This window comes from Mycobacterium sp. NPDC049093 (genome assembly GCF_040704635.1).
Taxonomy (GTDB): Bacteria; Actinomycetota; Actinomycetes; order Mycobacteriales; family Mycobacteriaceae; genus Mycobacterium.
In genome coordinates, this window is the sequence record NZ_JBEZJS010000002.1 from 963,200 (window position 1) to 1,020,870 (window position 57,671).

43 protein-coding genes and 2 pseudogenes (2 of these 45 running past the window's edge) are annotated in these 57,671 nt (G+C 66.6%); 20 read left to right on the plus strand and 25 right to left on the minus strand.

The genetic code is table 11. From position 1 onward, the window contains the following. Nucleotides 1–929 carry the 5' portion of a type VII secretion integral membrane protein EccD gene (gene eccD, locus AB0876_RS10165; RefSeq protein ID WP_526041882.1) on the minus strand. Its footprint begins 592 nt before the window's first position, so only the first 929 of its 1,521 coding nucleotides appear in the window; the start codon lies at nt 927–929; its stop codon lies off the left edge, out of view. Between the two features lie 27 nt (nt 930–956). Between eccD (AB0876_RS10165) and eccCa the strand changes: the two genes are divergently transcribed. The 13 genes and pseudogenes from eccCa (at nt 957) to AB0876_RS10230 (ending at nt 30,692) form a co-directional block, all read left to right on the plus strand. Continuing rightward, nucleotides 957–4,961, plus strand: coding sequence for a type VII secretion protein EccCa (eccCa, locus tag AB0876_RS10170; protein WP_526041883.1), 4,005 nt, complete (start codon nt 957–959; stop codon nt 4,959–4,961). Then, nucleotides 4,958–6,385 (plus strand): type VII secretion integral membrane protein EccD, encoded by a 1,428-nt coding sequence (gene eccD, locus AB0876_RS10175; RefSeq protein ID WP_526041884.1) that lies wholly within the window; start codon nt 4,958–4,960, stop codon nt 6,383–6,385. Before eccCa ends, eccD (AB0876_RS10175) begins: the two co-directional genes overlap by 4 nt. Continuing rightward, entirely contained in the window at nt 6,385–7,767 is a 1,383-nt protein-coding gene (gene mycP, locus AB0876_RS10180) for a type VII secretion-associated serine protease mycosin (protein ID WP_526041885.1), read from the plus strand. The genes eccD (AB0876_RS10175) and mycP overlap by 1 nt, the downstream gene beginning before the upstream one ends. A gap of 129 nt (nt 7,768–7,896) precedes the next feature. Beyond that, nucleotides 7,897–9,273, plus strand: a pseudogene (locus AB0876_RS10185) (MinD/ParA family ATP-binding protein); the annotation flags it as partial. Between the two features lie 254 nt (nt 9,274–9,527). Then, nucleotides 9,528–9,992, plus strand: a complete 465-nt coding sequence (locus AB0876_RS10190; protein ID WP_491840192.1) for a YbaB/EbfC family nucleoid-associated protein — start codon at nt 9,528–9,530, stop codon at nt 9,990–9,992. Between the two features lie 4 nt (nt 9,993–9,996). Continuing rightward, on the plus strand, nt 9,997–10,293 hold the full coding sequence (locus tag AB0876_RS10195; RefSeq protein WP_491840193.1) for a WXG100 family type VII secretion target: 297 nt from the start codon (nt 9,997–9,999) through the stop codon (nt 10,291–10,293). Between the two features lie 56 nt (nt 10,294–10,349). Beyond that, on the plus strand, nt 10,350–26,846 hold the full coding sequence (locus AB0876_RS10200; RefSeq protein ID WP_526041886.1) for an alpha/beta hydrolase: 16,497 nt from the start codon (nt 10,350–10,352) through the stop codon (nt 26,844–26,846). Beyond that, the gene (locus tag AB0876_RS10205) at nt 26,843–27,100 is read left to right on the plus strand and encodes a DUF7161 family protein (RefSeq protein ID WP_491840195.1); all 258 of its coding nucleotides are present in this window, start codon (nt 26,843–26,845) and stop codon (nt 27,098–27,100) included. The genes AB0876_RS10200 and AB0876_RS10205 overlap by 4 nt, the downstream gene beginning before the upstream one ends. A 2-nt stretch (nt 27,101–27,102) precedes the next feature. Continuing rightward, nucleotides 27,103–27,339 (plus strand): hypothetical protein, encoded by a 237-nt coding sequence (locus AB0876_RS10210; protein WP_491840196.1) that lies wholly within the window; start codon nt 27,103–27,105, stop codon nt 27,337–27,339. Nucleotides 27,340–27,344: 5 nt separating this feature from the next. Continuing rightward, the gene (locus AB0876_RS10215; protein WP_526041887.1) at nt 27,345–28,883 is read left to right on the plus strand and encodes a hypothetical protein; all 1,539 of its coding nucleotides are present in this window, start codon (nt 27,345–27,347) and stop codon (nt 28,881–28,883) included. A gap of 116 nt (nt 28,884–28,999) precedes the next feature. After that, entirely contained in the window at nt 29,000–29,944 is a 945-nt protein-coding gene (locus tag AB0876_RS10220) for a WXG100-like domain-containing protein (RefSeq protein WP_526041888.1), read from the plus strand. A gap of 2 nt (nt 29,945–29,946) precedes the next feature. After that, nucleotides 29,947–30,399: a YbaB/EbfC family nucleoid-associated protein gene (locus tag AB0876_RS10225; RefSeq protein ID WP_526041889.1), complete on the plus strand. Its 453-nt coding sequence runs from the start codon at nt 29,947–29,949 to the stop codon at nt 30,397–30,399. Then, nucleotides 30,396–30,692, plus strand: a complete 297-nt coding sequence (locus AB0876_RS10230; RefSeq protein WP_491840200.1) for a WXG100 family type VII secretion target — start codon at nt 30,396–30,398, stop codon at nt 30,690–30,692. Before AB0876_RS10225 ends, AB0876_RS10230 begins: the two co-directional genes overlap by 4 nt. Before the next feature lies 1 nt (nt 30,693). Here the strand turns inward: AB0876_RS10230 and AB0876_RS10235 are convergent, their stop codons facing one another. The 13 genes from AB0876_RS10235 to AB0876_RS10295 all read right to left on the minus strand — a co-directional run bounded on the left by AB0876_RS10235 (nt 30,694) and on the right by AB0876_RS10295 (nt 40,346). After that, entirely contained in the window at nt 30,694–32,469 is a 1,776-nt protein-coding gene (locus AB0876_RS10235) for a hypothetical protein (protein WP_526041890.1), read from the minus strand. Between the two features lie 31 nt (nt 32,470–32,500). Continuing rightward, complete coding sequence (locus AB0876_RS10240; RefSeq protein ID WP_491840202.1) at nt 32,501–32,833, minus strand: hypothetical protein; 333 nt, start codon at nt 32,831–32,833, stop codon at nt 32,501–32,503. 21 nt (nt 32,834–32,854) lie between these two features. Beyond that, nucleotides 32,855–33,721, minus strand: coding sequence for a 3-oxoacyl-[acyl-carrier-protein] synthase III C-terminal domain-containing protein (locus AB0876_RS10245; RefSeq protein WP_491840203.1), 867 nt, complete (start codon nt 33,719–33,721; stop codon nt 32,855–32,857). Nucleotides 33,722–33,875: 154 nt separating this feature from the next. Then, nucleotides 33,876–34,664 (minus strand): hypothetical protein, encoded by a 789-nt coding sequence (locus tag AB0876_RS10250; RefSeq protein ID WP_491840204.1) that lies wholly within the window; start codon nt 34,662–34,664, stop codon nt 33,876–33,878. 96 nt (nt 34,665–34,760) lie between these two features. Next, nucleotides 34,761–35,051, minus strand: a complete 291-nt coding sequence (locus AB0876_RS10255; protein ID WP_491840205.1) for a hypothetical protein — start codon at nt 35,049–35,051, stop codon at nt 34,761–34,763. Nucleotides 35,052–35,070: 19 nt separating this feature from the next. Then, entirely contained in the window at nt 35,071–35,340 is a 270-nt protein-coding gene (locus tag AB0876_RS10260; RefSeq protein WP_003883841.1) for a WXG100 family type VII secretion target, read from the minus strand. A gap of 77 nt (nt 35,341–35,417) precedes the next feature. Beyond that, nucleotides 35,418–36,224 carry an ESX secretion-associated protein EspG gene (locus AB0876_RS10265; RefSeq protein WP_491840206.1) on the minus strand — a complete coding sequence of 269 codons (807 nt, stop codon included), beginning with the start codon at nt 36,222–36,224 and terminating at the stop codon, nt 35,418–35,420. Then, the gene (locus AB0876_RS10270; RefSeq protein WP_491840207.1) at nt 36,221–37,303 is read right to left on the minus strand and encodes a PPE domain-containing protein; all 1,083 of its coding nucleotides are present in this window, start codon (nt 37,301–37,303) and stop codon (nt 36,221–36,223) included. The genes AB0876_RS10265 and AB0876_RS10270 overlap by 4 nt, the downstream gene beginning before the upstream one ends. A gap of 48 nt (nt 37,304–37,351) precedes the next feature. Beyond that, complete coding sequence (locus AB0876_RS10275; protein WP_491840208.1) at nt 37,352–37,645, minus strand: PE family protein; 294 nt, start codon at nt 37,643–37,645, stop codon at nt 37,352–37,354. 24 nt (nt 37,646–37,669) lie between these two features. Further along, nucleotides 37,670–38,740 carry a hypothetical protein gene (locus AB0876_RS10280; protein ID WP_526041891.1) on the minus strand — a complete coding sequence of 357 codons (1,071 nt, stop codon included), beginning with the start codon at nt 38,738–38,740 and terminating at the stop codon, nt 37,670–37,672. 249 nt (nt 38,741–38,989) lie between these two features. Then, on the minus strand, nt 38,990–39,241 hold the full coding sequence (locus AB0876_RS10285; RefSeq protein WP_526041892.1) for a hypothetical protein: 252 nt from the start codon (nt 39,239–39,241) through the stop codon (nt 38,990–38,992). A 437-nt stretch (nt 39,242–39,678) separates the two neighbouring features. Then, nucleotides 39,679–40,032: a YbaB/EbfC family nucleoid-associated protein gene (locus AB0876_RS10290; RefSeq protein ID WP_491840211.1), complete on the minus strand. Its 354-nt coding sequence runs from the start codon at nt 40,030–40,032 to the stop codon at nt 39,679–39,681. Next, the gene (locus AB0876_RS10295; RefSeq protein WP_491840212.1) at nt 40,029–40,346 is read right to left on the minus strand and encodes a hypothetical protein; all 318 of its coding nucleotides are present in this window, start codon (nt 40,344–40,346) and stop codon (nt 40,029–40,031) included. The genes AB0876_RS10290 and AB0876_RS10295 overlap by 4 nt, the downstream gene beginning before the upstream one ends. A gap of 69 nt (nt 40,347–40,415) precedes the next feature. Between AB0876_RS10295 and eccA the strand changes: the two genes are divergently transcribed. Together eccA and AB0876_RS10305 are read left to right on the plus strand one after the other, a co-directional pair. Further along, complete coding sequence (gene eccA / locus AB0876_RS10300) at nt 40,416–42,224, plus strand: type VII secretion AAA-ATPase EccA (RefSeq protein ID WP_491840213.1); 1,809 nt, start codon at nt 40,416–40,418, stop codon at nt 42,222–42,224. Between the two features lie 55 nt (nt 42,225–42,279). Further along, a pseudogene (locus AB0876_RS10305) lies at nt 42,280–43,269 on the plus strand (MinD/ParA family ATP-binding protein); the annotation flags it as partial. 6 nt (nt 43,270–43,275) lie between these two features. On the opposite strand, the gene AB0876_RS10310 reads toward AB0876_RS10305, so the two are convergent. Next, nucleotides 43,276–44,040: a class I SAM-dependent methyltransferase gene (locus AB0876_RS10310; RefSeq protein WP_491840214.1), complete on the minus strand. Its 765-nt coding sequence runs from the start codon at nt 44,038–44,040 to the stop codon at nt 43,276–43,278. Nucleotides 44,041–44,049: 9 nt separating this feature from the next. Here AB0876_RS10310 and glpK point away from each other — a divergent pair, with 9 nt between their 5' ends. Further along, complete coding sequence (glpK, locus tag AB0876_RS10315; RefSeq protein ID WP_491840215.1) at nt 44,050–45,570, plus strand: glycerol kinase GlpK; 1,521 nt, start codon at nt 44,050–44,052, stop codon at nt 45,568–45,570. 4 nt (nt 45,571–45,574) lie between these two features. On the opposite strand, the gene AB0876_RS10320 is transcribed toward glpK, so the two are convergent. The 3 genes from AB0876_RS10320 to AB0876_RS10330 all read right to left on the minus strand — a co-directional run bounded on the left by AB0876_RS10320 (nt 45,575) and on the right by AB0876_RS10330 (nt 47,590). Further along, the gene (locus AB0876_RS10320; protein ID WP_491840216.1) at nt 45,575–46,252 is read right to left on the minus strand and encodes a hypothetical protein; all 678 of its coding nucleotides are present in this window, start codon (nt 46,250–46,252) and stop codon (nt 45,575–45,577) included. 19 nt (nt 46,253–46,271) lie between these two features. After that, complete coding sequence (locus tag AB0876_RS10325) at nt 46,272–47,003, minus strand: PadR family transcriptional regulator (RefSeq protein WP_491840217.1); 732 nt, start codon at nt 47,001–47,003, stop codon at nt 46,272–46,274. 68 nt (nt 47,004–47,071) lie between these two features. Continuing rightward, nucleotides 47,072–47,590 (minus strand): PadR family transcriptional regulator, encoded by a 519-nt coding sequence (locus AB0876_RS10330; protein ID WP_526041893.1) that lies wholly within the window; start codon nt 47,588–47,590, stop codon nt 47,072–47,074. Between the two features lie 58 nt (nt 47,591–47,648). Between AB0876_RS10330 and AB0876_RS10335 the strand changes: the two genes are divergently transcribed. Together AB0876_RS10335 and AB0876_RS10340 are read left to right on the plus strand one after the other, a co-directional pair. Continuing rightward, nucleotides 47,649–48,959, plus strand: coding sequence for a carotenoid oxygenase family protein (locus tag AB0876_RS10335; RefSeq protein WP_526041894.1), 1,311 nt, complete (start codon nt 47,649–47,651; stop codon nt 48,957–48,959). 9 nt (nt 48,960–48,968) lie between these two features. After that, entirely contained in the window at nt 48,969–50,129 is a 1,161-nt protein-coding gene (locus tag AB0876_RS10340) for a cation:proton antiporter (RefSeq protein WP_526041895.1), read from the plus strand. Here AB0876_RS10340 and AB0876_RS10345 read toward each other — a convergent pair. Beyond that, nucleotides 50,095–51,027 carry an AraC family transcriptional regulator gene (locus AB0876_RS10345; protein WP_491840221.1) on the minus strand — a complete coding sequence of 311 codons (933 nt, stop codon included), beginning with the start codon at nt 51,025–51,027 and terminating at the stop codon, nt 50,095–50,097. The two genes, AB0876_RS10340 and AB0876_RS10345, sit on opposite strands and share 35 nt — an antisense overlap. 16 nt (nt 51,028–51,043) lie before the next feature. Next, nucleotides 51,044–51,802 (minus strand): methyltransferase domain-containing protein, encoded by a 759-nt coding sequence (locus tag AB0876_RS10350; RefSeq protein ID WP_526041896.1) that lies wholly within the window; start codon nt 51,800–51,802, stop codon nt 51,044–51,046. 99 nt (nt 51,803–51,901) lie between these two features. Between AB0876_RS10350 and AB0876_RS10355 the strand changes: the two genes are divergently transcribed. Beyond that, nucleotides 51,902–52,381 carry an anthrone oxygenase family protein gene (locus AB0876_RS10355; RefSeq protein WP_526041897.1) on the plus strand — a complete coding sequence of 160 codons (480 nt, stop codon included), beginning with the start codon at nt 51,902–51,904 and terminating at the stop codon, nt 52,379–52,381. A 75-nt stretch (nt 52,382–52,456) separates the two neighbouring features. Here AB0876_RS10355 and lfrA read toward each other — a convergent pair whose 3' ends face one another. From lfrA to AB0876_RS10370, 3 genes are read right to left on the minus strand one after another with little or no spacing between them, the layout of a single operon-like run. Then, nucleotides 52,457–54,010: an efflux MFS transporter LfrA gene (gene lfrA, locus AB0876_RS10360; protein WP_526041898.1), complete on the minus strand. Its 1,554-nt coding sequence runs from the start codon at nt 54,008–54,010 to the stop codon at nt 52,457–52,459. Between the two features lie 25 nt (nt 54,011–54,035). Next, complete coding sequence (locus tag AB0876_RS10365; protein WP_064937263.1) at nt 54,036–54,611, minus strand: TetR/AcrR family transcriptional regulator; 576 nt, start codon at nt 54,609–54,611, stop codon at nt 54,036–54,038. Between the two features lie 52 nt (nt 54,612–54,663). After that, complete coding sequence (locus AB0876_RS10370; RefSeq protein WP_491840225.1) at nt 54,664–55,509, minus strand: RDD family protein; 846 nt, start codon at nt 55,507–55,509, stop codon at nt 54,664–54,666. A gap of 32 nt (nt 55,510–55,541) precedes the next feature. On the opposite strand from AB0876_RS10370, the gene AB0876_RS10375 reads away from it, so the two are divergent. Further along, nucleotides 55,542–56,534 (plus strand): stage II sporulation protein M, encoded by a 993-nt coding sequence (locus tag AB0876_RS10375; RefSeq protein ID WP_526041899.1) that lies wholly within the window; start codon nt 55,542–55,544, stop codon nt 56,532–56,534. A gap of 76 nt (nt 56,535–56,610) precedes the next feature. Here AB0876_RS10375 and AB0876_RS10380 read toward each other — a convergent pair whose 3' ends face one another. Further along, complete coding sequence (locus tag AB0876_RS10380; protein WP_526041900.1) at nt 56,611–57,387, minus strand: nucleotidyl transferase AbiEii/AbiGii toxin family protein; 777 nt, start codon at nt 57,385–57,387, stop codon at nt 56,611–56,613. Next, a protein-coding gene (locus AB0876_RS10385; RefSeq protein WP_491840228.1) for a type IV toxin-antitoxin system AbiEi family antitoxin domain-containing protein crosses the window boundary here: on the minus strand, nt 57,384–57,671 show its 3' end. The gene runs 354 nt beyond the window's last position; only the last 288 of its 642 coding nucleotides appear in the window; the start codon falls outside the window, past its right edge — the gene reads right to left on this strand; it ends in the stop codon at nt 57,384–57,386. Before AB0876_RS10385 ends, AB0876_RS10380 begins: the two co-directional genes overlap by 4 nt.

Sequence of the window (57,671 nt, forward strand, 5' to 3'; positions counted from 1 at the left end):
GAGAGGCCGATGGTCACCCGCGGGGCGAGGTAGACGACGATAACGGCCACGGTCGCGAGCAAAGCGCCCACCGTGCGGATGGGCGGCTGCCACAGCAACATTGCGGCCGAACTGACGCCGCCGAAAGTGCCTCCCGCGATGATCGCGGTGTACACGGCGGATCCGGTTCCCGAGACCAGGAGCACCAGCAGGGCGCCGAACGCGGTGAGGGCGAACGCCATCGGCAGGGAGGTGATGCCGGCGCCGTCGGGCACCACGTACAGCGATCCGGCGAACACCAGCGGCGCCGACACCGCGGTGGTCCAGGCCGGCGCGGCGGTGGCCGCCGGCCGGTGCGCCACCAGGCAGGCCAGCACCAGCCCCATCACGCCGAGGGCCAGCACCGCCGCGGGTACGGCGGGGCGGGCCGTCCAGTGCGACAACACCGACGCCAGTGTCACCGCGGCGGCCGCGGTGACGCCGAAGCCGGCCAATGCGGACGCGTTGCCGGCGACCCAGCCGCGTACGGTTCCCTGCTCGACGGTCTGGGTGTCGTCGACGTCGTCGAACAGCAGTGGGCTGACCGGCTGGCCTACCGCACAGATCATCAGCAGGTCACCGTCGTAGATGCCGGCCTCGCCGAGAGACAGGTGCGGGGCGATCGGTTCGCCGCCCAGCGGTGCCAACGTCCAATTCCCGTCGGCAGCGTCAAATTCGATGACCGAGTCACTCGCGGAGATCTGTTCATTCGCGATATCGATGACATCGGGAATGTACTGGGCGATGCTGACGTGGGCAGGCAGCCCGACATCGATGTTCAGCTCGCCGACCACCAAGGTCAAGCGACTGAGTTCGGGTTCAGCTTCGGCTTCGAGCTCTGACTCAAGTAGGGTCACAATCCAGTCGGCCTCCTGCGCAATGGGATTGCTGACCCGAACAATACCCAGCATCCGGCACCGCAGCTCCGGGAGGGCAGGTTGAGTACGCAGGGATTCGTGCGCCGACTTCGGGTGGCGCCACCGAGGATGCCCGGTGGCGAGGTCAGCCTGGCCCCACCTCCCGAGGTTCCGCGCGCCATCCCGGGCAACCTGGCGATGCGCCTGATGCCGTTCGTGATGCTGGTGGCGGTCATCGGCATGATCGCGTTGATGGTCACGGTCGGTGGCCGGGACATGGCCAGAAGCCCGATGTTCCTGCTCTTTCCGATGATGATGATCATGTCGATGGTCGGCATGTTCATGGGCGGCGGGAACCGAAATGGCAAAGCCGCAGCCGAGCTCAACGAGGAACGCAAGGACTACTTCAGTTATCTGGCGAATCTTCGCGAGGAGGCCGATACCACCGGGGCCGAACAACGCACGGCGCTGGAGTGGAGCCATCCCGATCCGCGGGCGTTGACCGATGTGGTGGGCACCCGTCGGATGTGGGAGCGGCGGCCCAGCGATGCGGATTACTGCCATATCCGGGTCGGTATCGGGACCCACCGGTTGGCGACCCGGCTGATGGCGCCCGAGACCGGACCGCCGGAGGACCTGGAGCCGGTGTCGACCGTGGCGCTGCGCCGGTTCGTCAAGACCCATTCCGTGGTGCACGCGCTGCCCACCGCGGTGTCGCTACGGGCGTTTCCCACCATCACCTTCGAAGGTGAACGTGCGCTCGCGCGGCAACTGGTGCGCTCGATGGTGTTGGAACTGTGCGCCTTTCACGGACCCGACCATGTGCAGGTGGCGATCGTCACGGCCAACCCCGACGGGGAGAATTGGAGCTGGGTCAAATGGCTGCCGCACGCACAGCATGCGGTGACGCGCGACGGTATGGGTTCGATGCGGCTGCTGTTCCCCACGCTGGAGCTGATGGAGACCGCGCTGTCCTCTGAGCTGGCGGAACGTGGCCGGTTCACCCGCAATGCGCAGCCGACCCAGGGGCTCAAGCAACTCGTCGTCGTACTCGACGACGGGTTCGTCACCGGCGACGAGCAGTTGATCACCGACGCCGGCCTGGACAGTGTGACGCTGTTGGACCTGAATGGCCTGCGACCAGGCGCCTCGGCGCGGCGCAGCCTGCAACTGGTGGTCGAGGGTGACGACGTGGCCGCCCGCACCGCAGTGGGGGTCGAGCGGTTCGCGACCCCGGACACCATCACGATCGCCGAGGCCGAGACCACGGCTCGGCGGATCGGGCGCTACCGCCCGGCGAACGCCGCGCACATCGTCAGCCTGGAGGCCGATTCGCGGGCCGCCGACCCCGGCCTGATGGCGCTGCTGAAGATCCCCGACGCCGCCGCGATCGTGCCCGAACAGGTGTGGCGACAGCGGTCCCTGCGAGAACGGCTGCGGGTCCCGATCGGGATCACCCCGAACGGTCAGCCCATCGAACTCGACATCAAGGAAGCGGCCGAGGGCGGGATGGGCCCGCACGGGCTGTGTATCGGTGCCACCGGATCGGGAAAGTCCGAATTCCTGCGCACCCTGGTGCTTTCGATGATCACATCGCACTCTCCGGAGCAGCTCAACCTGGTGCTGGTCGACTTCAAGGGTGGGGCCACGTTCCTCGGTCTGGACGGGATCGCCCACATCGCGGCCATCATCACCAACCTCGAAGACGAACTGACGATGGTGGACCGCATGCGCGACGCGCTGGCCGGTGAGATGAACCGCCGCCAGGAACTGCTGCGCGCCGCAGGCAATTTCCCGAACGTCTCCGAATACGAGCGGGCCCGGGCGGCGGGTGCGGACCTGGAACCACTGCCCGCCCTGTTCATCGTGGTCGACGAGTTCTCCGAGCTGTTGTCCCAGAAGCCGGATTTCGCCGAGCTGTTCGTGATGATCGGCCGGCTCGGCCGGTCTCTGCACATGCATCTGCTGCTGGCGTCGCAGCGGCTGGAGGAGGGCAAGCTGCGCGGCCTGGACTCGCACCTGTCCTACCGGCTCGGCCTCAAGACGTTCTCGGCAGGTGAGTCGCGCAGCGTGCTCGGCGTGCCCGACGCCTATCACCTGCCCAGCGTGCCCGGTTCGGCGTTCCTGAAATGCGATGCCTCCGAACCCATCCGGTTCAACGCGTGTTATGTCTCGGGGGAGTACGTCAAGCCGCGGGTGTCGGCGCGCACCGGTCGGGTGACCCAGCTGGGTGCGCTCGCGCCGAAGCTGTTCACCGCGACGCCGGTCAAGAAGGATCCGGTGCCCGAGCGGGTGCCGCTGCCGCACGACATGCCGGAGACCGAGCCGGAGCGGGCCAGCTCAGGTCCCACCAAGAAGACACTGCTCGATATGGTCGTCAGCCGGCTGCGTGGCCACGGCAGGCCCGCCCACGAGGTCTGGCTGCCGCCGCTCGACGACAGTCCCGCCGTGAACGAGCTTCTGCCGGACTCTGATTGGGCAGCTCCGGCAAATGTCAACGGCCGGTTGTGGATGCCGATGGGTGTGGTGGACCGGCCCTACGATCAGCGCCGGGACGTGCTGATGGTCGACTTGTCCGGCGCCCAGGGCAACGTTGCGGTGGTCGGTGGGCCGCAGTCGGGCAAGTCCACCACGCTGCGCACGCTGATGTTGGCCGCCGCCGCGACCCACACTCCCGAGCAGTTGCAGTTCTACTGCCTGGACTTCGGTGGCGGCACCCTGACGAGCCTGGCGAAGTTGCCGCATGTCGGCGGGGTGGCCGGCCGGATGGATGCCGACGCGATCCGGCGTACCGTCGCCGAGGTGGCCGGGGTGTTGCGGTCCCGCGAGCAACTGTTCCGCGAACTCGGCATCGAATCCATGCGGGATTTCCGTCAGCGCAAGGCCAAAGGCGAGGTGAGCCAGGACAAGTTCGGTGACGTGGTGCTGGTCATCGACGGCTGGGCGTCGATCAAGAGCGACTTCGAATCGCTCGACCAGGTGATCCAATCGCTGGCGATCCAGGGTCTGTCGTACGGCGTACACCTGGCGATCACGGCGTCGCGCTGGATGGAGATCCGGCCCGCGGTCAAGGACATGCTCGGTACCCGCGTCGAGCTCCGTCTCGGTGACCCGATCGACAGCGAGGTGGCGCGGCGGTCTGCGGAGCTGGTGCCGATCGGGCGGCCCGGACGCGGAATCAACTCCGAGCGACTGCACATCCTGATCGGGTTGCCCAGGCTCGATTCCAGTTCCGCAGTGGAGGATCTGCCCGCCGGCGTGTCCGGTGCCGTCGAGGCTGTCCGCGCGCACTACCAGGACCGCGAGGCGCCGAGGGTGCGGATGCTGCCACACGACGTGAACCGCGACGACGTCGTGCGGGAGGCCCGTGATGCCGGGCAACTGAGCAAGGCCCGCATTGCGATCGGCATCAACGAGGACGAACTGGCGCCAGTGGTCCTGGATTTCGATTCTCAGCCCCACCTGGTGGCGTTCGCCGACACCGAATGCGGCAAGACCGGTCTGTTGCGCAACATCGCGGCCGGGGTGATGGAGAACGCCAGCCCGGTGGAGGCCAAGATCATCCTGGTCGACTTCCGCCGCTCGATGCTGGGCGTCGTCCCCGACGAGTACCTGGGCGGCTATGCGACGGCTCCGCAGTCATGCACGGATCTGATGATGGCCCTGGCCGGTGCTCTCAAGGATCGGCTGCCGCCCAATGACATCACCCAGCAGCAGCTCAAGGATCGGTCCTGGTGGTCGGGGCCGGACCTGTTCGTGATGATCGACGACTACGACCTGATCCCCGGCGGGTCGCTGAGCCATCCGCTCGGCCCGCTTGTCGAGTATCTGCCGCAGGCCCGTGACATCGGCCTGCGGGTCGTGGTCACCCGGCGCAGCGGTGGTGCCGGGCGGGCGATGATGGATCCGATCGTCGGGCGCCTGAAAGACCTGTCCTGCAACGGTTTGGTGATGAGCGGCAGCAGAGACGAGGGGGGCCTGTTCGGCGGATACAAGGCCGGGCCGATGCCTCCGGGCCGCGGCATGCTGGTCTCGCGGACCACCCGTAGCGGCGTGGTTCAACTGTCCCGGATGCCCGACCTGTGACCGGGGTCGAGGAGCTCCGGGAGCTGCACGTGGTGTCCGCGGCGCCCGAGGCGATACGGGTGTCCGTGGTGGGCGGCCGCACCCAACTCGACGTCGCGCTGCCGGCCGATGTGCCGGTGGCGGCGTTCCTGCCGGAATTGGCCCGGTTGATCAAGTCCCGCGACGCCGAGCGCAGTGACGACCTGGCCGACCGCGACGAGCGACGGACGTTCTGGGTGCTCAGTCGCGCAGGTGGGGCCGGCGTGCTGGACCCCGATCGGACCCTGCGCGAGACCGGCGTGGAAAACGGTGAGCTGCTGCATCTCTCGGCTCGCCGGGCGTTGTCCCCGCCCACTCTGTACGACGACGTGGTGGATGCGGCGGCCCGGCTGAACCGGGCCTCGTACGCGGCGTGGAATGCCACCGCGGCGGGGACGATGGCCTTCGCCGGGTTGTGGCTGTGCTCGGCGGTATGGGTGGTGCTCCTGCTCGCCCCGGCGTTGTCGCCGCACCGGCCGGTGATCCTGGGTGCGACAGCGCTGACCAGCGTGGCGCTGGTCGCCGGTGGCGCACTCGCGCGCCGGATGCTGGGCCGGGCCGATATCGCCGCCGCGGTCGGTCCGTCGGTGATCGCGGTCGGCGCCGCGGCGGGCTGGGTGGTGGCTGCACCGCACGGTGTCGCCGGGCTGGCGGGTGCCTGCGCAGTGTTGTTGGGGCTCACCGCGATCTGTCACCGTGTGATCGGTGCGGGTCACTGGTCGTACGTGTCCGCCGCGGTCGTGCTGGGATTCGGCACCGTGGCGTTCGCGAGCCGCGCGTTGGGGGTGCCGGTCGCGATGGTGACCACGGTCGTCGCCGTCATTGCGGTGTTCGGATGTCTGGCGGTGCCTGCATTGACGGCGCGGCTCGACCAGTACCCGGTGGCATCGAGCGAGCCATCGCGCACCGATGACCCGTTCACGACGTCGACGGGACCGGTCCCTTCGGGTACCCCGATGCCCAGCGCGGAACAGGTGTGGGCCAGGGTGCATGCGGCGGTGCTGACCCGCTCGGGCCTGCAGGCCGGCGCGGCGGCGGTGGCACTGATCGCTGCGACCGTGCTGATGCGGGTCGAGACGGGTTGGGCCGCCTTCGCTTTCGCGTTGATCTGTGCGTCGGTGTTGGCGTTGCACGTTCGTCGGACGACCACCTGGCCGGAACGGGTAGCGCTCGGGGTACCGGCGCTGGGGCTCGTGCTGATCACCTGCGTGCAGGCCCAGTCCGGGGTGTGGCCATTGCAGCTCACCGGGGTCGCCGTGCTTGCGGTGGTCGCGGTCGGCGGCGTCACGGTCCGATACGTTCGCCGGTTCCGGACCGTCTTCGGGTATCTGGAATACGTGGCCGTGGCGGCGGTGATACCGCTGGCGCTGTGGCCGCTCGGACTGTACGAACGGCTGGGCGGCTAGTGAGCGCCCGGCGGTACTCGGCGGTGGTGACCGTCGTTCTGACCGTGGCGCTGGCCGGCTTCGGGGCACCCCCGGCCGGTGCCGTGACTCCGCCCGTGGTCGAGCCCGGACCGCCACCGAGCGGGCCCGTCGCACCGGCGCAGCCCACCGAACTGAAGGCGATCTGCGGTATCCCCACCGGCGTGCTGCCGGGCACCGACTTCACCAAACAGACCAGCGCCGAGGCGATGCTCGAATACCGCAGGGCCTGGCGCTTTTCCCGCGGTGCCGGGCAGAAGGTGGCGGTGATCGACACCGGCGTCAACCGGCATCCCCGGCTGCCCGCACTCGAGCCCGGCGGTGACTACGTGTCGAGCAGTGACGGCCTGGTCGACTGCGACGCGCACGGCACCCTGGTCGCCGGGATCATCGCCGCCACGCCCGCCGACGGTGACAGCTTCGCCGGGGTCGCCCCCGACGCCTCGATCCTGTCGATCCGCCAGAACAGCGATGCCTACAGCGTCGCGGGCACGAGCAGCAGCCAGAACGACGATCCCAACGCGACGTCGATCGGCTACGGCAACACGCACACCCTGGCGCTCGCGATCACCCGGGCGGTGGATCTCGGCGCCACGGTGATCAACCTGTCCGAGGTGGCCTGCGCGCCTGTTTCGGCCGGCCTGGACGACCGTGAACTCGGGCGCGCGGTGCGCTACGCCTACGAACGTAATGTCGTGGTGGTGGCCGCGGCGGGCAATTTCAACAGCCAGAGCATGTGCAATGCGCAGAACAACATGAACGATCCGAACCAACCGCTGCACAACGGCTGGAACAGCGTCAGCACCATCGCCAGCCCGGCCTGGTTCGCCGACTATGTCCTGACCGTCGGCGCGGTGACCACATCGGCCACCCCGGCCGACTTCAGCCTGCACGGGCCGTGGGTGGCGGTGGCCGCACCCGGTGAGCGGGTCACCTCGCTGGACCCGGGCGGGCCCGGGCTGAGCAACGCGCAGTTCGGCCAGCAGGGGCTGGCCCCGCTCAACGGCACGAGCTTCGCGGCGCCGTTCGTATCGGGTGTGGTGGCGTTGATCCGGTCGCGGTATCCGAGTCTGACCGCTGGTGAAGTGAAGGATCTGGTCGAACGCACTGCCCGCACCCCGGGGAATGGACCCAACCAGGCCACGGGTTATGGAGTCGTGGACCCTGTCGCGGCACTGACCTACCAGCTGTCACCTGCGGCCGACCGCCGCGATGTCACTGCCTCTTCACCGATCAGCGGGCCACCGCAACCTGATCCGGGTAATGTGCGGGCCCGCAGGATCGTCTTCACCGTCACCGCGGCGTGTCTTGCGTTGATGGTGGCGGCGGTAGCGGTGGCTGCTGCCCGGCGACGGACCAGGTGAGTTAGGGGAAAGATGCCGGACGAGAATCGGCCGATCGGCGAGCCCAGATCGCTCGACGACCTGGCACCTGGTGAATTGGACCAGGTGGAGGCCCGGGCTGCCGCGTTGCTGGAACAGATTGCGGCACAACGGTCGGCTCGGCAGATCCATACCGCCACATCGCCCGCCGACGACGTGACCGACGCCTTTTCGAAGCCGGCTCCGGCTCCCGAGCCGACACCGGAGCCCGAGCCCCCGCCCGCGGCACCGGCCCGCCGGCTCGCCCCGCCGCCGTGGCAGATGCACAGCCCCATCGGGTCAAGGGAGTTCGCGGAACGGTTCGACCTCGACGAGCCGCGCAGGCCTGAGCCGGAACCTGAACGTCCAGCTCCAGGTCAGGAGCCGGAGCCGCCGGCTCCTGAGCCGACTGAGCTGATTCCGATTCCGCCACTGAGGCCGGTTCCACCGCCGCCGCTACCACTTCCGCCGTTGCCGCCACCGGGCTTCATGCCGCCACCGCCGGGGTTCATGCCGCCACCGCCGCCCATGCCGCCGCCGGGTCTGACCCAGCCGCCGCAGTACTCGCCGGTGCCTCCGTCGCTCGACGACGCCGGGATCCTGAACCGGTCCCGCAGCGCACCCCATTCCGGATGGCGCCGTGCGGTGCACCTGGCCAGTGCCGGACGGGTCAGTCCTGGTGAGTCGCGCAAAGAGCGGGAGCGCGAAGATCTGCTGGGCCAGATCCGCCAGCCCATCGCGGGTGACTTCCGGATCGCCGTGCTGTCGATCAAGGGTGGTGTGGGAAAGACCACCACCACCTTGGGATTGGGCTCGGCGCTGTCGATGATGCGCCACGACCGGGTGATCGCGGTGGATGCGAACCCGGACCGCGGAACGCTCGCCGAACGGGTGCGGGATGTGTCGAGCGAGTCCACGGTGCGCGACCTGCTGTCGGATCCCAACATCGAGCGCTACGCCGACGTACGCAGCCACACCCGGATGGCGGGCAGCCGATTGGAGGTGCTGGCCAGCGAGCAGGAACCCGCGGTTTCGGAAGTGTTCGGCGAGTCCGACTACCGTCGCACCGTCAGCATCCTGCGTCGCTACTACAACATCATCCTCACCGACTGCGGTACCGGGATCATGCATTCGGCGATGGCGGGTGTGCTTGATCTGGCGCATGCGATCGTGCTGGTCAGCTCGCCGGCCATCGACGCGGCACGCAGTGCATCGGCAACGCTGGATTGGCTGATGCAGCACGGACACTCGGCGTTGGTCCGCGAAGCGCATGTGGTGCTGAGTGCCTCGCGACCCGGGTCGGCGAAGCTCAAACTGGACAAGGTCTACGAACATTTCGAGGCCCGTTGCCGCTCGGTGCACATGATCCCGTTCGATCCGCACCTGGCCGAGGGCGCCGACGTCGACTTCGACCTGCTGGACCCGGCCACCCTCCAGGCCTATCTGGAACTCGCTGCCGCAGTGGCGGAAAAGTTTCCCCGGCTGCGAGGCGGACCCCAGTACCGGTGACCACACCCGCCATACCCATGGTGGAGGCAAAGAACGCGCCGACCGGCCGAGGGCGTGAGAGCTATCGCCGGGAGATGCGGACTGTCGAGTAAATCTCTGTTATCTACGCGATGGTGGCAAATTAAGGTGTGAGTGGCTTTGCGGCGATGGCAATTTCACAAACGTAATTGTCCGTGCACTCAAATATGGTCGGCCGTAATCGAATTCGGCAAAGAGCGTGGCAGTGCCTGGGTGAATCTGGAACACTTGTCGGAATGAGTAACGATGCCCTCCGGCATCAGATGACCGAGGTGCTCGCCCTGGTCTCGGAGCAGATGGCCGATATTGCTGCGGTGCAGCGCGAGCAGGCGCAGCTCACCGCGACTGCCGAGGAGGCCGATGGCTTGGTCCGGGTGACGGTTGACGCCCGGGGTCATGTCATCGAGACCGTCATCGACGAGTCGTACGTCGATGAGTACGAACTCGAAGAACTCGGTGGCCACGTCACCGCGGCCGCGCAGTCCGCGGCGCACGATGTGGCGCAGCGGGCGGCCGCCCTGATGATGCCGATCGAAGAACGGCGCCGGATGATGCCATCGCTGTCCGACATCGCCGACACCGCGCCTGATCTGCGAGACCTGACCAGATCGGTGTTCGGTAACGACGATGCGGCCGTCCAGGCGACCGACCCTGAGGCCGACGACCGGGACGAATCCGCATTTCCCACGGTGAGGAGCTGAATCGATGGCTGACGAGCTCGGTGTCGGACCTTCTGACCTGCGGGCGACCTCGAGGAACCTGAACGATGTCAGCGTCAGGATGAAGAACGTGTTGTCCAGCCTTCAATCGAATCTGGCAGCCGAAGGTGCCGCGTGGGGTGACGACAAGATGGGTGATGGCTACGCGAAAGGCAGTTCGGGGTATCTGGCGCAAAAGGATTGGGTCGACGGCTCGGTGGTGGTCAAGACCGATCTGCTCGACTACTACTCGGACGGTTTGAAGGGTTCCGCGGACTCCTTCGAACAAAATGACCAGCCGTAGTCGTCGACCGCACGGAGTGGTTAGCCGCATAGGCCCGTTGCCACACCAATTCGCTTATGGACATCCAGATCCCACCCGAACTCCAATGGGTGTCATACCTGGCGGGCGGTGAGTGGCCGCAAGGCAGCGAAACCCGAACCCGCCGGATCGGCGAGCATTACCAAGCCGCGGCCGAGGCACTGCAGGAACTCATCCCGGATCTGAACAGGGTCCGCGGAGAAACGATGTCGGTTCTGACGGGTGACACCGCCGACGCCGCCGATCGACAGTTCGCCATGCTGTTCGACGGCGACTACACAGTGGACAAACTCGCCCAAGGCATCTCGGGAATGGGCGAGGGCGCCACCAACTTCAGCTCCGAGATCGAATACAGCAAGCTCTCGATCATCGTCGGCTTGGCTCTCGCCGCCGCCGAGATCTCGTACAGCCTGGCCATGTCCAGCCCCACGCTCGGTGCTTCGACGGCGGCGATCCCCGTCATCGAGACGACGACCATGGCGTGGATCCGCGCGCTCGTGGCGTGGGCGATCCGGCGTCTCGGCGAGAAGATGGCCGAACTGCTGACCAAGACCATGATGAAGCGGCTCCTGCACGAAACCATCCAGGAAGCCTTCGAGGAGCTGGGGCAGGGACTGCTTCAAGAAGGCATCGTGCAGGGCATCCAGGCCCACAACGGACATGCCGACTATCGGTGGGACCGGTTCAAGCAGACTGCGGTCTCTTCGATGATCGGTGGTGGAGCGGGCGGGGCCACTGCCGTCCCGGTCATGCAGGGGCTGGGACATGTTTCTCGCAACCGGATAACGGCGGGGGTCAAGGGCGGCGTGACCATGTTCACCGCCGGGGTGTCGGGGAACGTGGCCGGAACACTCGCCGTCGGTGGTGAATTCGACACGGTGTCGATCATCGCCAGTTCGACCAGCACCAGCCTCGGCGGCATGAAGGGCCTCGGTAGAAATCATGGGTCTCACCAGACCGACTCGACGGATCCAGCCGGCCCGGCGCGGCCTGATACACCCAATGTCGGCCTGCGGGGAGAGAACCCGGACGGCGAACTGGACACCCGCCTGCAGGACAGCGACGACGACGGAAAGGCCGACACCGACCGAACTCCGCAGAACGATTCCTCCGGGCAATCTCCGGCGCCCGCCAAGTCGAGCCCGGCACGCGCCGGTGCCGGACAGACGAATAACACTACACCGCAATCAGATTCGAGGTCCGCGCCCCGAAACGGCGAACAGCACCGCGCAGCCGACAAGCCGACGAGCCAGGACTCCGATGAGACCGACACCGACACCGACACCAACGCCAAGCATGAATCCGACGACCAGCCCGTCGGCCCGCCGGACGAGCAGCACTCGTCGAATACGCAGCACGACAACGACGATTCAGCGGACATTCCCGTCGATGAGCCCGCGCACACTGCCACGCTGAGCCCGGACCAGGATGTCGCCAATCCGGCGGCGAACGTCGCGACCACGGATGTGCCCCACGCGGCGATCGCTGCCGAGCCGGTAGCCGCCGATGTGGGGCAGGCCGACACCGGGCAGGCCGACGGAACCCAGCACACCCAGGGGGCGCAGGTCGCTCCCGAGGTCGCAGACGTCGCACAGGCACCTGCTGATCCGGCGCCGCAGACTTCCGTGCCGGACGTTCCCGAACAGCAGAGCCCGGCTGTCGCTGCTCCGGCCGCACCGTCTTCGCCGAGTGCGGCGGCGCCGGCCACGTCGTCGGTTCCGATCACCTCCACATCGACGACACCCGAACAAGCTGCCAAACCGGCCGCGGCGAAACCTGATTCAAAGCCGGCGGAAGCGAAGCCGGCACCTCCGACCGCCCAGCCCACCGGTCCGGAGACGCAGGCCGCGGGCGTCCCGGCCGCGCGGGTCCAGGACACCGCCCCGAACACGAAACAGGACACCGCGCAGGACAGCGGCGAGGATGTCGAGCCCGCGAACGCGGCGCCCCAAGTCACCGACACCGGCGGCCCGCCGCACGGCGACCAGAACTGTCTACTCGACGCCCGCGATGATCTGTCCCGGCACTTCCGCAAGCAGTACCAGGTCGACGGGGAGCCGTCGTCCACCGGCATGCCCGCACGGGCTCTGTACCAGGCGATCAGATCGCGAGCCGACTTCGCCACCTACCGCCAGATCGAGGCCAGGTTGCGGGGCATGAAACCTGGCTCGGCAGCGGTCATCACGTCGGCGTGGGCCGGAGACGGGCAGCGCCAGGGCGGGCATGCCTACGTGGCGGTCTACGACGGCGAAGACGTATACCTGCTCCACCGCGGTGAGCGCAAGGGCTGGCCGCCCTCGTGGGGTCAGCACGAGGTGTCGACGACCGCGGTCGGTTACCTTGATTCACACGGCGATCCGGTGGACGAACTCGGGCTCCGCCCCGATGATCTCGACGCCGCGATCGCGGTGGGCGACGTGCAGGGCGTGCCGGACCAGACCCCGGGTGAGCAGTGGCAGGGCGTCACCCGTCAGAGCGATCTCGCCGATCAGGCGCTCGCCAAGCGAGACGGCGAACTACGAAACCCGTTGGGGTTGATGGAGTCTGCCGATGCTCGGGCCCGCGCGAATGCCGCCTGGTGGGCCGCGCTCTCGGGAGAAGAACAACGCGCCATGATCGACGTGCACCCTCAGTTGATCAGCAACGCTGAAGGCATCTCGCCCAAGGCGCGCCACGAAGCGAACACCGAGCTGCTCAAGAAGCAACGCGACCAACTGAAGTCCTGGCGTGACAGCGGTCATCGCCTCACCCGGGCGCAGAGCAAGATGCTGGCGCGGCTGGAACACATCCAGAGCTCGCTCGCCCAGGCGCAGACCCAGGCCCGGGAAGCGGGAATCGACGGTCCGCTGCTGCTGGCGTTCGACGCGTCGGAGTTCGGTGGTCACGGACGCGCGGTCGTCAGCTTCGGCGCCGACCCGTATCACGCGGCCTCGGTGTCATGGCACGTGCCCGGGCAGGGGGTGACGATCGACCGGATCGGCGTCACCATGGGCGACGCGCTCAACCACCTGCAGGCCGTCCAACAGGAGAATCCGGCACAGACGGCGGCCGCGATCGCATGGCTCGGTTACGACACCCCCAGCGGCTGGAACCGTTGGCGCGCAGCTGGACACCAGCTCGCCCGCGAAGGCGGGGCGATCCTCTACAGCGATATCCGTGCGTTCAACGCCGCGCGTGACACCTTGGCCACCGACGGTGGCCACTTCAACGACAACCACATCTACGCGCAGGACTACGGCACGACCGCGGTCAGCTATGCCGGGCGAGATGGCCGGTTGGCACACGATATTCGCGCCGTCACCTTCACCGACTCGCCAGGGACGGGTCCGGTGCGCCATGCCGCCGAGTTCGGGCTCGATGCCGGCAACGTCCGCGTCGCATCGTCGGCGCGCGAGCTGCCCGCCGCCCTTCATGGGCGTACGCCGATCGTCGAGGTGAACCTCGGTGCCGATCCCACCACCGAAGCCTTCGGGGCCTCCTCCGAGACAGAGGCTTCTGAGACAGAGGCTCCGGCCGAACCTCCCGAGCACACCACGGTCGAACCGACCACCAGTGCGAAGGCTGAAACTGCTCTGGCGCAACGTGACCCAGCGGTGGACATCGACGACGTGGCCAACCCGCTGGGCAAGGCTGACGATGCCGTGACCCGGGCCGAGGACAACGCCCGATGGTGGGCGGGCTTGTCCGAAGACCAACGTGATGCGTTGATCAAGACCTATCCCAGGCAGATCGGCAACTCCGAGGGAATTCCACCGAAGGCCCGCAACAAGGCGAACCGCCTTTCCATCGAGCGTGCCCGAAATTTTGTGCAGAGCAAGATCGATCGCGGAGAGCAGCCCACCAAGCGCGAATTCAAATTGCTGCGGCGCATGAACAACCTTCACAATGCGTTGGCGACGATGAAGAGTGAAGCGGCGGCGGCCGGGATCGATCCGCCGCTGGTACTGGCGTTCGATTCTCCGGTGTTCGGTGGCGACGGCCGAGCGGTCGTGAGCTTCGGTGCCGACCCGTACCTGGCGGACTCGGTGTCATGGCTGGTGCCTGGGTTCGCGACGACGATCGACAAGCTCGAAGGCAATATGCGCAACGCGCTGAACCATCTGCAGTCGACGCGTCAGGAAAATCCGGACCTGGCAGCGGCATCCATCGCATGGATCGGCTACGACGCGCCCAATGATGCGGCCATCCCTCGCGTCGCCGCGCGTGGATTGGCCCGCAAGGGCGGGGAGATTCTCTACAGCGACATTCGGGCGTTCAACGCCGCGCGCAACACTATTGCCGACGACGGCAGCGAATTCCGCAACAACCACATCTTCGCGCACTCCTACGGCTCGACCACCGCGAGCTACGCCGGCAAGGGTAGGCGGCTGGCCGAGGACATCAGCACGGTGACGCTGCTCGGTTCACCGGGCACGGGTCCGATACGGCACGCCCGGGGATTCGGGATCGGCGCACAGAACGTTTTCGTCGCATCGTCGTCGCTGGATCCGGTTACCGGGCTGGGCGGGCGCACACCGGGGCAGAATGGCCGGTTCCTCGGCCGGGGCCTGGGTCACGACCCGGCGATGAAAGACTTTGGCGCGGTCCGGATTACTGCGCAGTTCCCCGACTCGATGAACGACCTGAGTGCGGTCGGGACGCACCGAAGCTACTACCAGTACATGCCGGGCGACGCCGATCCGCGGGTGCGCACCGAATCGCTGGCCAACTTCGGTCGGATCGCCGCAGGCCACGCCGAGAGGGTGCACCGGGAGAGCTACCGGCGGGTTGTCGATGGGCGTACCGTGGATCCGGCTGCCGGACGGCCGCTGCGGCTGGACAGCGATACGGACACCGAACCGGCAAAGGAACTGCGCCGCTGGAATCCGCGGTGGCATCCGGGCGAGGTTACGCGCGCGACCGACCCGGTCGTGGATAGTGCTCTGAGGCAACGAAATCCGCAAGTATCCATCGACGGACTCACCACCCCGCTGGGAGACGAGCCGCTGGCTGCGGCCCGGGCCCGCGCCAACGCGGTGTGGTGGTCAAGGTTGTCGCCGGATCAGCAGCAAGCACTTCTGAATGCGCACCCCTTCCAGATCGGCAACGCCGAAGGTATCCCGGCCGACGTTCGCAATGACGCCAATCGTCGTGTGCTGCAACGCTATATCGATCGTGCAACCGCTGTTCAAGCGCTGATCGATGCTGGTACCAAGCCGGATGACACGCAGCTCGACTTCCTGCTGCGGGTGAAAAAGCTTGAGAGCACGATGCAACGTGCGGGCGAGGCCGCCCGGCAGGCCGGGGTGGGGGAGCCGTTGATCCTGGCGTTCGATCCGCCGGCGTTCGGCGGTGACGGCCGGGTGCTGGTGAGTTTCGGTGCCGACCCGTACGTGGCGGATTCGGTGTCGTGGTATGTACCCGGCCTGGGGGCGCAGGTCGACAAGCTCGACTACGTCATGCACTGCGCGTTGAACATCCTGCAGTCGACACAGAGTGAGAACCCGTCGCTGTCGGCGGCCTCGATCGCGTGGCTGGGCTACGACGCGCCGAACGGCTCGGCGACGCTCAAGGTCGGGAGCACCGCTCTGGCAGAAGCCGGCGGTGACATCCTGCACGCCGACATCAGTGCGTTCAACGCGGCGCGGGATGCAATGGCCGGTGACGGCAGCCATTTCAAGGGCAACCATGTGTTCGGGCATTCGTACGGGTCGACGACGACCAGCTTCGCGGGCCGCGACGGCAGGCTGGCCGACCACATCGAGTCGGTGACGCTGATCGGTTCACCGGGCGCCGGCCCGCTGAGCCATGCCCGCGATTTCGGCATCAGTACCGACCGGGTGTTCGTCGCGTCGTCGTCGCGGGATTTCGTGACCGGCATCGGCGGGCGGACATCGGACTCGCACGGCCGCCTCGGACGCGGGCTCGGCACCGACCCGGCGATGGATACCTTTGGCGGACAGCGAATTCGTGCCGAGTTTCCGGCGTCGATGGACCGCAAGGACACCACCTCGACCCACAACGCGTACTTCGACTTCCAGGAGACCGACGGGCCTGGTACGCGGCAATGGCTGGTCACACCTTCGCGCGCGGTCCCCTCGGAATCGCTGGCCAACCTCGGCCGTATCGCTTCCGGAAACGTCGACGGGCTCCAGTTCGAAGAACGCCGCACCGTGGCCGAGCGGCCGGGCCGCTTGTTCGGCACCCGCTACGCGACCGTCGAACCCGCGGCGACCCGCAGCGGCAGCCAGCGGCGCCACTGGTGGAATCCGCGGTGGCGGGCCTCCGACATTGATGTCGATCCTCAGCAGACGGTGTCCGAACCCGACTGGTCGGCGACCGAGGACAGCGGTCTGGCCCACCGCAAGGAGGTCGTCGCGGCTGCGGACAGGTTGTTGCGACAGCGGATTCCGCCGGTCGCCATCGACGGCATCGTCAACCCGTTGAACCGGGCCGGCGATGCCCGGGCGCGGGCTGAAGCCAATGCGCGTTGGTGGTCGTCTCTAGAGCCTGACCAGCAGCAGACGCTGATCGACGCGTATCCGGCCCGGATCGGCAATGCCGAGGGGATTCCGCCGACGGACCGCGATGCGGCGAACCGCCTTGCGATCCGACGCTTCCAGAACCACGTGCAGTCGAAGATCGACCGCGGCGTTCGGCCCAGCGACAACGAACTGAAGAACCTGTTGCGGGTGAATCGGTTGGATGCCGGGTTGCAGCGGATGGGGAACGAAGCCGCGGAGGCGGGCCTCGACGCGCCGCTCGTGCTGGCATTCGATCCGCCGGCGTTCGGTGGCGACGGCCGCGCGATCGTGAGTTTCGGTGCCGACCCGTACACGGCAGATTCGGTGTCGTGGCTGGTGCCTGGGTTCGCGACGACGATCGACAAGCTCGAAGTGAACATGCGCAACGCGCTGAACCATGCGCAGTCGACGTTGCGCGCAGATCCGGGGCTGGCGGCAACCTCGATCGCCTGGATCGGCTATGACGCACCGAACGGTTCGGCCGCCGGCCGGGTGGTCGGCCACGGGCTCGCACGGCGGGGCGGCGAGATTCTGTACAACGACATCCAGGCGTTCAACGCCTCGCGAAATACCTTGGCCGGTGACGGCAGCCAGTTCCGCGGCAATCACATCTTCGCGCACTCCTACGGCTCGACCACGGCAAGCTACGCGGGCGCCGACGGCAGACTGAAGCGTGACATCACCACGGTGACCCTTGCCGGTTCACCAGGGACGGGTCCGATTCGGCATGCCAGCGGATTCGGCCTCGATCCCGGCAACGTGTACGTTGCATCCTCCTCACTGGACCCCGTGACCGGGTTCGGCGGTCGCACGCCCGACGAAGACGGTCGAATTGCCGGGCGTGGGCTGGGTATGGACCCGGCGATGGAAGAGTTCGGTGCCGTGCGGGTGGCCGCCCAGTTCGCAGATGCGATGAACTCCCTGAGCACCTTCGGAACCCACAAGAGCTACTTCCACCATCACGCGAATGACGGCGACGGTCCACCGGTGCGCACCGAATCGGGGGCCAACTTCGGCCGGATCGCTGCGGGGCGAATCAACGATCTGCAGCGCGAAGAACCTCGCAGGCTGGTCGACGGACGCACTGTGGAGCCGGCCGAAGGTCGCCAGTTGAACCTGGACGGCGACATCCAAGTGGATCAGGGCGAGCGTCGCCGGTGGAATCCCCGATGGCGTCCGGGCGAGGCGGTGCCGTCTGACGTTGAGGTGTCGGCGGATGACCTGCTGCGACAACGGCATCCACGGCTGACCGCCGCGGGTCTGGTTCATCCGTTGGGCACCGGCCCCGAGGCAGTGGCGCTGGCCCAGCAGAACGCGGCCTGGTGGGCCGGACTGGAAGAGACGCAGCAGCAGATTCTCCTGCAGGCCTATCCGCAGGAGATCGGCAACGCCGAGGGCATCCCGTCCGCGGTTCGCGATCACGCCAATCGCGAAGTCCTGCGCCAACATGCCCGAGAGGCTGCCGAGGTCCAGGCAAAGATCGACGCCGGCGAGAAGACCACTCCGAAGGAAGAAGCCTTCCTGGTCCGGATCAACCGGCTCGAGACCGCGATGCAGCGGGCCGACGATGCGTCCCAGGCGGCCGGGGAAGGCCGGCCACTGTTGCTGGCGTTGGACATCGGCGCGTTCGGCGGTGACGGCCGCGCACTGGTGAGCTTCGGAGCGGACCCGTACACCGCGGACTCGGTGTCGTGGTATGTCCCCGGCTTGGGCTCGCAGCTGGACAAGCTCGACTACATCATGCACTGCGCGTTGAACATTCAGCAGTCGGTGCACAACGAGAACCCGTCGTTGTCGTCCGCTTCGATCGCCTGGTTGGGATACGACGCACCGAACGGATCGGCGTCGGCGCGAGTGGCGGGCACCACGCTGGCGCAGCGTGGCGGCGAGATGCTCTACACCGACGTCAGCACGTTCACCGCGGTACGGGATGCATTCGCCGGGGACGGAAGCCATTTCAGCGGCAACCACATATTCGGCCACTCGTACGGCTCGACCACCACGAGCTATGCCGGGGTCGACGGCCGCCTGGCCCCCCACGTCACCACGGTGACGCTGGTCGGCTCACCGGGTACCGGCTCCTTGCAGCATGCCGGCGATTTCGGCCTCGACGACGGCAGGGTGTTCGTGGTCTCGTCGTCGCGGGACTTCGTCACCGGCCTGGGCGGTCGGACACCAGGTTCGATGGGGCGCTTCGGGACCGGCCTCGGTACCGACCCGGCGATGGACACGTTCGGTGGACGACGCGTCAGCGGCGAGTTCCCGGCGTCGATGGACCGTAAAGACACCCTGACGACGCACAACGCCTACTTCGACTTCCTGGAGACCGACGGCCCGGGCACCCGGCAGTGGCTGGTCACCCCGTCGCATGCGATCCGCACCGAGTCGCTGACCAACATCGGCCGCATCGCCGCCGGGAACTACGACGACGTTCACACCGAACCGCACCGTACCGTCGACGGAAACCGTTCCCGCACCATCGAACCCGCGGCGGCCCGGCCGGTCATGCGGCTCGACGACGATCCCGGTGTATTTCACCCGACCGATACTCACCAACGCAACCGCATCCCACGCTGGACCCGGGGCAACGACTGCGCCCACGTCCTGGCCGATGAAGTGCACGCCCGGACCGGCAAGAAGATCCGGCTCGACGGCGCACCCTCACGGAGGGGGACGCCCGCGCGGGCGATGTTCAAAGCATTCGGCTCCAGCGCTCATTTCGCGACGTACGCGGATATCGAACGGACGCTGCTGGGCAGGCCCTCGGGCTCGATGGCGGTGCTGGCGTCGCGCTGGAGCGGGGGGCAACCCGTCGGGCACGCGTACATGGCGGTCAACATCAACGACCGGGTGTATCTCTTCGACCCACACACCCGGCAGTATTCGGGTTGGCCCCCGCACTGGGGCCAGGACGCGGTGGCCCAGACCGCCGTCGGCTATCTGGACGAGAACGGCAAGGCTCTCCACAAGGGGCGGTGGTACAACCAGTTCGCCGCTGCCGCGATCGGCCGGGTCCAGGGTCTCCCGGATGGCCTGGCCGACGGAAACGTCGACGGCAGAACGGCTGCCGAGCGCGATAGCGCGAACCGGGATGCACTGCAGCACTACCGAGACCGCGCCGACCACATCCGGACCAAGCTCGACCAGTTCGGCACGACCACCCGCGAAGAGCGTGCGTTCCTTGAGCGCATCGACCGGCTCGACCTCGCGGTGCGCAAGGCCGACGCCGATGCGGCGCGGGCCGGCCTCGACGCCCCGCTCGTGCTGGCGCTGGACACCTCGGCCTTCGACGGCGGCGGTCACGCCGTCATCAGCTTCGGTGCCGATCCCTTCCACGCCTCGAACGTGACGTGGCAGACCGCCCGCGGGTCCATCGAGCAGCTCGGCACCGTCACGGCCCGTGCGCTCGACGGGCTGCAAGGAACCCGGCAGCAGGATTCCGCGTCCATCGCCTGGGTCGGCGACACCGGGGCACTCCACCAGCAGCTGGCCGATTTCCACGCCACCCGGCACGGGTTGGGCGAGCCGGGGCCGTTCACCGGGAATCGCGTTGTCACCCAGGCTGACTCGCGGAGCCCGGACGAGCGTCCCACGTCCCAGGTGGTAGCCCACCGGGGCGCCTCCCACGACTTCCCGGAGCAGACCCGGGCCGCGTACACCGAAGCCCTGCGGCAGGGAGCGGATGCTCTCGAATGCGATGTCCGGCTCACCAAGGACGGTGAACTGGTGCTCATCCACGACAAGACCGTGGACCGCACGTCGAACGGGACCGGACGCGTCGGCGACCTGACGCTGGCCGAGCTGCAGGCGCTCGACTTCGACGGTCACGGCATCCTGACCCTCGACGAGTTCATCCAGCTCGCCCAGGACGCCGAGCAGCCGGTGACCTTGTTCATCGAGACCAAACACCCTGCGCAGCAGGGCTTGAAGATCGAGCGCGAGGTGGTTGCCGCGCTGGAACGGCACGGGCTGACGAACCCAGGACCGGACCACCTGGTCAAGGCGGCGGTCATCTCGTTCTACCCCGACGCGCTAGTGCGGGTACGGATGGCCGCCCCGAACGTCTCCACCGTTCTGTTGGGCCCGTCGGCACGCTATCTGGCCGGCATCGTGGGCGCCACGGCGATCGGCCCGTCGATCGAAACGCTGCGCAACAATCCCGAACTCGTCGGCGCGGCGGCCGCGCGAGGATTGGCCACCTACTGCTGGACGGTCAACAACGAGGCCGATGTGCAGTTCGCTCGGGACCTCGGCGTGGACTGGGTCGCCACCGACCACCCGGGCCGCACCGGCGACATGGTGGGTGACGGTCCGTCACAACAGCATTCCGTAATCGGGCATGACAGCACCACGGCGGCAACCGTTGACCGTCAGGTGATCGAACAGAAGGCCGACGACGCGTTGGCGCGGCGCATTCCGCCGGTGCGGCCCGATGAGCTGCGCAATCCGCGCGGCCCGGCCGAAGAAGCGTCCGTGCGTGCGGCCAACAACGCGCGCTGGTGGTCCGCACTGGATCCCGAGCAGCGCAACGACCTCATCGAGGCGTACCCGCAGCACATCGGCAATGCCGAAGGTATCGATGCGGCAGACCGGGACCGCGCGAACCGCAAGGTGCTGGAGCAACTGCGCGACGATGCCGACGCCGTCCGGTCGAAGGCAGATCGCGGAGAACGGCCGACGCGTGCCGAGCGGAAACTGCTGCGCCGCATGGACAGACTCGACCTCGCGATTCGCAAGGCAGATGGCGATGCGGTGCAGGCTGGGCTGAAACCTCCGATGCTGCTGGCGCTCGACGTATCCGAGTTCGGCGGCAGCGGACGCGCCGTGCTCAGCTACGGCGCTGATCCTTACACCGCGGAATCGGTGTCGTGGCATGTGCCCGGTGTCGCAAGCACAGTGGACTCACTGCTGGGCTTCAACACCACCTCCGCGTTGCATCATCTGCAGTCGGTGCAGCAGGAGAATCCGGGACTGTCGGCCGCGTCGATCGCCTGGATCGGGTACGACGCCCCGAGTGGCTGGAGCATCATGCGTGCCGCCGGCCACGGCATGGCGCGCACCGGCGGCGATATCCTCTACAGCGACATCAGGGCGTTCAACGCCGCCCGCGACACGCTCGCCGGCGACGGCAGCCATTTCACCGGCAACCATGTCTTCGGCTACTCCTACGGATCGACGACCACCGGATACGCCGGTCAGAACGGCAGATTCGCCGGTCAGGTCCGCACCGTGTCGCTGGTCGGATCGCCCGGAGCCGGCCCCGTGCGCACTGCTGGTGAGTTCGGTATCGGCGCCGAGAACGTTTTCACCGCGTCGTCGTCCCGAGACGTGGTGACCGCCCTGGGCGGGCGGACCGCCGGCTCCAATGGCCGGATCCTCGGGATCGGTCTCGGCACCGACCCGGCGATGGATTCCTTTGGTGCCGTGCGGGTTAGCGCCGAGCCACAGACTCACATGAACCGCCTGCTCACGGGCGGCACCCATCATGCCTACTTCCTGAACACGGAGGCTACGACAAACCTCGGCCGCATTGCGGCCGGGCGTACTGGCGCCGTCACCACTGAGCAACACCGCTTCGAGCTGGGCCGGAGTCGGCACGCGCCGGTGCTGCGCACGGTCGAACCTGCCGGAGATCGGTTGGGGGGCCGGCGATTCTGGAATGTGCTGTGGCGTCGACCGCCCAATTGTGCGGTCACCGTCACTGAAGAGTTGTCCTCTTTGTTCGAGGGCCGCACGTTCGGTCTGGACGTCAGGCCGTCACGGCGCGGGGTGCCCGCGCGGGCGTTGTTCCGGGCTGTCGGTGCCGATGCCCGGTTCGCGACGTACGACCAGGTCGAAGCGACGCTGCTGGGTGATCCGTCGCTGCGGGTGGCCGTGCTTACCTCGCAGTGGGCCGGTGGGCGGCAGGGCGGTCACGCCTACCTGGCGGTCAAGGTCGACGGTGAGGTGCGGCTGTACGATCCGCACACCCGGAAGTATTCGCCGTGGCCCCCGCATTGGGGCCAGCACGCGGTGGCGCAGACCGCAGTCGGCTATCTGCAGACCAACGGCCAAGCGGTCGGACCGATGACCGTCGACGTCCCACTGCAGCTCGACGCAGCTGATGCGGTCGGTAATGTGCAAGGCCCACAGAGCGATTCAGACTTCCTTCGGCGCCAGGCCGAATACCGTGCGCAGGATCGAGCCACACGAGTGGTGGACACGCGCTACACCGAACCCTTGGGTGATGTGGTCGACGGTGCCTCCGACCTTGCCCGCGTCCGCAGGCTCGCCGAGGACCTGTCTGGCTGGTACGGGCCGTACCGCATTGTGTTCAAGGCCGAGAACCTGCCCGGTGACGTAATGCTGACCGGCGATATCTTCCACGGTGACAACAAGATCGGTACCATTCAGCGGTCGTTCGACCGAGACGGTGCGGACAACCTCGTCGCCTATCACACCGGCTTCGTGATCGATGAGAAGTTGCCCGACGGCACGCCATTGCGTGGCAAGGGATTCTCCAAGGCCGTGACCGCGGAGTGGGAACGTCTGTACGCGCTCTCAGGCGTCGATCGAATCGTGCTGACGACCCACGACAAGGGCGGCTATGCCTGGGCCCGAGCCGGTTACACGTGGGATCCAGGCGCGCATCAGCTGCAGGAATCACTCGACCGGGTCAAGATGTCGGCCAGGCAGCTGCGGGACTCCGTCAGTGAGGAGGCCAAGGCGGTCCTGGATCAGGTTGTGCAACAGCTAGATCCGACTAACCCTCGCCTGCCCGAGCCCATCGACCTGGCAAATCTGGCCACCCGCGACGAACCAGATCTGGGCCGTCGTCTCCTGGAAGGCACCGGGTCGGTGGAAGGCCGCAACGGCGTGCACTACGTCAAGTACCTGGACCCGGCATCGGTTGCCCCGGCCCGGAGCGGTCTGAAGGGGTGGCTGCAGAACCTGTTCGCGCGCGACTCTGCTTCGCGTCTGGCCGACGAGAACTGCGCCTATGACGTGGCCGGCGAATTGTCGAGGATTTATCCCAGGCAGCGTTTCGATCTCTCCATTGCCCCCTCGAGCACCGGCGTGCCGGCCTGGGCCCTGTTCCAGGCGGCGCGGTCCAGCTCTCAGTTCGCGTCCTACGACGACATCGAGACCGAACTACTGGGCAGGCCGGCCGGATCATCGGCAATCGTGGTGTCGCGCTGGGCGGTCGATGGCGGCCGTCAGGGTGGACACGCCTTCCTCGCCGTTACCGATGGTCGGCAGGTGCAGCTATACGACCCGCGCACCAGGCAGTATTCGCCGTGGCCACCACACTGGGGTGAAGGCGCGGTGGACCGTACCGCCGTTGGCTACCTCGACGAGAACGGCGAGCCGGTGGACGGGCTCAGCCCTGACGTCCCCCTGCAGATCTCGCTGGACGCTGCCGGTGCCGTGGGCGACGTCAAGGGTCCTCCGGGCGACTCTGACTTCCGGGCAAGGCAACAGGATTACCGCGACCAGGATCCGACCACCCGCCGAGTCAACACCCGCTACGCACAACCGTTGGGGGAGATCGTCGACAACCTGGATGCCGACCAGGTACGACAACTCGCCGACGATCTCTCCGGCGTCTACGGCCCGTACCGCGTCGAGATGTTTCGGGCCGTCGCCGACGAGCGCAGTGGCGAGGTGATCGTTGGCGGCCTGATCCTCAGCGGCGATGACGAAGTCGGGTTCATCCAGCAGACCTACATCCGCGACGGCGAGGGCCATCTGGTCGCTCAGCAGAACGTGATCGACATTCCCGACAAGGATTTCCGTGGCAAGGGCTTCTCCAAGGCCGTGCGCGCCCAATTGGAAAGCTATTACTCGGCATCGGGCGTCGACCGCATCGAGCTGCGCACCGAGCAGGACGGCGGCTACGCCTGGGCCCGCCAAGGCTTCAGCTGGAACCCCGACCCGGAAAAGTTGCGGGCGTCGCTCAACAGCGTCAAGGAGTCTGCCATGCGGCTCCGTGACCAGGTCAGCCCTGAGGCGCGAGCGGTTCTCGACGACCTCGTGCAGCGGCTGGATCCGCGCCGGGCCGACCTTCCTGAGCCCTTCGACATCGCGGTGCTGGCCACGGTCGAGGAACCCCACCTCGGGCGAGATGTGCTGACCGGTACTCACTGGAGCGGGGTCAAGTATCTGGGGGCCGCCGATGCGGCCGGCCAACACGACTACCGAGCGCAGGATCCCGCTACACGCCGAGTGGACACGCGGTACGCCGACCCGCTCGCCGTGGCGGTGGACGGCGCCGACATGGGCCCGGCAGGCCGGCTCGCGGAGGACCTGTCCGGCAGGTACGGCCCATACCGGGTGGAGTTCCGTGCCGCGCAGAACATCGACGGTGTGGGCTTCGACCTTCACGGCGTGATCCGGAGTGGCGCTGACGAAATCGGCCTCATCACGCGTCACTTCTACCGTGATGCCAACGGCAACCTTGTGGTGAAGAACGTCCTTGTGGAAATCCCGAACACGGACTACCGCGGACAAGGTTTCTCGAAGGCTCTGACGTCGGAACTGGAGCAGTTCTACGTGCGGTCCGGTGTCGACCGCCTCGAATTGATGTCCGACGACCAGGGCAGCAACGCGTGGGCACGTCGGGGATTCACCTGGGATCCCGATCCGGAACTCCTGCAGGAGTCACTCGACGGCGTCAAAGACGCTGCGCGCCAACTGCGTGACCAGGTCAGCGCAGAGGCACGAGCGGTTCTCGACGACATCGTGGCACGACTCGAAGTCGGTCACCCACGGTTGCCCGAACCGATCGACCTCGCGCTTCTGGCGACCACGGACGAACCAACGCTGGGCCGGCAACTGCTCGACGACACCTCGCTCTACTACGTGAAGTATCTGCCCGGCCCGGCCGGCAACCTCGACGTCAGCGACTACGCGGGGTATTCGGCGGATGACGTCCCGCTGCGGCTGGGTACGGCCGCCGACGTGGATCCGCTCGGCCGCCTCGGCCTGCCCGCACACCAGCCGGGCACCCTGTCGACATCCGAGGCCATCACACTGTTCAGTGACGGCGAAGTCCGGATGCGTGAACTCAACGAGCAACTCGTGAGCGAGGGGGTCAGCGCCGAAGACCGCGCCAGGCAGTTGTCCGAACTCCGAAACTCTCTGCGGGTCCGGGCCTATGAGCTGATGGACAACCGGGAGGCCGCAGAGTTCCTAGAGCGCGCCACCGTCCCCCCGACCTTCGAAGATCTGGTTGCCCGCAACGCGGAACGCGGCCTGACGGGCGACGCCATCTTCGAGGCGATCGTTGACAGCTCGACGCACAGCCGCCTGACTCCCGGCAGCCTGACCGACGCCGAAACCGGTGCGGTGTATTCGCAGTTCGAGCTCGGCCTGCGGGCGCTCAACGAGCAGATGGTCAGCGAGGGCCTGAGCGCGGAGGATCGGGCCCGAACTCTGTCGGGCCTGCGCAGTTCACTTCGCGCCTGGACGCGGGAACTGATGGAGAACCGCCCGGCTGCCGACTGGATGGCGGCCAACGAGAGCAACCCGAGCTTCGAGGACCTCGTCGCCCGATACGAACGCAAGGGCCTCACCGGCGACGACGTGTACGACGCCATCATCGACGCCGCCACCCACAGTCACTATTCGGCGGGGACCCTGACCGTGGTGCAGACCCGTACCGTCTACGTCACCTATGAGAAGTGGATGCGCGAGCTAGCGGACCAGCTGCGGCGAGATGGCGTGAGCCTCGAGGAACGGGCCAGGACCATGTACGGGTTGCGGAACACCATTCGTAGCTGGACCCGGACCTTGATGGAGGACCGGGAAGCCGCTGATGGGCTCAACGCGCTCGAACGGAATATGACGTTCGAGGAGCTCGTGGAACGAAACCGCGCCAAGGGACGTGTCGGCGATGAGATCTATGAGGCCATCATTGAGAGCTCCACCCGCAGCCGTGGCAGTGTGAACGCAGATCTCGGTATCGATCCGGAGAACCCACCCGATCTGCCGCCGATGAGAGGGCCCGACGCCGGCCCGCAAGATCAGGATCAGGAAGGTGACGCGACATGAGCAGCGAGCAGCCCACGCCGTTGCGGTACGACCAGGCCGGGTTGAGCGGCAGGCGTGCGCACGTGCTCGTCGACGAACCCACCGATGAGATCGACTGGCCGGCGAACCTGCCCGCGGGTATCAAAACCGTTGTCATCGTGGACGACACCCCGAACCCGCACCACACCCTGAGGGTGCATCCGGTCGACGATCCCGATCGGGTCGCGCTCGTGGTGTTCGACCAGTTGGCGTTGTACCAGGACGGTGGGGAGTAGGCATGGACCCGCGACGAATTGAGCTCAACCGCAAGCACAGCCGGGAGATGGGCGCGCTGTTCAACCAGTTCCTGGAGATCCATCCTGATGTCGAATCGGAGATGCACGGCACCCAGATGACACCGGAGCAGGATGCGGAGTGGACAGCATTCAGCGCAGCCCTCCTGGCCAGGCAACAGGCCGAACGCGCTGCACTCGCCGATGTGATCGAAGCCGAGCAGAAGAACACGGGAAGGTAGACGCGATGGAAGCGACGCAGGCGATCTCGATGGTCGCAGACTGGATCAGGTCGCGAGGGCTCGACTATCCGACCGAAGGTCTGGCAGCCGATCGCTTCGACAAGGGCTGGAGCGTGTACGCACCGGTCGATGTCGACGACAGCGATCCGATGGCGTTCCTGGATATCCCGGTCGGGCGGTCGATCTTCCTGGTGGGAGACTCCGGGCGCATCGAAGAGGTGTCGTCGTCGATTCCACCGCAGCAGGCGCGCGACCAGTTCAGCGCGCAGGAACCCGCGGCCAAGTCGAACGGTGCGGCTCAGTCGAACGGTGACGCCTCCGACGAAGCGGCCTTCATGGCCGAGTTCGAGCGGCAGTTCCGGTTGGCTGCCGCCGACGACCCGGGCGTGATCGCCGACTTCACGATCGTCGACGAGCCACCCGCGCCCGTCGGCGACGCACCGACCAGTGCGGACGCTGCGACGGCCGAGGATGCCTCCCGCCTCATCGACTCGATCGTGCAGCAGTTGGCGCAGCTCGGCCCAGAAGGCTGGGAGGAATTCTCCGCGGTGTTCGCTTTCACCGTCACCTCCCAGATCGCCCAGCTGCAGTTCTGGGCTCAGGACCGGACGGGCCTGGTCCCGGTGCCGCAGCCGATCGCCGACCTGGTGCGCGAACAACGAGAGATCTCGGCCCGCATGAGTGCCGGACCCTGGTGGCGACTGCTGCTGAACGTCACCAACACCGGTCAGGCGACGGTCGACTACGACTACGGCGACGAGCCGTTCCCGGACGACCAGATCGTCGCGGCAGAGCACTACCGCAACGACCTCGACACCTATCCGCGTACGCAGGTGCCGGTGTGGCTTGCCGGCTACACCGCCGGGCCCGATGCGCAGGGGCGCGACGCCGCCCGGGCTGCGGACGCGGCCCGGGCCGACGAGGCCGTAGGGCGCGACGCCGTCGTCACCGACCAGATCCCGCCGCTTCCCGATCTGCTGGCGCGGTGGGCGGTGCTGTCGGCCGCCTATGTCGGAATCGGGTCGGGCTGGGGCCCGCGGATCTATCCCGGGTATGCCTGGTTCGAGAGCGATGCCCGCAGCGGGTCGACGCTGTTCCTGCTGCCCGGTGACCGCGCGGTCCTCTCCGGTGGAAAATGGAATAGCGGGTTGCTGGAAGCTGCCTACAACGGCGGTGGTCCGCTACCCGACCTCTACGGCGGAGCCCCGGCGTGGGTCAACGACTCCGTGTTGAACACCCGAAATCGCAACGGACTGCTGAGCTTCTGCTTCTGGTGGGCGAACGGTCAGTGGCATCGCGGCCCAACCGACACCTCCGGCGAACTCGACATACCGGTTCCGGCAGTCTGGACACCGGAGGCAACAGTCGCCGCGATGGTGACTCAGACCGGGGCGGACACGCTCGATCGGTGCCAGGCACTGCTGGAGGTCGCCACCGAGGGCACTGCCACGGTCGACGACGTGGCGGCAGTGTTCGACGATCTCCCCGACGCGCAGGTGGACGCTGCAGCCAACCAGCTGAGCTTGGCGGGTCTGCTGACCTAGAACTGGCGGGCAGCTGAACTCTCGGCGAACAAGGCCGTCTGACATGGCGGTCTGCGGTATCGCGCAATAACGTGAATTGCGATGCTGCACGGAACTTTTCGCCGATGGGGGATCGGATGACCCTGCAGATTCCCGGCCCGCTGCAATGGGTGTCGTATCTCGTCGGCTCGCAATGGCCCAAGGGTGACGAAGACGCGATGTATCGCATCGGCGGTGAATGGGGTAGTCGCGCCGAACAATTGAGAGAGCTGATACCCGAACTGAACCGAATGCGCGCCAGCACCAGTGCAGTCCTGCAGGGTGTGACCGCCGGCACCGCTGACCAGCAGTTCGCGTTGCTGTTCGACGGTGATGCCACGGTCGACAAACTCGCCGATGCGATGGCGGCACTCGGTGAGCTCGCCGAAAGTACCGGCAAGAACATCGAATACACCAAATTGCAGATCTTGACGTCGTTGGCCATCGCGGCGTTCGAGATCTCCTGGGCACTGGCTCAGACCTCGGTCACCTTCGGAGCATCAGCAGCTGAGATCCCGCTCATCGAGGCTTCGACCTCCGCCGCGATCCAGCGGATGGTGTCGGTGGCGCTCAAAGACCTCATGACCGACCTGGGCAAGGCGATGACCAAGACCACGGTGCACCGGATCATCAAGAAGTCCGGCGTCGAGGCGTCCGAGGCTCTCGGGCAGGAACTGTTCATCCAGAACATCCAGCAGTCCAAGGGACATCAGAACGGCTACGACTGGAACCGGCTCGGAACCGTCGCACTCGCCAACTCCGTCGGTGGTGCCACCCAGGGCACGGTCAGCATCTACGGCCAGCGGCTGGTGGGAAATTCGACGGTCAAGGGTGCAGCCGTCGGATACGTCGCAGGCATGTCGAAGAAGGTGACCGGTGCACTGGCCACCGGCAGCGAGATCGACCCGGTTTCCGTCCTCGGATCGGTGCCCACTGCGGTCACCGGCGGGGTCAGGGGCCGAGCCGCGGCGCACAGCAACAGGGCGTCGACGGCGGACGGCGGGGGCGCCGCGGCGGCGAATGGCGGGGGAGACGGGGACTAGACGTGGACAACGACGCGGCACGCCATGAACTCATCGATGCGCTTGCGCTCGTGCAGGAACAGTTCGCCGATCTTGCCGTGGTCGAGGAGGAGCGGGCAACGCTATCCTCATCGGCCACCAGTGCTGATGGCACCGTCACGGTGACCGTGGACTGCGACGGCGTCGTCATCGACACTGCGGTCAGCGAAACATACTTGGATGACCACGATCTCGCCGACCTCGGTCGGCACATCACCGGCGCAGCCCAGGACGCCGCCCGTGACGTCGCGCTGAAATCGGCGGAACTGCTCGCACCACTGGCCGAGCGACGGGAGCGGATGCCGTCGCTGTCCGACATCGTCGAGGGTGCACCCGACATCAGAGATCTGTTGTCGACCGTGGCGCCGCAGCAGGCGAGGCATTTCAACGGCAGTGACGAACCCGACGACTACCCCACCGTGAGGAGCGCGCGATGACCGTACCGCTGGGCGTCACGCCGGCCGACCTGCGGGGCACCGCGCGATACCTCGCCTCCGTCAGCAACGACATGAAAGCCGTGCAAACAGCGCTGATGCAGATGCTCAGCGGTGAAGGCGAAGCCTGGGGGCACGACAAGATCGGCAAGCAGTTCGCCGACGGCGGCAAAGGCTATAAGGCACAGCTGGATTGGGTCGACGGATCGATCACCGCGAAGACCGACCTGCTCGACTACTACGCCGACGGCCTGCACCTCACCGCCGACGCCCTGGAACAACAAGACAAGCCCTGACTCACTCTGAACGACCCGGAGTGAACTGCTGCGACTGAGGTTGTCGCGCGGGTCCGGGCTGGACAGCCGAGTCGGGCTTCCAGGTGGTGCCGCGCTGCGGAATGCGGCGGCGAGACTCGGGCTGCTCGGGCCTCGCGTTCTCCGACTGCTCCGCTTCCTCGTCGGCGCCGACCACGGGTACCGAGGCCTCCGAGTCGCCCATGACGTCCTTGCCGTTCTTCTTGCGGCGCAACGCCTTGTTGACCTGGTGGCCCTTGCCGTTCTGATCGCCGGCGCGTTGGCCCGCGGCCGGGGCACCCGCTCCGGGACTGCCCGCGCCCGCACCGAGACCGGCACCGGCCCCGGCCGCCCCGGCGGGCATCTTCGCCGCGGCGGTCGCGGGCGCTCCCGTCGGAAGGGCACTTGGGAGGCCCCGCAATGGAACTCCGCCGCCGGCGCCGCCGGCACCCTTGCCGGCGCCCGCACCACCGAGTCCCTGCGGACCGAGGCCGAGGACACCCTCGGGCGGGCCCTTCGGCATGTCGCCGAGCGGATTCTGTTGGGCGGCGTTCTTGGCGGCATCCATCGCCTGGCCCATCGCGTCCTTGGCGGCGTTGGTTGCCGTGTCCATCGCCGACTTGGCAGGGTCGGTCAGGCTCTCGAGAGCATCCTTGGTGGGATCAGTGGTGAGATCCTTTTGGTCGATGGGCTTTTGGTCGATCGGTTTGAGCTTGTCGAGGTCGGTCGGTTTGTTGGCGTTCAGCTTGTCGAGAGCCGACTTGTCGAAGGGCTTGATGCCTCCGGGGCCGCCGCTCGGACTGAACGGGCTCGTACCACCCGGTCCTCCGCCCGGCCCGCCGGGGCCGGTCGGATCGGTGGGAGCCTCGAACTTCATGTTCGGCAGCGGAGGAAGATTGGGGAAATTCGTGGCGACCGCTGCGATGGCCGGCGCGTACGTGTCGTCAAAGACCTGCACCGCGGCGGTGTAATCATCTATCGATTGCTGGAGTCGTTTCTTTGCGTCGACCGCGGTATCTACGTTCACATAGCCGCCATCGCGGTTCCTCAGATGGCCTGTGTCGTCGAAGTGGTACTCGTTGTTGAATTTGGTCACTTCGTCTTGGAGATTTTTCCAATTTTTGTTGTCAACATCTTCGATCAGGTTGTGATTGTCGAACTCCTTGAATTTGGTTTGAACCGTGTCGAATGCGGCACTCAGTACCTTCAGCCGGTCAGAGATCTCCTCCGACGATGCGGCAAAATCGTAGATTGAAGTCTTGGTCACCTGCTTGGACGCCGCTTCAGCCATGGTGGCACTGTCGCCGGACCACTTTCCCTCAATTGCCTTGTCGACGTTGTCCCTGAAGGTCTCGGAAATCTCCTTCAGGTTGGCCCCGTGAGTCGTCCAGTTGCCTGCCAGCGTATTGATATCCGTAGGCTTCAACGCGGCGGCTTCTGTGCGAAGCTCTCCGAAGGTCCAGCTCTCCCAGTTGATGGCTTTGCCGCCAGTGGTTGCCGCGGTCACTGCATCTTGAACACTTCGATCGGATGTCAACCCTGGAATTTCGTCGAGCGTTGAAGTGTCGATATTCGCCGGGTCTTTGTCTGGGACATGTTCGTCTTTGTGTATGCCCACAACGGACTTGTCTTCCAAACTGTCGCTGTCGAAAGTCCAGCGACTTGGCGGGCCACCGTCTCCCATGAGGGTGTCCCACTCCGATTGGGTCCAGTTGGGGGCGTACGAGGTGACCATCTCGCCGCCGAACAAGGCGCCCATTTCATTTCCGAAGCCGCTCATCGTCTGCTACCTGCTGGCCTGTTTGCGAGGGCTAGCTGCCATCGTGCGCCTTCAGGGCATTCGCAGCGTCCTTTGCGGTTTTCACGAAATCTGTGGTCTGAGCCAGCTGCTCCCTGACGTAATCGGTCAGCGCTTTACCCTTCGCGTTGAACGCCGTCTCCATGGCCTTCGCCAAGTCGTTCTTGGAATTTGCACCGAAGTAGCCTGTGGTGTCGTCCAAGGCATTCGTGATGATCGCCTGCAACTTGTCCTCGTAAGGTTTGAAGGCACTCGTCTCGAGTTGGTCGACAACACCCGGCTCGAGATGTAGGTAGAGCTTTCCATCAGCGGTAGCGGCGTCCAGGCCGCCCCAGGGACTGGTCATGGTTCTCCTCTTCGGCGATCGTTACGGTCGGGCTGGATCTGATCGTGCTGCATTGAACGGCAACGTCACCTCTTTCTCGATTCGAAGCAGGACCGCGGCCGAGTTGACGAAATTCCCGGCCGCGAACAGCATGACCAGGTCGCCCGGTTTGGCGATCTTGTGGTTCATCAGATAGGCGAGGCTCACCCCGAAGTCCGAGACGGTCAGATGCCCGAACTCTGCCGCGAATTCATGCAGACCGGGGGTCGGCCGCAGCTTGGAATACATTGCCAGCGCGTCTGTCACCTGTCTCGGCTTGATGAATGACGGGGCAAACCAATCGATGTCTTCCGGCTTGAGGCCAGCGCGTTCATAGCATTCGATCACGGTGCCGACCGCTACCCGAAAACTGGCCATGGCGTTGTCCTTCACCGTGCCTGGGCCACGTCGGTCATAGTTCTCCCACCGCGCGATCCAATCCGCCAGAGTCGGAAACGTCGGGTCATCTATGGCGCCGTCAGCCCGGCCGTGCATCATGCCGGCCGACGGATTGTGGGACCGTGCCGCGGCAGACACAACTCGGGCGAACCCTTCGGTCCGGTTCAGGAGTGCGCAGAAACCGCTGTCACCCAACAGCGAACCCTCGGTCGCCGGGCTGGCCGCGTACTCGTGCCGGTCGAAGTAGAAGATGCTGTCGCCGCCGGTCACCATGGCGTGGTCGCCGGCCCAACCCGCCTGTAGCACCGCGTCGGCGAGCATCAGGCCGTACAAGCCACCAGAACAGAACTGCCGGATCTCGGTCGCGGAACCGGCCGACGTCCTGCCCAGCACCGACTGCTGGATTGAATTCGTGATCGGCCAGAAATGTTCACCCTGGTACAGGGTGCCGCAATGAAAGGATGCCGCCATGCTGTCTGCTGCCGCGGACAGCGCGGACGGACTGATTTGCCGCGCAGCGATTTCCACCATCTCGTGCACCGACTGCATTTCCGATGCTGCGGTCGCGAGGTGCATCGGGCGACCGGCGCTGTCCGTGCCGCCCGGTATGTACGTCGAAACCGTACTAAGGAAGGCCATTGAACTCTCGGTCCGATCGCGCCGCGGCAAGTCGATCTTCTGCGGCCTGCGACTGCGCAGTCTCGACCTTCTTGAAGGCGGCCAGCATGTTGGCGACAGTCGCCGGAATGATCTGGAACGAAGTGAGGCCCTCGTTGACCAGGTATGCACCGTCGTCGGCAACGTTGATCAAGGTCAGGTGGTTCTCGTTGCGCAGGGTGTAATCCTTCGTGAATTCCGAAGACCCCGACAGGAGAATTGAACCGGTGACGCGCGCGTCACGCAGAACCTTCGCGGGAGTCTCGTCCTCGAACAGGCCATCCTGCCGTGGTCTGGTGCCGGGCTGGTAGTCAGGCAAAGCCTCGAGGACGACCGGTGGAAAGTCGATGTTGGCGCACCCGATGATCTGGATGTCTTCGCCGAAGATGGTCTCTCGGCTGGGATCCTGGGTGATGACGGCGCAATAACCCGACGTTCCGATCACACCGAACAGGCGATACAGCCGTGTCCCGGTGCCTTCCTCGATCTGTCCGAACCCCTGCAGTAGGAACACCGGGGAGCGAAGGGCGTCGAGTATGAGAAGTCGAACAGGGGTCATCCCGGCGCGCTGACGGGCCAGAGCGGTCTGCCGATCGGCCTCCAGTTCACCCTTGTACTGCTGCTTGCTGTTTCGATATGCCAGAGGGAACGGCAGCCGGTCGAGGCCGATCACTTCACACAAGCACCGGAAGTCGAAGCCACTCATGAACCACGGCTCGACGTCATGGCGTAGCGGGGCCACTTTGTCGGTGATCACGTTGAGCCCCTTTCTCTCTGGCAGCTGGAAACCGGATGCGTAAGCGGGCTCGGTCGCGATGGAGCCATCGACCGAGCCCGCCGACGAACGGCCTTGCTAGAAGCCGCCCGCAAGATGCCTGTCGAGTGCCGCGGCGTCTTCCTGCGACTGATTTCCGCCGGACCTGGTCTGGGTGATCTCGTTCAGGATCGCGTCCATCTGCTGCAGGATCTGAGTCTGCTGCGTGTGCAGCGTCGCAGCGGCCTCGCCCTCGTATACGCCCTGCAACGCGGTGAAGACCTGGCTTACCTCCTCGCGCATGGCCTGCGCGTTGTTGGTCGCGCCCTGAATGTCGTCCAGGGACGCGTAGTTGGATCCGTACTGGTACCGAATGCTATCCGTATCCATTGATCAAACCTTTCGATTTCTAGTCGGCGTCGTGGCTGACAAGCGCGTTGATATCGGACTTACCCTTGTCGACGATGTGCTGCAGGTTGTTGATGACGTAGTTGAAGTCCTCGTGATGCTGCGTCATGATGCCGCGGAACTTCGCCGCCTTGCCGCCCGTCCAGGAACTGGCGGTCATCGCCTCGGTCTGGTCGAGGATCTGGGAAGCCAGCCGCCTGACATCCATCATCTGTTTGTCGATGTTCTCGATCTTGCTCTGGGCTTCCGCGGGCGTCAGATGGAGCGTCATGCCTTACCTCTCTTTGTCGAAACCGGCATGAATCGCCGGACGGTGGTTGAGAATTCGCTGTTGAACACGGAGCGGATCTAGCGGTCCCCCCATCTGTAGCCGGACAGCTCGACAAGTTGGCCGATGGCCTGCTTGACCGTGTGATCCGACCCCGGCTTGAGGGTGGTCCACAACTGCCCGCTGGGTGAGGAGCTCGGGGCGCCGACGATCCGTCCGCGTTTGGTGTAGAACACGCCGACCGCCCCGGCAGAACGTGAGATCCGGTCCAGTTCGGCATCGAGTGCGTGGTAGACGATCTCGGCGAAGGCCAGCCGTGCGGCCAGTGCCGAGCCCAGCATCATCGCGGTGCGGGTGTCGGCCCCGAGCGCCCGGATCCGGTCGGACAACTCGGTGGGGTCATGGGTGTCAGACAGGGCCTGGACGACCTCGGTCAGCGGCGCACCGACGGGACTGATCTCGGCGGGGACGGACGCAGGCAGCCGACGCAGCAGGGCGCCAGTGGCGCTGGAAAGGTTGGCGCCGTCGTCGATCAGGTCCAAGGTGATCTCGTCACCGACCCGGCAGGCCGCGACGCACCGGGTGCCGTGGCGCACGACCGCGACGCGGGCCAGCCCGTCGGGGGTGACCAGGCGCATCGCGAGCTCACGGTCGGGCCGTTGCAGCGACTGCACGATCTCGGCGAGATCGGGGCCCACCTCCCCGCCCGGCAGTAGGCCGCGCTCGGCCAGGGTTCTGGTCGCTCGGCCGACTGCCTCGGCCCGAGCGGTTCCGGTGGGATGCCGGGATCGCAGATTCAACACCAACGGCAGGGACTGGACACCGAGTCTCGCTGCCAGAACCTGAAGTTCGTCGTCCGTGACGACTGGGGCAAGCGATGCCGTCATAGGCTCAGCCCCCGGTCGACGCCGATCACCGGCGGAGTGACCCAACGGTTGTCCACCTGCTCGAGCGTGCGCTCGGGTTCGTCGGCGAAGCCCTCGCCTGCGGGTACCTCGGGGGCAGCCAGTTCGTCGAACACCGCGGTATCCGGACCCCAACTGACGTTCGACACCATGAACGGTGCGTCGTTCTGCTGCGCGGTGGGAAGCCAGGACTGCCCGGCGTCGGACACCCCGGCGCCGGGTTCTCCCGCCCCGTCGAGGGTCGCCGCGGGTTGCACCGACTCGTAGTCGCGGCTCTGGTCGTTACGGCCCATGGCGCCCATCGGCGCATAGGGTGTGCCACCCATCCCGGTGCCCGAGGAACCGCCGCTGCCGGCGAATCCGGTCTTCTGCAACGCCTTCGGGTCGGTGCTCGACTTGATGCTCGGTGCGACCATCGGCGCGAGCGGCGGGGGCGGCACCGCAGGGGCGCCACCTGCTGCCGCGCCGCCACCGCCGGGTGCCCCTTCACCGCCCTGTTCGGCCGCCAGGGCATTGCCCTTCGACACCTGTGGAGGTGGGGGCTGCTCCCACGGCTGGGCCAGGGGAGCAGCGGCCTCCTCGTACTGCTGCATGACGGCCGCTGCGTTGGCCGCATCGGCGGTGGCGGCCGCGTCGAACTCGGCGAACGTCCCGGTCAGCACGGCCCCGTTGTATGCGGCCAGCGAGGCCATCATGTCCTGGGCCGCCCGTGCCTCGACGGCCTCCGACACGCTGGGCATGGCGAGCACCGCCACCGTGTTGGCGACCGCGGCCTCCTCGGCGCGTTGACCGTTGGCTGCCGCGCTGAGGCTGATCGCCTGCAGCCACTGACCGAATTCTTCCAGGCGCTGTGCCGCCGCGTTGGAGGCCTGGCTGTCCCAGGCGGTCCGCAGACGGGCCACGAGCTTGTCGAAATCGACTGAGACGTTGGCCAATTCGTTGGCGACCCGGATCCAGGCTGCGCCGGCACCCCCGACCGATGCCGGACCGGGCCCCTCGGTGAGGTCACGCGCCAGCTGCTCGGTGCTGCGTGACTCCCACGCAACGTCGGTGAACCCCACGCCCAGAAACCTCCCCTCGCAGAACAGAAGCAGATGTAGGAATGACTGTCAGCCGGCGAAGTCCTCCGAGGCGGCAATGTTGGACGAATGACCGCGCAGTGTCGCCGCCACCTCGTGGACCTCGGCCATCCCCTGGTCGGTGGAGGTCCCGAACGAGGTGTGGACCTCGTTGAGAGTCTGGGCAACTCGTTGTGACACCTCGTCACGGCCCGACGGGGTCACCGTGAGGTTGGGCGCCTCGTCGGTCATCACCCGCCCTACCCGGTTGGCGAGTTCGTCGAGTTGGCGGCTGATCTCCTGCACCTCTGCGGGCTGGATGGACATTCCGTCGCTGTCGGCCATGACCGTTCTCCTTGGTTGGGATGACTAGATCCGGAGTTCGACGTCCGGAGTCTGATACGGGTCGGCCTCCCCGAGGACCGGGGGTGCCGCAGTGCCGAGATCGCCGACGATCTCGCTGCCTTGGTCGGTGGTGTGCAGGAAGGACGCCGAAGTGTGGTTGTTGCCGGACGAGGCGTTCGCACCCTGCCCGGCGCCCGCGCCCATCGCCCCCATGGGTGCGCCGCCCATCATGCCCGGTGAGCCGACACCGCCGACCCGCGGCCCGGCTGATTGTGCTGGGGCGCTGGTAGTTTCGGCCTGAATCATGGCTGACATCGGTAGTGACCGGGGTCCGGGCATGCCGCCGCCCCCGATTCCGCCGCCGACACCGCCGGCGCCCATTCCACCGCCCGCGAGCGCGGGGTCGCCTTCACCTTCTCCCGCAGCGTCGGCGGCAGGGTCCATCGGATCGATCGCGGGATTCGCGGCGTTCTGACTGGCTGCCGACGCCGCGCCGGTGCCGGCCTGCACTCCTGCCTCGGCGCCTTTGATCGCCATCGGCATCAGCGGGGCCAGTCCGGCCAGCGACGAGGCACCCTCGGGTGCGGCGGTGATGCCCACCGGTGCACCGGCCGTGGTGACCTGGGCGGCCTGGGTGGCCAGTGAGGTCTGCAGTTCGGTCATCACCTCGGCTGTGGTGGCAATTGCCTTGTTGGCAGCGGCGATTGCGGCGGCCCACCCCCACGGGAAGATGATCATGGGCCCGATGGCGGCAATCGTCGCGGCGAACTCGGTGATGATGGCGATGAGTCGGACCCTGGCCTGTCCGACGTCGGCGGCGGCCGCGGTCAAACTGCTACTCAGCGCATCGGATTGGGCACCTACCTCGGCGCCGTCGGAAATGGCTGTCGTGGTCTTGGCCGCCGCGGCGGTACCGGACGCGCCCTGCCAGGCGTCGCCCGCCGCACTGACCGACTTCGCCATCGGACCGCCGGTGGACTGGAACATCTTGGCGATGGCCGGCAGCATCGTCGTCGGATCGACCCCATCGAACATGCCGCTGCCCAGCGTGCTGAGGGCATCGGTGACGGGGCTGATCAAGGCGCTCGGATCCATGGGATTCGCCGGTGGCTGCTGTTCGGGTTGACCTTCGGGTGGCGGTTCTTCTGCGGGCTTTTGATCCGCAATTGGCGGCAAACCCAGCCGGTCAAGAATTTGTCGGACTGGCAAATTCAGAAAGTCTTGCAGATTCTGTTCTTGAGCAGCTATGACCGGTGTGGCGTCGTAGCCGGGAACGCGTTGAGCCAACTGTCCAACTGGCGTTACCGGCTGGGGAGGCAAAACTGTGGGCATATGGCGTCGGGCCTAGGCGTCGTCGTTGGACAGGACGGCGGAGCGGGCCCCTTCGGTGGCGGCTCCGGTGGCGGCGTGCACTCCGCCCACGAGCAGTGTGCCGGCCAAATTATGGGCTTGAGCTGGGCCGAATGCTGCCAGATAGACCGCACCGATCGGTCCGAGTGCAGCTGCCGCGGACATCAGCATCGCCGCTGAGTCGGCCGATCCAGCTGTGGTTATCGCGGATGCGGCCGCCTCGTTCGCAGCGGAAAAGGTAGCCATTCCCGAAGGTTGGGCGGCGAAAATGTCGCTCATCGTGCTGATACCTTTCCAGCTGGAAGCGGGGGTTGTGTGGGCACGAGACCAATAAACTATAGCCGCGGCCACCCTCTGCAGCTAACTGAATTTTCCGCGAATAATCCGTGTAGATCGTTCGTTTCGGTAATTAGTGCAATGGAGAAAATTGCTGATCGCGGTGATTTTTGAGTGGTTTCTGGGTGCACGCTGGGAAGGTGCTGTCGCCGGGTGTTTGCCGGATCAGGGGGCGACGTGGCGCGAGTGAATCATCTTGCGATGCCGCCCAATCCATGCGCGCCTGCCGATGATTGCGGGTAACTACCTGTGCGGTAACCGATTCGAATATCGACAGCGAACGTCAATTACCAAGGCCGATAGCGGATTGTCAGCGTGAAACCCGCCCGGGTGACAGATGAGCGAAACTAGCCCTTCGGTTCGAAGGCGCTGCCGTCCCATCGCGTCAGCGGAGCCTGGTTCAGTTCCTGCATGCGCTGCGCGAACTCCTGAGACAGATACTGCTGACGGGCCGTCGCTACCTGCGCGGCAGCGTCGGCGGTTTCGACGATCAGCTTGGCGAGTGCGTCCGTACCCAGCTTGTGCGCGGCGGGCCCGAGCCACAGCCCGGTGAGGGCGCCCATGCCGTCGACCTCGGCGCTGACGTTCCCGTCACGGCTGGTGACCCGTGCCGAAATCGATTGGCAGTGCTCATCCATCGCCTGCACCAGGTCACGCTGCTTGCGGATGCGCCCGACCAGCGAGTCGGCGAGCCCGGTCATACCGACCTGCCCCAGGTGGACGGTAGCTCGCCCTCCTCGCCCTGCACCTCGTCTTCGGCGCGGGCCAACTCCTCCGCGGTCGCCAACTGCAAGGGTTCGATGACCGATGCGCTGTAACCCTTTTCGGCCAGGTCACGCCTGCGTTCGACCTGGGCGCGGGCCGCAGACAAGCGGCACAACGCCAGGATTTCGTCGGCCAGTTGTGCGGGTGGCTTCTTCAACTCGACGGCGTCGAGGCGAAGTGCGACCGGCAGACCCCGTTCGGTGGTGTGCACCGAAATCGTTCCGCCAGGTGACTGCACCGGCTGTGACATTCTGCTCAACTTAGTACACTCGCGGGCGAATCGCGGCTGAGGCTGCAGTGAGGAGATGTGTCACCTCCGATGAATGGATCCACCGATGCGCAGCGGGTTTTCGATGCCGGAGTGCTGTCGCTCGGCATTCCCATCGACGGATTGGAGACCGAGCGCGACCTGCCCTACGCGGCCCTCGCGTTCCGTCGGGCCACGGAATATGACCCGGATATGTGCGACGCGTGGCTGGGTCGCGCCGCCGCCGGCGACACCGGCCCCGAGGTCGTCTACCACCTGTACCGAACCAGCACACTCACGTTGTTCCGCGAGCAGCGCAGACTCGGTCTGCCGCAACGGGCATTGAGTGGACGCTTCCAGACCGGCCTCTACCTCGACTACCCGTTGAGCACCAAGACCGAGATGTGGCTCGCCTACGCGGCCAGCATGATCGGCGCCAGAGATTTCGACGAGGCCGAGCAGGTGCTCGACAAGCTGGACCAGGCCACGACCGCATCCGACGGCGACACCGCTGAGATCCGTGCGTACATCCGTGGCGTACTGCACTTCACGACGCAGCGCTGGCCCGACGTGCTGAGCGCGTTGAGCAGATCGGGATCGTTCACCGACAACTACATCGGCGCCGGCGCTGATCTCATGGTCGGATCGGCGTGTGCACAGATGGGACTGTTCGGAGAGGGTATCCGCCGGCTCGACCGGGCCGTCGAGGGTCCGGTTCCGGGAGCGCGGCGGGCCGCGGAGTTCTGCAAGGGGCTGACCCTGCGGGAGATGGGCGAAGAGCAGGACGCCCGGGTGATCTTCGAACGGATCTACAGCGAGGACCCGGGATTCGAGGCCAACGCTGCGGCGCTGGCCGATCCGAAGTACCGGTTGGTGGTCACCTCGAAGGAGATCGTCGACTCGCGTACCGACCGCTGGGACCCGGCCAGCGTGCCGTCGGCAGAGGACCTCCTGGCGGACGATCTGTCGGAACGGGGCAACGAATACCTACAGGCGGCGCAGCAGGAACTGGACCGACAGATCGGCTTGTCAGAGGTCAAACTCCAAGTCGCCAAATTGAAGTCGGCGGCGATGCTGGCAAAGGTCCGCGGGGACAAGGGGCTCAGTTCGGCCGCGCGCAGTCTGCACCTGGCGTTCACCGGCCCGCCCGGAACCGGCAAGACCACGATCGCCCGGGTCGTGGCGCAGACCTACTGCGGGCTGGGGTTGCTGCGCACGCCGAACATCGTGGAGGCCAAACGCCACGATTTCGTCGGCCAGCATCTCGGCAGTACCGCGATCAAAACCACCGCGCTGATCGACTCGGCCATGGACGGCGTGCTGTTCATCGACGAGGCCTACACGTTGATCCAGACCGGACTGTCCGGCGGCGACGCCTTCGGCCGTGAGGCGGTCGACACCCTGCTGGCCCGCATGGAGAACGACCGCGACCGCCTGGTGGTCATCATCGCCGGCTACGACGGTGAGATCGATCGATTCCTGGCCTCCAACGACGGCCTCGCGTCGCGATTCACCAAACGAATCCGATTCAGCTCCTACGGTCCGCACGAACTCGGGGATATCGGCAAGCTCGTCGCCCGCACCAGAGACTCCGAATTGTCGGACGCCGCTTACGAAGAACTCGTCACCGCGTGCATCGGGCTGTGCCAGAGCGAGGCGCTCGACCAGTCGGGACAACTGCGTCCAAGCATCGATCTGGCCGGTAACGGCCGCTTCGTCCGTAACGTCATCGAGGCAGCCGAAGAGGAACGCGAATACCGGCTCAGTGAACTCCACGGCATGAATCTGTCGGAACTCGACGAAGCGCAGCTGATGCGGATCGAGCCGGTGGACATGCGGGCCGCGCTCAAACAGGTACTCGGCATGACGGCATCGAGTTGACCGGAGGGAAGTAGCCATGACCGACAGCGACGACGAGCGGTTGAGCGTTGGGCCCCCGGAGCCGACGCCGTTCACGTCCATCACACCGCGGACCGCAGATGGTCAGCGTCCGTCGGTGGTGCCCAGCAACGGCGAACTCGGCCTGGTCCGTGCCTCGCCCACCCCGAGGTCGGGTTGGCGCAAAGCCGTCTACCGGGCCACGGGTATGAATCCCGGTGTCTCCGAGCAGGAGTCGGCCCACAAGACCCTCATGGATCGGGTCAACCAACCGGTGGTCGGTGGACCGTTCAACATCGCCCTGCTGTCTCAGAAGGGTGGAGTGGGCAAAACCACCACCACGGTTGGGTTGGGGGCGACACTTGCCGCGACCCGCGGTGACCGGGTGATCGCGGTGGATGCCAACCCCGACTTCGGCACGCTGGCCCAGCGCGGACCCAACGAATGCAGTTCCACGGTGCGCGACGTGCTCATCGACGACGGCATCTCGCGGTACTCCGACATCCGCCGCCACACCTCCCAGAGCACCAGCCGCCTGGAGATCTTGGCCTCCGAGCGGGACCCGGCCACCTCAGAGGCGTTCTCGGAGCACGACTATCGCGGTGTCCTGAGTGTGCTGCAGCGCTTCTACAACATCATCCTGACCGACTGCGGCACCGGGTTGGTGCACTCGGCGATGGCGGGAGTGCTGGATGTGGCTGATGCGATCGTGATCGTCGCATCGCCTGCCATCGACTCGGCGCGGAGCGCCCTTGCCACGTTGGATTGGCTTGAGCGCAACGGTTATTCGCACCTGGTGCCGAAGGCGGTCGTGGTGGTCAGCGCCTCGCGCCCCGGTGCACTGGGGCTGGACATGGGGCAGCTGTCCAACCATTTCTTGCCCAGGGTGCGGGCCCTGCACGTGATTCCGTTCGACGATCACCTCGCCGAAGGTGCCGAGGTGGATCTCGGTTTCCTCAGCCGGCCGACCCGGCAGGCCTTCCTGGAACTGGCTTCCACCGTCGCCGACCTCTTCTCGGTGGCACCGCAGGTCAACCGGCGCGCCTGACGGCAATCACCGGCCGTTTCGGGCGATCACGATCTGCGGCAGGTTCAGCCCGCCGCGCAGCGTGAGCTCGATCGACGGGTCGGCGTGGCGGGCCAGGCTGCGCAATGCCGAGGGGCTGTAGCTGCGCAGCGAGCTGATGACCCCGTCGTGCACGAACGGCAGCACTGCGGCCATGGGCAGCATCGTCGCCAGGCGCAACAGGTGCAGCGGGGCGGGCGGTCGCGGCAGATCGATGATCAGCAGCGTTTCGGCAACCCGGGTGCCCTCGGCGAACACCCGCGCGGCCTGCGCCGGGCGCAGATGGTGAAACGACAAGGCGAACAGGACCAGGTCGTAGCTGTCTTCGGCGGCATCGATCTCGGTGGCGTCCATCTGGCGGACCTCCGCGCGGGGATGGCTGCCGAGGTCACTCGCGGCGATGCGGGCGACCGAATCCGGATCGAGGTCGGTGACGGTGACCTGTGCGGACGGATGGTCGGCCAGCAGCTGCCGCGATACGCCGCCGTGCCCGGCGCCCAGTTCCAGGATCCGCGGATCGGCTACGTCGGCGACCAGATCGAGCGCGATCGCGGCGAAGCGCTGATGGTTCCTGAAGAACCGGCCGGTCCAGTCCAGGGCGCCGATCACCTGGTTCTTGGTCGATTCGTCCACATCGTCACGGTCCAGGTACTCCTGCCGATCCGTTTCCAGTAACCGATCCAGGCACGACGCGCGGAATCCGCCTCTGGGCATCCGGTCGATATCTGAGGGGTCGGGAGCCATGTAGGCCATCATGTACGAATGTCCGCGGACTTCGTAGCTGCAATCGACCAGGGCACGACCAGCACCCGATGCATGATCTTCGATCATGCCGGCGCCGAGGTGGGCCGCCATCAGCTGGAACACCAGCAGATTCTGCCCAAGGCCGGATGGGTGGAACACAATCCGGTGGAGATCTGGGAACGCACCTCCGCGGCGATCATGACCGCACTGAACAAGACCAACCTGGCGGCCGGGGACCTTGCTGCGCTGGGCATTACCAATCAGCGGGAGACCACGTTGGTCTGGAACCGTCACACCGGCAGGCCGTACCACAACGCCATCGTCTGGCAGGACACCCGCACGGACCGCATTGCCGCCGCGTTGGACCGCGATGGCCGCGGCGACGTGATCCGGCGCAAGGCCGGGCTGCCGCCCGCGACCTACTTCTCGGGCGGCAAGATCCAGTGGATCCTGGACAACGTCGATGGCGTCCGGCGCGACGCCGAGAACGGTGACGCGATCTTCGGTACGCCGGACAGCTGGGTGACCTGGAACCTCACCGGTGGCTATCGGGGCGGTGAGCACGTCACCGACGTCACCAACGCCAGCCGCACCATGCTGATGAACCTGGAAACCCTGGACTGGGACGACGAGTTGTTGTCGTTCTTCTCGATCCCGCGGCAGATGCTGCCCGAGATCAAGCCGTCATCCAATCCGGCCTCCTTCGGGAGCACCCGAGACAACGGGCCGCTGGCCGGGCAGGTTCCGGTGACCGGCATCCTCGGCGATCAGCAGGCCGCCATGGTGGGGCAGGTGTGCCTGGAGCCGGGTGAGGCCAAGAACACTTACGGCACAGGCAATTTCCTGTTGCTCAACACGGGCGAGAAGATCGTGCGTTCGGACAACGGACTGCTCACCACGGTGTGCTACCAGTTCGGTGACTCGAAACCTGTTTACGCCCTCGAAGGTTCGATCGCCGTGACCGGTTCGGCGGTGCAGTGGCTGCGCGATCAGCTGGGCATCATCAGCGGTGCGGCACAGAGCGAGGCGCTCGCGCGGCAGGTGGCCGACAACGGCGGCGTCTACTTCGTGCCGGCGTTCTCCGGGCTGTTCGCACCCTATTGGCGCTCGGACGCCCGGGGCGTCATCGTCGGACTGTCCCGCTTCAACACCAACGCTCATCTGGCGCGCGCCACCCTGGAGGCGATCTGCTACCAGAGCCGCGACGTCGTGGAGGCCATGGAAGCGGATTCCGGTGTGCACCTTGAGGTTCTGAAGGTCGACGGCGGTATCACCGCCAATGCGCTGTGCATGCAGATCCAGGCCGATGTGCTGGGTGTCGACGTGGTCAAGCCCGTGGTGGCCGAGACCACTGCGCTGGGCGCGGCGTATGCGGCCGGGCTTGCAGTGGGGTTCTGGGCGAGCCCCGACGACCTGCGGGCCAACTGGCAGGAAGGTCAGCGCTGGAGCTCACAGTGGGACGACGAGCAGCGCCACGGGGGTTACGCCGGTTGGCGCAAAGCTGTTTCGCGCACCCTGGACTGGGTGGAGATCGACTGACCCACTACCGCCGACACTTGGCGATGATCGCCTTGAACTCGTCGGAATACTGAACCCCGAGAAGTGCATGGTTGGCACTCTCCTTGTTGCGGACGGCGTCGGTGATCTGTCCGGACAGTTCGGCCATCTTGCGGGCGTGCGGCCCGATCTCGCCGTCGGTCACCTGATCGGCCGCCTCGTGGATCAGTTTCGACCAGTTCTCGTAATCGCCCACGGCCGGACCGGGCTTGTCGCTGGGCGGGGGAGTGAGCGCACCCAAGCTGGCATTCGTGTAGTCCACCAGTAGTTGGGCCTGCCGGCAGCCCTTGTTCCCGGTATAGGTCAGTGCGGTCACGCCCACGATCACCAGGACCGCGCACGCGGCGGCGGCCGTCGCGATCGCGATGTTGCGGGGCTCGGCATCGGGCACGCGTCGTCGCCACATCACATGCGCGACGACGACGGCGGCCACGCCGACCACCGCCATGATGATGGCTTCCCGCAGGTCCCCGCTTTCGACACCCGATGCCGAGCCGACGGCCCCCATGGTCGCGGCGGCGGCGAGCACGACCAGAAGCCACTGCCAGATACCGCGCCGGCGCTCGTAGGCGTCGACGTCACGGAATTGAAGTCCGATGACCGCGCCGGCCGCGGTCAGGACTGCGACGACGGCCGGCGCGATGATCGTGAAGAGGCTGCTCACAACCGCAGCCTACGGGCCGCTACTCCTCGCCGAGGACCTGGTAGACCTCGCGGCGGGCGTTGTTGACGATGTCGAGGATGCGTTGCTGCTGGTCCTCGGTGGCGGTGAAGCTCGACTGCCCGACGGCGGCCATCAGCTGGCCGAGGGCACCGCGCAGGTTCATCGCAGCGGGGTCGGCATCTTCGGTGATCTGGTCCCAGGGCGCGGTCTCGATCGCGGCCGCCGCCTGGCGACCTTCCTCGGTCAGCTCGAAAGTCTTCTTGCTGCCCTCGGTTTCGGCCGGGGTGATCAGGCCCTCGTCGACCAGCAGTTGCAGGGTGGGGTACACCGAGCCCGGACTGGGCTTCCACAGGTTATGGCTGCGGGTGGCGATCTCCTGCGTCATCTCGTAGCCGTGCATGGGCCGTTCGGTCAGCAGGGTCAGGATGGCGGCGCGGACATCACCGCGTCGTCCGCGTCGTCCGCCGCGTCCGCCCCGGCCCCTGGCGCCGCCGAACGGTCCGCCGAAGTTGCCGAATCCGAAGCCGAGGCCGCCGCGCGGATCGAAACCGGGTCCGAAGCCGGGACCACCGAAGCCGGTCTGGCAGGTGGCGTCGGCGGCTTGCTCGCGGGCCGCGTGCGCCTGGGCGCGCATCTGCTCGCGCATGTCCCGGCGTGCGGCGCGGGCCTGGTGGAACATGTGGCGAGCCTCTTCGCGGCCAAGGGGGACGAAGCCGAAGCCGCCGTTTGGTGAAGTGAATGGGTTGGTCATTGGTAAATCCTTCGTTGTCGTGGAGGAGCGCTGTTGGCGCTTCCGATGCGTCAACGATATATCGGGATCTATCGGTTGTCGATAGTCTTTTTGAGCCAATGTGCCCACTCGGCCTGCATGGCGTTGAAGCGCAGGCCGTATTCCAGGGCTGCGTGCCCGTACCGGTCCTCGTCGGTGTCGGCCCAGAGGATGGATGCCTCCAGTTCCTTGAGTCGCGCCACCTCGGACTCGGAGTGGGCGGCCAGCCCGGTGAGGTGCTCGAGAGCCTGGTCGCGAGGCAATTCGCCCAGTAGGAACACGCGGAGCAGCCCGGCGCTGCGCTCGGGTGGATCGGCGGCGGGATTGGTGATCCAGTGCGCCAGTTCGGTGCGGCCGGCGGGCGTGATGCGGTACTCCTTGCGGCCGCGGGGGCCGATCGCCGACACCTCGATCAGGCCGGTCCCGGCCAGCTTGTTGAGCTCGCCGTAGAGCTGGCTCTGGGTGGCGGGCCAGACGTTCGCCATCGATTTCTCGAACCGTCTGAGCAGGTCATACCCGCTGCCGGGGTGCTGTGCCAACAAGCCAAGTGCCGCCATGCGCAGACTCATGCGGGCAGTCTACCGTCCACTATTGACATGTCACTTGTGGAATGTCACCGTTGTGTGCATGACCTCAGCCCTGCCCATCGGCGAAACCGACTTCTTCCGGCGCGGCAACTACGCACCCGTCGCCGACGAACTCACCGAGTACGACCTGCCCGTCGACGGCGCCATCCCCGCCGAACTCGACGGCTGGTACCTGCGCAACGGCCCGAACCCCCGCCAGGCGACCGAGCACTGGTTCACCGGCGACGGGATGATCCATGGCGTCCGCATCGAGGGTGGTGCGGCCAAGTGGTACCGCAACCGCTGGGTCCGCACCGACAGCTTCGTCAAGGACTTCCCGCTGTACAACGCCGACGGCACGCGCAACCTGCGCTCCGCCGTCGCCAACACCCACATCGTCAACCACGCGGGCAGGACCCTGGCGCTGGTGGAATCCTCGCTGCCCTACGAGATCACCAACGACCTGGAAACCCTGGGCGCCTACGACTTCGGCGGGAAACTGGTCGACTCGATGACCGCGCACCCCAAGATCTGCCCGACGACCGGCGAGCTGCACTTCTTCGGATACGGCAGCATCTTCGAGCCCTACGTCACCTATCACCGCGCGGACGCCAACGGTGAGCTGACCGTCAACCGGCCGGTGGATGTCAAGGCGCACACCATGATGCACGACTTCGCCATGACCGCAGGCCATGTGATCTTCATGGACCTGCCCGTGGTGTTCGACCTCGACATCGCGGTCAAGGGCGAAGGTGACATGCCCTACCGCTGGAGCGATGACTACGGCGCCCGATTCGGTGTGCTGCGCCGGGATGATCCCGACGCGCCGATCCGGTGGTTCGACATCGATCCGTGCTACGTGTTCCACGTTGCCAATGCGCACGATGACGGCAATTCGATTGTGTTGCAGGCAGTTCGCTACCCCGAACTGTGGCGCAGCAACGGTGGTTTCGACGTCGAGGGCGTGTTGTGGGAGTGGCGGATCGACCTGGCGGCCGGGACCGTCCGCGAGCGTCAACTCGATGACCTCGGAGTGGAATTCCCCCGCATCGACGATCGGTTGGCGGGTCTGCCCGCCCGGTACTCGGTGTCGGTCGGGGGTAACGCCTGGGTCCGCTACGACCTGTCCACCGGCGCCGGCGCGCGCCATGAACTCGGACCCGGCGGACCGGGGGAAGCCGTGTTCGTCCCCGGCGCTGGTCCGGCCGACGAGAGCAACGGTTGGTACCTGGGCTACGTCTACAACCCAGAGCGGGATGGCAGCGACCTCGTGATCCTGGATGCGTCCGACTTCACCGCAGGCCCCGTCGCGACCATCAAACTGCCGCAGCGGGTTCCCTACGGCTTCCACGGGAACTGGATCAGCGCCTAATGTGTGCGGATGGCCGGGTTCGGGTTCGAGACACTGGCACTGGTCGCGGTCATCGGCCTGACGGGACCGGCACTGGCTGCCGTCCCGCGGTTACGCATCCCGGTGGTCATCGGTGAACTGATCGTCGGGATCATCCTGGGCGGAAGCGGATTCGGCATCGTCGACCACACCGATCCCACCTTCACCCTGCTGGCCAACATCGGCTTCGCGTTGGTGATGTTCGTCGTCGGCACCCACGTGCCGGTGCGCGACACGTCGTTGCGCACCGCGCTTCCCAGGGCACTGGTGCGGGCGGTGTTGGTGGGGGCGGTGGCCGCAGTTCTCGGAGTGGTGATCGCGCACCTGTTCGGAACCGGCCACGCCGCGCTCTACGCCGTGGTGATGGCGTCCTCGTCGGCCGCACTCGCCCTGCCGGTGATCGACGGCCTGCGCCTGCAGGGGCCGAACGTGCTGTCGGTGACCGCGCAGATCGCCATCGCCGACGCGGCCTCGATCGTGTTGCTGCCCTTGGTGATCGACATCCAGCACGCGCCGCGAGCGGCTCTCGGTGCGCTGGCCATCGCCGGCTGCGCAGTGGTGTTGTTCGTCGTGTTACGTGCCGCGAATGCCCGCGGGCTCCGCAAACGCCTGCATCGGTACTCCGAGGATCACAAGTTCGCGCTGGAGCTGCGCCTGAGCCTGGTGATGCTGTTCGGCCTGTCAGCGCTGGCCGTCGCCACCCACGTCTCGATCATGCTCGCCGGGTTCGCCCTCGGCCTGGTGGTGTCGGCGATCGGTGAGCCGAGGCGGCTGGCCAGGCAGTTGTTCGGGATCACCGACGGGTTCTTCGGCCCGTTGTTCTTCATCTGGCTCGGCGCCTCGCTGCAGGTTCGCGAACTTGCCGACAAACCCGAGTTCATCGGGCTCGGAGTGGCTTTGGGGCTCGGTGCGGTGCTCGCCCACAGTGCAGGTCGGTTGCTGGGCCAGCCGGTGACGCTGGCGGTGCTCTCCGCCGCCCAGCTCGGCGTGCCGGTCGCCGCCGCGACGCTGGGCACCGAGCAGCACCTGCTGACGCCAGGTGAGCCCGCCGCGCTGATGCTCGGCGCACTGGTCACCATCGCGACCACCTCGGTCGCCGGGATGCTCGCGGCACGAGTCAACCAGCCTGCGCCCGATGTTCATTCGGGCTGACCCCGTAGGACCGTTTGAACGCGCTGCTCAACGCGAACGGTGTGGAGTAGCCGACCTGCCGGGCGACGGCAGCGATCGTGGCCTCGCTGCCGCGCAGCAGGTCGGCCGCCAGCGCCAGGCGCCAGCCGGTGAGGAACGCGATCGGTGGCTCACCGACCTGATCGGTGAACCGGCGCGCGAAGACCGCACGTGAACACCCCACTGCCGTAGCGAGATTGGACACCGTCCAGGGGTGGGCCGGATTGTTGTAGATCAGCTTGAGCGCAGGCCCGACGACCGGATCCCGTTCGGCCTGCCACCACGCGGGCGCATTGCCGTCCCGGTCGAACCAGGTACGTAGCACGGCGATCAGCAGCAGGTCGAGCAGGCGGTCGAGGTAGGCCTCCTGCCCGGAACCGTCGTGGCCGGCCTCGACCGACAGCAGATCGACCAGCGGGGTGTCCCACTCTTCGGCGCGCAGCACCAGCACCGCAGGCAGCGCGTCGAGCAGGCGGGCACTGACCTCGCTGCGGCCCTCGTAGGCGCAGACGATCGACTCCGCGGCCCCGTCGGCGCTGTTGCCCCAGCTGCGTAGCCCCAGCGACATCTCGAAATGCAGATCCTCGCCCGCCAGCGTGGTGCACTGCTGGCCGGGATTGATGATCACGCTCGGCGGCGTAGCGGGGTCGTCGGCGAAGACGTAGTTCTCGGTGCCGCGCGTCACCGCCACGTCGCCGGGGCCGAGCCGGAACGTGCCGCTGTGCTCGCCGACGATGACGGCCTCGCCGCGCGTCTGGCAGATCAGGGCCAGTGGCGCTTCGTCGCGGATGGCGAGTGACCACGGCGGATCCATCCGGAGCCGCAACACGAATGCGCCCCGTGCGCGCACGCCGTCGAGCAGTCCGACCAGGGCGTCCACCTCGGTAGGGTAACGCTCATCCCGGCTTGCGCGCTTCGATCAGATGCCGGGAGGAGTGCGCGACGAAGGATCCGTCGGTCGCGATCCTCCGGTGCAGTGCGGCGAGTTCGTCGCGATAGGCCGCGACGGTGAAGCCGGGCACGATCCAGATGACCTTGCGCAGGAAATACACCACCGCGCCGATGTCGAAGAACTCCATCCGCAGCCGCTCGGCACGCAGGTCGACGACGTCGAGGCCGGCGTCTCGCGCCGCGGCGCACTCGATGTCGGGATCACGGGCCCGCCGAGCCTGTGGCTGCGGGCCGAGGAAGAACTCGGTGAGCTCGAAAATGCTTGCCGGTCCGACATGTTGAGCGAAGTAGGTGCCGCCGGGACACAGCACGCGCGCGATCTCGTCCCACCACACGGTGGCCGGGTGCCGACTGAGGACCAGTTCGAACGCCGCGTCGGCGAACGGCAGCGGCGGCTCGTCGGGATCGGCGACCACGACGACGCCACGTGGTCCCAGCAGTCGGGTCGCGCGGTCGAGGTTGGGCGGCCAGGACTCGGTGGCTGCCATGGTCGGCGGGAACGTCGCCGCTCCGGCGAGCACTTCACCGCCACCGGTCTGGATGTCCAGCGCCGACGATGCCGTGGCCAACCGTTCGCTCATCAGACGTTGAAACCCCCAGGACGGCCGGGCTTCGGTGGCCCGCCGGTCCAGCCACGAGAAGTCCCAGCCGTCCACCGATGCCGCGTCCGCCTCGGTGATCAGGTCGTCGAATTCGCGGGTCATGGTCTCCATCGTCGCAGTGCGGATGCGGCGAGACGCTCACGTATGAAAACGGGAGTCTGAACCATGGAACGTCTTTTGCCGGCGCCGTTGACTGAAGCCATGACCATGAGCCCCGTCGTCGTCCTCGTCGCAATCGCCGCCATCGCCAGCGCAGCTGCGGGCGGGATCTACTACGCATTCTCCACATTCGTGATGCGCGGTCTCAACCGCACCGGTCCGGTCGAAGCGATCACCGCGATGCGCGGCATGAACGCCGAGGCCAACACCAACGCGCCGTTCCTGATGATGCTTCTCGGCTCGGCCCTGCTGGCCCTGGTGGTCGGTGTGTTCGCGGTGGCCCAGATCGGCCGGCCCGGCAGTTGGTTCCTGCTGGCCGGCGCGATCTTCGGCGTCCTCGGGGTCCTCGTCACGATGCTGTTCAACGTGCCGCTCAACAACCACCTCGACCAGGTCGATCTCGCCGATGCGGCCGCCGAATGGCAGGCCTACCTCACCACCTGGACCGCGTGGAACCATGTGCGCGCCGCCTCCGGATTCATCAGCGCGGTCCTGCTGCTGATCGGGCTGCGTTACCGCTGAAGCCTGGTGTGCGGCCGAGTGGCCAGTTGGCACACGCAATTTCGCGGATCACGTGTCATGACTGGCCACTGGGCGTCAACTCGGCTGAGCTGGCTTGCGGAACGCGTAGGCGACGATCCCGGCCGCGGCCAGCGCGAGCATCGCCGCGATGACCGCTGTCGGTGCGATCCCGGAATCGAACGCGGTGCGGGCGGAGTCGAGCAGTTGTGCCGCAGTATTCGCGGGCAGGTCGGCGGCCACGGACGTGGCGCCGCCGATGCTCTCACCGGCGTCGGCCGCCTGCGCCGGGCTCAAGCCGGCCGGCAGCGCAATGTTGTTGCGGTAGAACGCCGTGAAGATCGTACCGAGCGTGGCGGTGCCGATCACCGCGCCCAGCTCGTAGGCGGTCTCCGAGACTGCCGACGCCGCACCGGCTTTGGCGGCCGGTACCGAGGCGACGATGGTGTCGTTCGACACCGTCTGGGAGATGCCGACGCCGAGCTCGAGCACGATGAACGACACGATCACCGCAACCACCGACAGGTCGTGGCGGAACAGCAGGATCATGATGAACCCGGCCGCAACCAGTACCAGTCCGGCGACCATCAGGGTCTGCGGCGCAAAGCGTTTCGCCAGCTTGACCACGCTGATCCCGGCGACCATCGACACCACCGCACCCGGCAGAGTCACCAGGCCGGCCGCCAGCGGGGAGAGGCCGAGCACCAGCTGCAGGTGCTGCGAGATGAAGAAGATGAAGCCGATCAACCCCACGATGGACAGGAAGTTCGCCAGGATCGACGAGCTGAACGGTGCGTAGGAGAACAGCCCGATGTCGAGCATCGGGGTGGCGCTGCGCTTCTGCCGAAGGACGAACAGCGCGCCCGAGGCGATGCCCACCACGAAGGCCAGTCCGGTCAGCACCGACAGCCCGTCGTGCGCCGTGGTCTTGATCGCCCACACGATCGGCAGCATGGCGGTGAAGGACAGTGCCACGCTGGTCAGATCCAGCGGGCCCGGATTGGGGTCACGGGACTCCGGGATCAGCTTGGGGCCGAGGATCAGCAGCGGCAGCAGGATCGGGACGGCCACCAAAAAGACCGAACCCCAATGGAAATGCTGCAACAGCGCGCCGCCGACGATCGGGCCGAGGGTGGATCCCGCGGTGAAGCACGAGGCCCAGATCGCGATGGCCAGCCGGCGCGCGGAGGCCTCGGTGAAGATGTTGCGGATCAACGACAGCGTCGAGGGCATCAGCATGGCGCCGAACACCCCCAGCACGGCGCGGGCCAGCACGAGGTACTGCGCGCTCGGCGCGAAGGCGGCCGCCACCGACACCACCGCGAAACCGGTGGCGCCGATCAGCAGCATTCGACGCCGGCCCAGCCGGTCGCCGAGGCTGCCCATCGCGACCAGTAGTGCGGCCAGCACCAGCGAGTAGACGTCGACGATCCAGAGTTGGGTGGATGCGGCGGGCCGGAAATCCTCGGCGATCGCCGGAAGGGCGAACGCGAGCACGGTGTTGTCGACCGCGATCAGGATGACTGGAAGGGCCAGTACGGCGAGTGCGAGCCAGGCGCGTTTGGGCGTCGGTGTCATCGACGGCGAGCCGTCGCGAGAGTTCGACGGCGAGCCGTCGAGGCGGGTGGACATGCGGGGAGCTCCAAGAAAGTTTCGTTCAGCCGCGCGGGAGATCGATGGTGCCCGCGGTCAGGCTGGTCATGATGGCGTCGACGATTTGGTGGCGGGGTGTGCCGTCCTGCTTGGCGGCTTCGTAGCCGGCGTCGAGCAGGGCCCAGAACACCCGCCGGGCCCATCCTGGGGGATATTCGGGCCTGTCGACAGAGGCGCGGTTGAGCACCTCGACGATCGCCTCGTCCCCGGTGTCGAGGTAGGCGGCCAGCTCGGGATCGGCCAGGATCGTCGGCTCGCTGTACACGAAGATCACGATGGGGCCCAGGTCGAGCTGGCTTTCCACCACGCGGCGCAGCGCCGCATCCGCCGGACCGTGGGTGGGATCCGCGCGGTCGATTTCGGCGTTGCTGAGCTCGTGGACGTGGCGGGCCAGGGCCCGCAGGAGATCGGTGCGTTCCGGGTAGTACCGATGCACGGTGCTGCGACCGACGTCGGCGGCAGCGGCGATATCGGTCAGCGAGGCCGACGGATTGTCGGCCAGGACCGTCATGGCGGCATCGAGAATCGCCTTGCGGGTGCGCTCACGCGGCCCGCTGTGCGACGACGCCGAACTGGTCATGCATCAAAATGTAGCACGACCGGGCCAAAATGGGACAGTGATGTCCCACACCTCAGCTGGGTAAGGTGAACCCGCTGGTCGGAGGCGGTGGAGGAGAGTTCGGGTAGGGCGGGGGATACGGCGCTGGGAACGCCGGAGCCGGCGCCTGGGGCATGAGCCTGACCAACGCGCGACGGTGCCGTTCGGCCAGCACTGCGGCCAACACGTACTCGACCGGCGCGCCCGGCGGCGGCGGGGGTGAGATGCGGGAGGTCACCTCGGAGAAGATCCGGTAGCCCATCTCCTGCCGTATCCGCGGGTCGAGCTGGGCCGAGCGGGACACGAACTGCCTGGCGAGCTCGGCCTGCTCGGGGCCGAGCCCGGACAGTTCCAGCGAGCCGGCCCACCAGGCCAAGGCCGGCGGCATGACCGGTGGCGGGTTCAATTTGGGCCCGCGCTCACTGATCACCACCGTCCCGGCGAAGATGTCGCCGAGGCGCTTGCCCTTCGCTGACACCAGGCTGGAGATCACCGCAGGCCCACCCGTGAGCATCCAGATCTCGACAAAGCCCGCCAGCCCGCGGAACAGGGCCTGCCGGAAGCGTTCCGGGCCGCCGTCCTCGGCCACCACCCGGAGTCCCAACGCCATCTTGCCCAGCGAGCGGCCGCGGGTCGCGGTCTCCATCACCACCGGATAACCCACCAGGGTCAGCACCGTGAAGATGATCAGAATGGCCGCCGACAATGCGTCGTCGAGCTGGCTCAACGTGATCGACCACAACACCAGACCGGCCACATAGCCGACGGCGATCACCAGAATGTCGATCAATGCGGCCAGCGTGCGCACCGGCAACTGGGCGATCGCCACGTCGAGGACGACGGCGTCCCCGGTCACCACCGGCGCGGGCTGCCAAACCATACCGACACACGCTACCGACTACGCTCTGCCACGTGGATGTCGATGCGTTCGTCGTGGCCCATCGCCCCACCTGGGACCGGTTGGAGCAGTTGGTAAAACGACGCCGACGGTTGACCGGTGCCGAGGTGGACGAACTCGTCGACCTCTATCAGCGGGTCTCGACGCACCTTTCGATGGTGCGTTCGGCCTCGCAGGATTCCGTTCTGATCGGTCGGTTGTCTGGGCTGGTGGCTCGGGCGCGCGCCGCGGTGACGGGTGCGCACGCTCCGCTCTGGCGCGAGTTCGTCCGGTTCTGGACCGTGTCCTTCCCCGTGGTGGCCTACCGGGCCTGGCGCTGGTGGCTGGGATCGGCGGTGGCGTTCTTCATCGTGACCGTCGCGCTGGCGCTGTGGGTGTCGGGCAACCCGGATGTGCATGCGGCCATCGGAACCCCCAGCGAGATCGACGAATTGGTGAACCACGACTTCGCGTCGTATTACAGCGAGCATCCCGCCGCGTCGTTCGCTCTGCAGGTCTGGGTGAACAACTCCTGGGTGGCCGCGCAGTGCATCGCTTTCGCGATCCTGCTCGGCCTGCCCATCCCGTACGTGCTGTTCCAGAACGCGGCCAACCTCGGCGTCATCGCCGGGCTGATGTTCAGCGCAGACAAGGGAGATCTCTTCCTGGGCCTGATCACCCCGCACGGACTACTCGAGTTGACCGCGGTGTTCCTGGCCGCCGCGGTGGGGATGCGGCTGGGCTGGACGGTGATCGCTCCCGGCGACCGACCCCGGGCCCAGGTACTGGCCGAACAGGGCCGGGCCGTCGTCGCGGCCGCGATCGGGCTGGCCGTCGTGCTGCTGATATCCGGTCTGATCGAGGCATTGGTAACCCCGTCGCCGTTGCCCACCTGGATGCGGATCGGCATCGGTGTGGCCGCCGAACTCGCCTTCCTGGGCTACGTGTTCCATTTCGGCCGCAAGGCCGCCCGGGCTGGCGAGAGTGGAGACCTCGAGGACGCCCCCGACGTGCTGCCTGTGGGCTAACTCTCCCCGGGACTTTCTCCGACGAGCAGACGGATATGGGCACCAGTTCTTTTCAGACTCGTCGATTATTTTCCGTTCATGCGGGCCTTGACCCGCTCGCCGACGCCGCGATCACCTGTGCCCAAGCGTCATGCACGGCGGTCAGGGCATCTTTGGGCGAGACCGTGAGGCGGGTTTGGCCGGCGAGTTGGCTTTGCCAGTCGGCCTCTGTCGGCGCGGTCATGAAGTCCCGTAGGGCCGGCGGATTGTTAGTCGGGCCAAAGCGCCGGTAAAGGTTTTCGGCTTCGGCGTCGATGGCGCCGATCCGGTCGAGCGCCCAGAGATCCCAAAGGTCGCGAGAGGCGTGGCGGTCGAACCATGTCGCGGTCTTAGATGCTGCGAAGGCAGGGCGGGTGGGCACCAGCAGCTCGGCGGCGGGGGCATCTGAATAACGCTGGACCAGCGATCGTCGCTCTGTCGGCCACACGATTCGGTCCCGGGGGGACAGCAGTTGTAGCCGTACTGCCAGTCCATCTGAGGTGCGGAGGATCGCCGGGTGCGTGTCACGAACGCTGCTGAGCGCCGGGTCAAGGGCGAGTCGACCGTGAGTGCGGGCGAGCGCGCGGGGCAAGGCGGCGTCCAGACCGGCAGCTACGGATCTGCGGTCGCCGACCGCGATGAGGTCGATGTCCTCGCTTAGCCGCCCGTTCGAGAGATGCGTTCGGGCGAGCGCGGTTCCACCGATGAAGTGGATTCGGTCGCCAAAGTCCCGGCTGAGGAAGGCAAGGAGGTGGGAGATGAGGTGGTCGCGCTCGACTTGTTCGGTCGCGACGCCGAATTGCTCGGCGACCGCGGCTTTTTCGTCGGTATTCACTGTCGTGCCCAGGCTTTCGCCCGCTTCAGTGATGCTGTGCGTTTCTGCTCGGTTGCGAGGGCTTGCAGTTGGTCCTTGTCGCTGCGCTCGTAGAGCGCTGCGACGGCGACCGGAATGTCGATCTCGGCGTCACCAAGTTTGGGACGATTGGCAAGGTCCAGGATCGTCTGCTCGGGTGTAGTCACCAGCGTCGGGCCGAGCTCGGTGTCGTAACGTTCGGCGTCCAATCTCTTGGTGTCTCGCTTGATGAACCGGACGGCTGCTGGACGGTCAGACAGCGCGAT

Coding starts and splice junctions, on each gene's coding strand:
- AB0876_RS10365 (WP_064937263.1), bottom strand. CDS start 54,611: ATGACCAGTTCGGCGTCGTCGCACAGCGGGCCGCGTGAGCGCACCCGC.
- AB0876_RS10190 (WP_491840192.1), top strand. CDS start 9,528: ATGAGTAACGATGCCCTCCGGCATCAGATGACCGAGGTGCTCGCCCTG.
- AB0876_RS10200 (WP_526041886.1), top strand. CDS start 10,350: ATGGACATCCAGATCCCACCCGAACTCCAATGGGTGTCATACCTGGCG.
- AB0876_RS10355 (WP_526041897.1), top strand. CDS start 51,902: ATGACCATGAGCCCCGTCGTCGTCCTCGTCGCAATCGCCGCCATCGCC.
- AB0876_RS10210 (WP_491840196.1), top strand. CDS start 27,103: ATGGACCCGCGACGAATTGAGCTCAACCGCAAGCACAGCCGGGAGATG.
- AB0876_RS10240 (WP_491840202.1), bottom strand. CDS start 32,833: ATGACCAGTCCCTGGGGCGGCCTGGACGCCGCTACCGCTGATGGAAAG.
- glpK (WP_491840215.1), top strand. CDS start 44,050: ATGTCCGCGGACTTCGTAGCTGCAATCGACCAGGGCACGACCAGCACC.
- AB0876_RS10295 (WP_491840212.1), bottom strand. CDS start 40,346: ATGTCACAGCCGGTGCAGTCACCTGGCGGAACGATTTCGGTGCACACC.
- AB0876_RS10285 (WP_526041892.1), bottom strand. CDS start 39,241: ATGGCTACCTTTTCCGCTGCGAACGAGGCGGCCGCATCCGCGATAACC.
- eccA (WP_491840213.1), top strand. CDS start 40,416: ATGAATGGATCCACCGATGCGCAGCGGGTTTTCGATGCCGGAGTGCTG.
- AB0876_RS10260 (WP_003883841.1), bottom strand. CDS start 35,340: ATGACGCTCCATCTGACGCCCGCGGAAGCCCAGAGCAAGATCGAGAAC.
- AB0876_RS10340 (WP_526041895.1), top strand. CDS start 48,969: ATGGCCGGGTTCGGGTTCGAGACACTGGCACTGGTCGCGGTCATCGGC.
- AB0876_RS10335 (WP_526041894.1), top strand. CDS start 47,649: ATGACCTCAGCCCTGCCCATCGGCGAAACCGACTTCTTCCGGCGCGGC.
- AB0876_RS10220 (WP_526041888.1), top strand. CDS start 29,000: ATGACCCTGCAGATTCCCGGCCCGCTGCAATGGGTGTCGTATCTCGTC.
- AB0876_RS10265 (WP_491840206.1), bottom strand. CDS start 36,224: ATGACGGCATCGCTTGCCCCAGTCGTCACGGACGACGAACTTCAGGTT.
- AB0876_RS10245 (WP_491840203.1), bottom strand. CDS start 33,721: ATGGCGGCATCCTTTCATTGCGGCACCCTGTACCAGGGTGAACATTTC.
- AB0876_RS10230 (WP_491840200.1), top strand. CDS start 30,396: ATGACCGTACCGCTGGGCGTCACGCCGGCCGACCTGCGGGGCACCGCG.
- AB0876_RS10310 (WP_491840214.1), bottom strand. CDS start 44,040: ATGGCCTACATGGCTCCCGACCCCTCAGATATCGACCGGATGCCCAGA.
- AB0876_RS10215 (WP_526041887.1), top strand. CDS start 27,345: ATGGAAGCGACGCAGGCGATCTCGATGGTCGCAGACTGGATCAGGTCG.
- AB0876_RS10350 (WP_526041896.1), bottom strand. CDS start 51,802: ATGACCCGCGAATTCGACGACCTGATCACCGAGGCGGACGCGGCATCG.
- AB0876_RS10280 (WP_526041891.1), bottom strand. CDS start 38,740: ATGGATCCGAGCGCCTTGATCAGCCCCGTCACCGATGCCCTCAGCACG.
- AB0876_RS10275 (WP_491840208.1), bottom strand. CDS start 37,645: ATGGCCGACAGCGACGGAATGTCCATCCAGCCCGCAGAGGTGCAGGAG.
- AB0876_RS10235 (WP_526041890.1), bottom strand. CDS start 32,469: ATGAGCGGCTTCGGAAATGAAATGGGCGCCTTGTTCGGCGGCGAGATG.
- AB0876_RS10330 (WP_526041893.1), bottom strand. CDS start 47,590: ATGAGTCTGCGCATGGCGGCACTTGGCTTGTTGGCACAGCACCCCGGC.
- AB0876_RS10325 (WP_491840217.1), bottom strand. CDS start 47,003: ATGACCAACCCATTCACTTCACCAAACGGCGGCTTCGGCTTCGTCCCC.
- lfrA (WP_526041898.1), bottom strand. CDS start 54,010: ATGTCCACCCGCCTCGACGGCTCGCCGTCGAACTCTCGCGACGGCTCG.
- AB0876_RS10255 (WP_491840205.1), bottom strand. CDS start 35,051: ATGGATACGGATAGCATTCGGTACCAGTACGGATCCAACTACGCGTCC.
- AB0876_RS10370 (WP_491840225.1), bottom strand. CDS start 55,509: ATGGTTTGGCAGCCCGCGCCGGTGGTGACCGGGGACGCCGTCGTCCTC.
- AB0876_RS10205 (WP_491840195.1), top strand. CDS start 26,843: ATGAGCAGCGAGCAGCCCACGCCGTTGCGGTACGACCAGGCCGGGTTG.
- AB0876_RS10195 (WP_491840193.1), top strand. CDS start 9,997: ATGGCTGACGAGCTCGGTGTCGGACCTTCTGACCTGCGGGCGACCTCG.
- AB0876_RS10290 (WP_491840211.1), bottom strand. CDS start 40,032: ATGACCGGGCTCGCCGACTCGCTGGTCGGGCGCATCCGCAAGCAGCGT.